The sequence below is a fragment of the Marichromatium sp. AB32 genome (assembly GCF_003718675.1).
GTDB lineage: Bacteria > Pseudomonadota > Gammaproteobacteria > Chromatiales > Chromatiaceae > Marichromatium > Marichromatium gracile.
In genome coordinates, this window is the sequence record NZ_RHFJ01000012.1 from 1 (window position 1) to 57,671 (window position 57,671).

At 67.6% G+C, this 57,671-nt stretch carries 40 protein-coding genes, 1 tRNA gene and 1 pseudogene (1 of these 42 running past the window's edge); 27 read left to right on the forward strand and 15 right to left on the reverse strand.

The features are described from left to right. The 10 genes from EBL85_RS05805 to EBL85_RS05855 all read left to right on the forward strand — a co-directional run. Positions 1 to 703 (forward strand): IS3 family transposase (locus EBL85_RS05805; RefSeq protein WP_123142387.1); only part of this gene is annotated, 703 nt, incomplete at its 5' end. Between the two features lie 701 nt (positions 704 to 1,404). Beyond that, a complete protein-coding gene (gene prpF / locus EBL85_RS05815; protein ID WP_123142388.1) occupies positions 1,405 to 2,580 on the forward strand; it encodes a 2-methylaconitate cis-trans isomerase PrpF in 1,176 nt (391 codons plus the stop codon). Between the two features lie 258 nt (positions 2,581 to 2,838). After that, positions 2,839 to 3,777: an ABC transporter ATP-binding protein gene (locus tag EBL85_RS05820; protein WP_123142389.1), complete on the forward strand. Its 939-nt coding sequence runs from the start codon at positions 2,839 to 2,841 to the stop codon at positions 3,775 to 3,777. Continuing rightward, positions 3,770 to 6,664: a Gldg family protein gene (locus EBL85_RS05825; protein ID WP_123142390.1), complete on the forward strand. Its 2,895-nt coding sequence runs from the start codon at positions 3,770 to 3,772 to the stop codon at positions 6,662 to 6,664. The genes EBL85_RS05820 and EBL85_RS05825 overlap by 8 nt, the downstream gene beginning before the upstream one ends. Then, positions 6,661 to 7,737 carry a DUF4340 domain-containing protein gene (locus EBL85_RS05830; RefSeq protein WP_123142391.1) on the forward strand — a complete coding sequence of 359 codons (1,077 nt, stop codon included), beginning with the start codon at positions 6,661 to 6,663 and terminating at the stop codon, positions 7,735 to 7,737. Before EBL85_RS05825 ends, EBL85_RS05830 begins: the two co-directional genes overlap by 4 nt. Before the next feature lie 706 nt (positions 7,738 to 8,443). Continuing rightward, the gene (locus EBL85_RS05835) at positions 8,444 to 10,036 is read left to right on the forward strand and encodes an arylsulfatase (protein ID WP_190288045.1); all 1,593 of its coding nucleotides are present in this window, start codon (positions 8,444 to 8,446) and stop codon (positions 10,034 to 10,036) included. A 69-nt stretch (positions 10,037 to 10,105) separates the two neighbouring features. Beyond that, on the forward strand, positions 10,106 to 10,840 hold the full coding sequence (locus EBL85_RS05840; protein WP_123142392.1) for a hypothetical protein: 735 nt from the start codon (positions 10,106 to 10,108) through the stop codon (positions 10,838 to 10,840). A gap of 29 nt (positions 10,841 to 10,869) precedes the next feature. Continuing rightward, positions 10,870 to 11,853 carry an HAD family phosphatase gene (locus EBL85_RS05845; RefSeq protein ID WP_123142393.1) on the forward strand — a complete coding sequence of 328 codons (984 nt, stop codon included), beginning with the start codon at positions 10,870 to 10,872 and terminating at the stop codon, positions 11,851 to 11,853. Continuing rightward, the gene (locus tag EBL85_RS05850) at positions 11,853 to 14,084 is read left to right on the forward strand and encodes a tetratricopeptide repeat protein (RefSeq protein ID WP_123142394.1); all 2,232 of its coding nucleotides are present in this window, start codon (positions 11,853 to 11,855) and stop codon (positions 14,082 to 14,084) included. Before EBL85_RS05845 ends, EBL85_RS05850 begins: the two co-directional genes overlap by 1 nt. Positions 14,085 to 14,217: 133 nt before the next feature. Further along, entirely contained in the window at positions 14,218 to 14,664 is a 447-nt protein-coding gene (locus EBL85_RS05855) for a protein tyrosine phosphatase family protein (RefSeq protein ID WP_123142395.1), read from the forward strand. Between the two features lie 162 nt (positions 14,665 to 14,826). On the opposite strand, the gene EBL85_RS17050 is transcribed toward EBL85_RS05855, so the two are convergent. After that, positions 14,827 to 15,033, reverse strand: coding sequence for an IS1 family transposase (locus EBL85_RS17050; protein WP_148040517.1), 207 nt, complete (start codon positions 15,031 to 15,033; stop codon positions 14,827 to 14,829). 111 nt (positions 15,034 to 15,144) lie between these two features. Here EBL85_RS17050 and EBL85_RS17055 point away from each other — a divergent pair, with 111 nt between their 5' ends. The 7 genes from EBL85_RS17055 to EBL85_RS05885 all read left to right on the forward strand — a co-directional run bounded on the left by EBL85_RS17055 (position 15,145) and on the right by EBL85_RS05885 (position 26,009). Beyond that, positions 15,145 to 16,368 (forward strand): hypothetical protein, encoded by a 1,224-nt coding sequence (locus EBL85_RS17055; protein WP_148040518.1) that lies wholly within the window; start codon positions 15,145 to 15,147, stop codon positions 16,366 to 16,368. Between the two features lie 426 nt (positions 16,369 to 16,794). Then, positions 16,795 to 18,123, forward strand: a complete 1,329-nt coding sequence (locus EBL85_RS05860; protein ID WP_223806071.1) for a hypothetical protein — start codon at positions 16,795 to 16,797, stop codon at positions 18,121 to 18,123. Continuing rightward, positions 18,120 to 19,688 carry a DUF5691 domain-containing protein gene (locus tag EBL85_RS05865; protein ID WP_123142397.1) on the forward strand — a complete coding sequence of 523 codons (1,569 nt, stop codon included), beginning with the start codon at positions 18,120 to 18,122 and terminating at the stop codon, positions 19,686 to 19,688. Before EBL85_RS05860 ends, EBL85_RS05865 begins: the two co-directional genes overlap by 4 nt. Continuing rightward, positions 19,685 to 20,782: an AAA family ATPase gene (locus EBL85_RS05870; protein WP_123142398.1), complete on the forward strand. Its 1,098-nt coding sequence runs from the start codon at positions 19,685 to 19,687 to the stop codon at positions 20,780 to 20,782. The genes EBL85_RS05865 and EBL85_RS05870 overlap by 4 nt, the downstream gene beginning before the upstream one ends. Continuing rightward, positions 20,779 to 23,058 (forward strand): DUF5682 family protein, encoded by a 2,280-nt coding sequence (locus EBL85_RS05875; protein WP_123142399.1) that lies wholly within the window; start codon positions 20,779 to 20,781, stop codon positions 23,056 to 23,058. The genes EBL85_RS05870 and EBL85_RS05875 overlap by 4 nt, the downstream gene beginning before the upstream one ends. Continuing rightward, on the forward strand, positions 23,055 to 24,221 hold the full coding sequence (locus EBL85_RS05880; protein ID WP_123142400.1) for a VWA domain-containing protein: 1,167 nt from the start codon (positions 23,055 to 23,057) through the stop codon (positions 24,219 to 24,221). Before EBL85_RS05875 ends, EBL85_RS05880 begins: the two co-directional genes overlap by 4 nt. 336 nt (positions 24,222 to 24,557) lie before the next feature. Further along, complete coding sequence (locus EBL85_RS05885; RefSeq protein WP_123142425.1) at positions 24,558 to 26,009, forward strand: AAA family ATPase; 1,452 nt, start codon at positions 24,558 to 24,560, stop codon at positions 26,007 to 26,009. Between the two features lie 63 nt (positions 26,010 to 26,072). Here EBL85_RS05885 and EBL85_RS05890 read toward each other — a convergent pair. Then, positions 26,073 to 26,372, reverse strand: a pseudogene (locus EBL85_RS05890) (transposase); the annotation flags it as partial. 100 nt (positions 26,373 to 26,472) lie between these two features. Here EBL85_RS05890 and EBL85_RS05895 point away from each other — a divergent pair. Next, positions 26,473 to 27,729 (forward strand): transposase, encoded by a 1,257-nt coding sequence (locus tag EBL85_RS05895; RefSeq protein WP_123142402.1) that lies wholly within the window; start codon positions 26,473 to 26,475, stop codon positions 27,727 to 27,729. Between the two features lie 122 nt (positions 27,730 to 27,851). On the opposite strand, the gene EBL85_RS05900 is transcribed toward EBL85_RS05895, so the two are convergent. The 3 genes from EBL85_RS05900 to nifE all read right to left on the reverse strand — a co-directional run bounded on the left by EBL85_RS05900 (position 27,852) and on the right by nifE (position 31,701). Further along, entirely contained in the window at positions 27,852 to 28,676 is an 825-nt protein-coding gene (locus EBL85_RS05900) for a formylglycine-generating enzyme family protein (RefSeq protein WP_223806072.1), read from the reverse strand. A gap of 350 nt (positions 28,677 to 29,026) precedes the next feature. Next, positions 29,027 to 30,358: a nitrogenase iron-molybdenum cofactor biosynthesis protein NifN gene (nifN, locus tag EBL85_RS05905; protein ID WP_123142404.1), complete on the reverse strand. Its 1,332-nt coding sequence runs from the start codon at positions 30,356 to 30,358 to the stop codon at positions 29,027 to 29,029. Further along, on the reverse strand, positions 30,346 to 31,701 hold the full coding sequence (gene nifE, locus EBL85_RS05910; protein WP_165913509.1) for a nitrogenase iron-molybdenum cofactor biosynthesis protein NifE: 1,356 nt from the start codon (positions 31,699 to 31,701) through the stop codon (positions 30,346 to 30,348). The genes nifN and nifE overlap by 13 nt, the downstream gene beginning before the upstream one ends. A 467-nt stretch (positions 31,702 to 32,168) precedes the next feature. Between nifE and EBL85_RS05915 the strand changes: the two genes are divergently transcribed. The 8 genes from EBL85_RS05915 to katG all read left to right on the forward strand — a co-directional run bounded on the left by EBL85_RS05915 (position 32,169) and on the right by katG (position 42,455). Next, positions 32,169 to 32,777 carry a hypothetical protein gene (locus EBL85_RS05915; RefSeq protein ID WP_123140948.1) on the forward strand — a complete coding sequence of 203 codons (609 nt, stop codon included), beginning with the start codon at positions 32,169 to 32,171 and terminating at the stop codon, positions 32,775 to 32,777. Between the two features lie 373 nt (positions 32,778 to 33,150). Next, on the forward strand, positions 33,151 to 34,143 hold the full coding sequence (locus EBL85_RS05920; protein ID WP_200189395.1) for an AraC family transcriptional regulator: 993 nt from the start codon (positions 33,151 to 33,153) through the stop codon (positions 34,141 to 34,143). Between the two features lie 239 nt (positions 34,144 to 34,382). Beyond that, entirely contained in the window at positions 34,383 to 36,089 is a 1,707-nt protein-coding gene (locus EBL85_RS05925) for an AMP-binding protein (protein ID WP_123142406.1), read from the forward strand. Between the two features lie 19 nt (positions 36,090 to 36,108). Beyond that, the gene (locus tag EBL85_RS05930) at positions 36,109 to 36,870 is read left to right on the forward strand and encodes an SDR family NAD(P)-dependent oxidoreductase (RefSeq protein ID WP_123142407.1); all 762 of its coding nucleotides are present in this window, start codon (positions 36,109 to 36,111) and stop codon (positions 36,868 to 36,870) included. Positions 36,871 to 36,880: 10 nt separating this feature from the next. Next, the gene (locus EBL85_RS05935) at positions 36,881 to 38,068 is read left to right on the forward strand and encodes an acetyl-CoA C-acyltransferase (RefSeq protein ID WP_190288046.1); all 1,188 of its coding nucleotides are present in this window, start codon (positions 36,881 to 36,883) and stop codon (positions 38,066 to 38,068) included. 13 nt (positions 38,069 to 38,081) lie between these two features. Next, positions 38,082 to 39,209: an acyl-CoA dehydrogenase gene (locus tag EBL85_RS05940; RefSeq protein WP_123142408.1), complete on the forward strand. Its 1,128-nt coding sequence runs from the start codon at positions 38,082 to 38,084 to the stop codon at positions 39,207 to 39,209. Between the two features lie 14 nt (positions 39,210 to 39,223). Beyond that, a complete protein-coding gene (locus tag EBL85_RS05945) occupies positions 39,224 to 39,997 on the forward strand; it encodes an enoyl-CoA hydratase-related protein (protein WP_123142409.1) in 774 nt (257 codons plus the stop codon). Positions 39,998 to 40,280: 283 nt separating this feature from the next. Next, positions 40,281 to 42,455 (forward strand): catalase/peroxidase HPI, encoded by a 2,175-nt coding sequence (gene katG / locus EBL85_RS05950; RefSeq protein ID WP_123142410.1) that lies wholly within the window; start codon positions 40,281 to 40,283, stop codon positions 42,453 to 42,455. A 43-nt stretch (positions 42,456 to 42,498) separates the two neighbouring features. Here katG and EBL85_RS05955 read toward each other — a convergent pair whose 3' ends face one another. From EBL85_RS05955 to uvrC, 7 genes are all read right to left on the reverse strand, one after another. Continuing rightward, positions 42,499 to 44,517 carry a TonB-dependent hemoglobin/transferrin/lactoferrin family receptor gene (locus tag EBL85_RS05955; protein ID WP_123142427.1) on the reverse strand — a complete coding sequence of 673 codons (2,019 nt, stop codon included), beginning with the start codon at positions 44,515 to 44,517 and terminating at the stop codon, positions 42,499 to 42,501. A 59-nt stretch (positions 44,518 to 44,576) separates the two neighbouring features. After that, positions 44,577 to 46,019: an FMN-binding protein gene (locus EBL85_RS05960; protein WP_123142411.1), complete on the reverse strand. Its 1,443-nt coding sequence runs from the start codon at positions 46,017 to 46,019 to the stop codon at positions 44,577 to 44,579. Continuing rightward, positions 46,006 to 46,920, reverse strand: a complete 915-nt coding sequence (locus EBL85_RS05965) for a sirohydrochlorin chelatase (protein WP_123142412.1) — start codon at positions 46,918 to 46,920, stop codon at positions 46,006 to 46,008. Before EBL85_RS05965 ends, EBL85_RS05960 begins: the two co-directional genes overlap by 14 nt. A 111-nt stretch (positions 46,921 to 47,031) precedes the next feature. Next, a complete protein-coding gene (locus tag EBL85_RS05970; RefSeq protein WP_123142413.1) occupies positions 47,032 to 49,134 on the reverse strand; it encodes a DUF4407 domain-containing protein in 2,103 nt (700 codons plus the stop codon). Positions 49,135 to 49,248: 114 nt separating this feature from the next. Continuing rightward, positions 49,249 to 49,324 (reverse strand) — tRNA-Gly (locus EBL85_RS05975). Between the two features lie 62 nt (positions 49,325 to 49,386). After that, positions 49,387 to 49,953: a CDP-diacylglycerol--glycerol-3-phosphate 3-phosphatidyltransferase gene (gene pgsA, locus EBL85_RS05980; protein ID WP_123140937.1), complete on the reverse strand. Its 567-nt coding sequence runs from the start codon at positions 49,951 to 49,953 to the stop codon at positions 49,387 to 49,389. Positions 49,954 to 49,957: 4 nt separating this feature from the next. After that, on the reverse strand, positions 49,958 to 51,805 hold the full coding sequence (gene uvrC / locus EBL85_RS05985; RefSeq protein ID WP_123142414.1) for an excinuclease ABC subunit UvrC: 1,848 nt from the start codon (positions 51,803 to 51,805) through the stop codon (positions 49,958 to 49,960). 171 nt (positions 51,806 to 51,976) lie between these two features. On the opposite strand from uvrC, the gene EBL85_RS05990 reads away from it, so the two are divergent. Then, the gene (locus EBL85_RS05990; protein WP_123142415.1) at positions 51,977 to 53,332 is read left to right on the forward strand and encodes an SPOR domain-containing protein; all 1,356 of its coding nucleotides are present in this window, start codon (positions 51,977 to 51,979) and stop codon (positions 53,330 to 53,332) included. A gap of 13 nt (positions 53,333 to 53,345) precedes the next feature. On the opposite strand, the gene EBL85_RS05995 is transcribed toward EBL85_RS05990, so the two are convergent. The 3 genes in view from EBL85_RS05995 to EBL85_RS06005 are tightly spaced (at most 25 nt apart) and all read right to left on the reverse strand, a layout consistent with a single transcriptional unit that may run on beyond the window. After that, the gene (locus EBL85_RS05995; protein ID WP_123142416.1) at positions 53,346 to 55,697 is read right to left on the reverse strand and encodes an RND family transporter; all 2,352 of its coding nucleotides are present in this window, start codon (positions 55,695 to 55,697) and stop codon (positions 53,346 to 53,348) included. A gap of 25 nt (positions 55,698 to 55,722) precedes the next feature. Beyond that, positions 55,723 to 56,940 (reverse strand): DUF1302 family protein, encoded by a 1,218-nt coding sequence (locus tag EBL85_RS06000; RefSeq protein ID WP_123142417.1) that lies wholly within the window; start codon positions 56,938 to 56,940, stop codon positions 55,723 to 55,725. A 22-nt stretch (positions 56,941 to 56,962) separates the two neighbouring features. Further along, positions 56,963 to 57,671 carry the 3' portion of an outer membrane lipoprotein-sorting protein gene (locus EBL85_RS06005; protein ID WP_062273607.1) on the reverse strand. 77 nt of this gene lie beyond the right edge of the window, so the window shows 709 of its 786 coding nt (coding positions 78–786); its start codon lies off the right edge, out of view; its stop codon occupies positions 56,963 to 56,965.

Consider the following 57,671-nt stretch of genomic DNA (forward strand, 5'->3'; position numbering starts at 1 on the left):
GGCCGAGCGCTATCCATCCGCCGGGTTCCGCAAACTCTATGTGCGGCTGCGCCGCGCCGGACATCCCTGGAACCACAAGCGGGTCTGGCGGGTGTATTGCGCGCTCAAGCTCAATCTGCGGCGTCGGCGCAAGCGGCTCCGGGCGCTCCGCCCGCCGCAACCGCTGGTGCAACCGATCCGTCCCAACCTGCAATGGTCGGCCGACTTCATGAGCGATGCGCTGAGCAGCGGCATGAGCTATCGCACCTTCAACCTCATCGATGACTTCAACCGTGAGGCGCTGCGTATCGAGGTCGACGTCTCGCTGACCTCGGCGCGCGTCATCCGCGTACTCGAACAGGTCATCAGCGTCCGGGGGCGCCCCGAGCGTCTGCGTCTCGACAACGGGCCGGAGTTCACCAGCACCGCCTTCCAACGTTGGGCCACCGAACGTGGCATCGCCCTCGACTTCATCAGCCCCGGGAAACCGACCCAGAACGGCTTCATCGAGCGCTTCAACGGCAGCTTCCGCCGCGAGGTCCTCGATGCCTGGCTCTTCAACACCCTCGAGGAGGTTCGCCAACAGGTAGACGACTGGCTCGACGAATACAACCTGCGCCGACCGCACGAGTCGCTCGGCGATCTTTCACCAATCGAGTTTCTTAACCGCCGCGGACATGCCGCAGTGTCTATTTATGGGATGGACCTAAAAAGGGGGAGTTGACAGTTCAAAGCCACTATATCTGCATCAGCTCCAAGAGACGGATGCTCAATCCAAAATGGGCTTCCATCATCTCTGTAAAGCGGAAGCCTAATTTTTTTCCAAGCGCCAATACCCGAGCCAGATTTATGAAAATGAATAACTATATGATCGGGCACACCTAGCGTTGCACTAAGGCATTCTCCGGTTTGTTGGTGTCGACCAGTTACATTATGTCTATTTGTCACGAGAGCACAGTGTGAGCTCCTGTCCTTTGCTACCAAAACAGCCGTACCAGTACTCAACTTCTGGTCGCCAAAGTACATTTCTATGAATAATGACTTCAGCGAAGGAGTCTCAACGCTTAACGGGTACAATTCTTCACCTAATTTCTTTTTTGCTTTTTTGCATGGATTTCCACGCGCCGCCTAACATTTAAATGGACTGAGGCCAGACAGCCTACTGACAGCATGCATGCCTAGCACAATACTAGCCGAACATAATTCAATGAGATTGTATACGATCTCGGGAATCCTGACATCTTAGGAGATGTAACAGGTAATCCAATACTCGCGCAGGTCTTTCAAGCATCGACGTCAGCCCTGAGACACAGGTGTTGAGTTGCCGCTATGCGGCTACGGAGCTGGGGTCTGGGAGCTGAAGGCTGGCGGCTCGCGGACGCCGCGTGGACAATCGGGCGATCGTCCAGCCAAGGAGTTCCGCCCATGTCCGATCCCACCCGCCCCCGTCGCGCCCAGCGGGGCGTTCCCGCCGTGTGGATGCGCGGCGGTACCAGCAAGGGGGTGTTCTTCCACGCCGCCGACCTGCCCGCCGATCCTGCCGAGCGCGACGCTTTGCTGCTGCGCGCACTCGGCAGCCCCGATCCCTACGGCCAGCAGATCGACGGGCTCGGCGGCGCCACCTCGAGCACCAGCAAGGTCGTGCTGATCGCCCCTTCCGAGCGCCCGGACTGCGATGTCGACTACCGTTTCGGCCATGTCTCGATCACCGACCCGGTGATCGACTACAGCGGCAACTGCGGCAACCTCACCGCCGCCGTCGGCCCTTTTGCGATCGAGGAGGGGCTGGTCCGCGCCCAGGAAGGGATGACCGAGGTGCGTATCTGGCAGGCCAATATCGGCAAGCGGATCATCGCCCGGGTGCCGGTGCGCGACGGCGAGCCCGTGGTCGACGGCGATTTCCGGCTCGACGGCGTGCCCTGGCCGGGCGCGGCGGTGGAGCTGAGCTTCCTCGACCCCGGTGGCTCGGCCGAGGCGCCGCTGCTGCCTACCGGTCAGGCGTGCGAGCAGATCGAGGTCCCCGGGGTCGGCGTCCTCGCGGTCAGCCTGATCAACGCCGGAAACCCCACGGTGTTCGTGCGCGCGGCCGATCTCGGGCTCGACGGGCGCGAGCAGCGCGCGACGATCGACGGCGACCCCGCGCTGCTCGACCGGCTCGAACGCATCCGCGCCCACTGCGCGGTACGCATGGGGTTGGGCGAGACACCCGAGGCGGTGAGCCGCGCACGCCCCGCCACCCCCAAGCTCGCCTGGGTCGCGCCCGCCGCCGATTATCGCGACTCGACCGGCGCCAGCGTTCCGGCCACGCGCTGCGACCTGCTCGCCCGCATCCTCTCGATGGGGCGGCTGCACCACGCCTTCACCGGCACCGGCGCGGTGGCGCTGGCGGTCGCCGCCGCCCTCCCCGGCACCCTGGTCAACGCCCTCACCCCCTGGGCCGGCGAGCACGGCGTGCGCCATGTGCGCATCGGTCACCCCGCCGGGGTGCTGGAGGTCGGCGCCGAGGTGGTGCCCGCGGACGCGGGCTGGACGGCGCGCCGCGCGATCATGCGGCGCAGCGCGCGGCGGTTGATGGAGGGCCGGGTGCTGGTGCCCTGGTGAGGGGCCAGGGCCAGTCGGCGGCTGCAGCGGCTCGGTTCGCCGTCGACGGCGGGGCCGGATTCGATCGATCTGCCAGGCGTCGCCCACCGGCGCCAGCGACGGACCGAACTGCTTTCGATGGTTTCGCGCCCGATTGGTTCCGTTGCGTCCACGATCATGCGAGAACCCTTGCGGATACCGGGTCGATTGCGGTGAAATCCATGCCCTGCCGCCAGCGCGCGGCACCCATCTTCGCAACTCCATCACCGAGGTTTGACCATGATCGAGGTTCGCGAGCTCAGTCGCAATTACGGCGAGCTGCAAGCGGTCAGGGAGGTGTCGTTCTCCATCGACCGTGGCGAGATCGTCGGGCTGCTCGGCCACAACGGCGCGGGCAAGACCACCATCATGAAGATGCTGACCGGCTTCCTCGAACCGAGCGCGGGACAGATCCGCGTCGACGGGCTCGACATCGCCGAGCAGCGGCGCGCGATCCAGCGGCGCATCGGCTATCTCCCCGAGAACTGCCCGCTGCCGCCCGAGCTGACGGTGATCGAGGCGCTCGACTACCAGGCCGCGCTGCGCGGCATCGCCACCGCCGAGCGCCCGCGGATGATTCGCCGCGCGATCGAGCGCACCGCGCTCGGCGCCAAGGCGGAGGCGAGCATCGCCACCCTCTCGCGCGGCTATCGCCAGCGTCTCGGCGTCGCCCAGGCGATCCTCCACGAGCCGGGCATCCTCATCCTCGACGAGCCCACCAACGGGCTCGATCCGGCGCAGATCCAGCACATGCGCGATCTGGTGCGCGAACTCGCCCGCGAGGCGACGGTGATCCTCTCGACCCACATCCTCCAGGAGGTCGAGGCGGTCTGTCATCGGGTGCTGATCATGCACGGTGGCCGGCTCGCGCTCGACCGGCCGCTGGCCGGCATCGGCGGCGCGCCCCGTCTGATGGTCACCCTCGACCGGGGCCCCGACGAGGCGCGTCCGGCGCTCGTCGAGCTGGCCGGGGTCGAGGCGGTCGAGCACCTCGGCGGCGCCGACGGACGCCATCGCTACGCCCTTACCACTGCCGATCCCGACGCCACCGCGCCGAGCGTCGCCGCCGCCATCACCGCACGCGACTGGCCGCTCCACGCGCTCGCCCCCGAGCGTCACGATCTCGAGGCGCTGTTCGGCGCCGTCACCCAGCGGCCCGTGGAGGTGCATCATGGCTGAGACCCTGCGCGTGGCCCGCCGCGAGCTGGCGGCCTTCTTCGGCTCGCCGGTGGCCTATCTCTTCATCGGCGGCTTCCTCGCCGTCTGTCTGTTCGTCTTCTTCTGGGTCGATGCCTTCTTCGCCCGCAACATCGCCGACGTGCGACCGCTGTTCGAGTGGATGCCGATCCTGCTGATCTTCCTCAGCGCCGCGCTGACCATGCGGCTGTGGAGCGAGGAGCGCCGCGCCGGCACCCTCGAAACCCTGCTCACCCTGCCGGTGCCGCTCTACCGGCTGGTGCTCGGCAAATTCCTCGCCGCGCTCGCGCTGGTCGCCGTGGCCCTGGCGCTGACCCTGCCGCTGCCGCTCACCGTCGCGCAGCTCGGCCCGCTCGACTGGGGCCCGGTGTTCGGCGCCTATCTCGCCACCCTGCTGCTGGCGGCGGCTTATCTGGCGATCGGGCTGTTCGTCTCGGCGCGCACCGACAACCCGATCGTCGCGCTGATCGGCGCGACCCTGATCTGCGCCCTCTTCTATCTGATCGGCGCCGAGACCCTGACCGGGTTGTTCGGCCACGGCGGCGGCGAGCTGCTGCGCCTGCTCGGCACCGGGGCGCGCTTCGACTCCATCACCCGCGGGGTGATCGACCTGCGCGACCTCGCCTATTACCTGAGCATCGTCGGCGTCTTCCTCGCCCTCACCGTCCACAGCCTGGAGCGGCTGCGCTGGGCCGAGGACGAGGCCAACCCGCGTCATCACCGGCGCTGGCGGCTGGTCACTATGCTGGTGGTGGCCAACCTGGTGGCCGCCAACCTGTGGCTCAACGCCATCGGCAACGCCCGCGTCGACCTCACCGAGGGGCGGATCTACTCGATCTCCGAGCCCACCCGCAACTATCTCGCCCAGCTCCAGGAGCCGTTGCTGATCCGCGGCTACTTCAGCGCCGAGACCCATCCGCTGCTCGCCCCGCTGGTGCCGCAGCTGCGCGACCTGCTGCGCGAGATCGAGATCGCCGGCGGCGATCGGGTGCGGGTCGAGTTCGTCGATCCCAAGGACCACCCCGATCTCGAACGCGAGGCCGGCGAGCGTTACGGCATCCACCCGGTCGCCTTCCAGAGCGCCGATCGCTACCAGACCTCGGTGGTCAACTCCTACTTCGACCTGCTGGTGCAGTACGGCGATCAGTACCAGACGCTCGGCTTCCAGGACCTGATCGAGGTGAAGGTACGCGGCGAGTCCGACCTGGAGGTGCGGCTGCGCAACCCCGAGTACGACATCGCCCGCACCATCAAGAAGGTGCTCTACGGCTATCGCGGCGGCGCCGACGTGTTCGCCGGGCTGACCACGCCGGTGACGCTCGAGGCCTTCGTCTCCGCCCCAGAGCGCCTGCCCGAACCGCTGCCGGCGCTGCGCGATGATCTGGAATCGGTGCTCGCCGAGTTCGCCGCGCGCGCCGACGGGCGCTTCGACTACCGCATCAGCGACCCGGACGCCGGCGACGGCGCCCTGGCCGAGCGTATCGCCAGCGAGTACGGCTTCGAGCCGCTGGTGGTCAGCCTGCTCGACCCGACGCCCTTCTACTTCTACATGATCGTGCGCGCCGGCGAGCAGGTGATCCCGGTGCCGCTGCCCGAGTCGCTCGACCGCGCCGGGCTCGACCGCACCATCACCGCCGCGGTCAAGCGCTTCGCCCCGGGGATGCTGCGCACCCTGGCGCTCTACACCCCGCAGCAAGGCCCCAACCGCTTCGGCATGCCCGGTGCCGGCGGCCCCGGCTACAGCCTGCTGCGCGAGCGGTTGCGCGAGGGCTTCAACCTGGTCGACACCGACCTCGGTAGCGGCCAGGTCCCCGAGACCACCGACCTGCTGCTGGTGATCGCCCCCGAGTCGCTCGATGAGCGCCAGCGTTTCGCCATTGACCAGTTCCTGATGCAGGGCGGCACGGTGATCCTCGCCGCCTCGCGCTTCGACGTCGATCTCGGCGGCGGCTCGATCGGCGCCCGGCGCATCGACACCGGGCTGGAGGACTGGCTCGCCCACCACGGCATCACCCTGGAGCCGAGCCTGGTGCTCGACCCGCGCAACACCCCCTTCCCGATCCCGGTGCAACGCGACATCGGCGGCTTCCTGGTCGAGGAGATCCAGACCCTCGACTATCCCTACTTCCCCGACGTGCGCGACGACGGGCTCGATGCCGACTCCGGCATCACCGCCAACCTCGGCTGGATCACCATGAACTGGACCTCGCCGATCACCCTCGATGCCGAGGCCGCTACCGGGCGGCGGGTGACGCGACTGCTGGAGAGTTCGGATCGGGCCTGGAGCAGCGACTCGGAGGAGATGCAGCCGGACTTCGACGCCCACGGCGCGCTCGGCTTCGCCCGCGGCGATGACCGGGGCCGCAAGCTCCTCGCCGTCGCCCTCGAGGGTCGCTTCGACTCGCCCTTCGCCGGTCGGCCCTCGCCGCTGCTCGAAGGCAGCGACGACGACGCGGCGGCCGACGAGGCCGAGACCGAGGACGCCGCGCCGGTGATCTCGGGCGTGGTCGACAGCTCGCCGGCCTCGGCGCGGCTGATCCTGATCGGCTCGTCGAGCTTCCTCACCGACACCGCCATCGGGCTCGCCACCGACGCCACCCAGACCCACTACCTCAAGCCGGTCGAGCTGATCCAGAACGCGGTCGAGTGGTCGCTGGAGGACCGGGGGCTGCTCGCGCTGCGCGGTCGCGGTCAGTTCAGCCGCACCCTGGCGCCGCTCGACCAGCAGGCACGGGTGTTCTGGGAGGCCATCAACTATCTCGCCGCCCTCGCCGGGTTGGCACTGGTCTATTGGCTGCATCGGATGGCCCGGCGGCGGCGCGCCCGCGCCGCGGCGGCCATCCTCGCCAGCGGAGGTGAAGCACGATGACAACGGCCATCGACATGCGTTGGCGCGCCGATCTGCGCGCGCCCGTGGTGCTCGCGCTGGGCGCGTTCCTAGCGCTGCAACTGCTCCTCGCCCTGATCCTCGGGCTCGGCGGCGCCGGGGTCGGCACCCCCGCCCCGAGCGGCGCCGCGCTCTTCGACCTCGACCCCGAGACGGTCGCGCGGGTGACCATCGCAGGCCCCGACGACAGCGAGCCGCTGGTGCTCGAACGCGGCGAGGACGGCTGGACCCTCGCCAGCCTCGGCGGCGTGCCGGTGCGCGAGGGTCAGGTCGCGCGCCTGCTCGACACCCTGGGCGCACTACGCCGCACCCCGCCGATCGCCACCAGCGACGCGGCCCTGGCGCGTTTCCGCGTCGCCGACGACGCCTTCGAGCGGCGGCTGGTGCTCGCCGATCAGGCTGGCGAGCCGCTCGCCACACTCTATGCCGGCGACTCGCCCGGCTACCGTCGGCTGTTCGCCCGCCCCGCCGGGGAGACGGCGGTGCTCGACCTGCCGCTCGCCCTCGCCGATCTCTCCAACCGCGCCGAGGATTGGATCGACACCGGGCTGCTGCGCGTCGAGCCGGAGCAGATCACCGCCATCGCCGGTGACGGCTGGCGGGTCGCGCGCGACGGCGAGGGCTGGCAACTGGAGGGCGCGACCGAGGGCCGCAGCGCTGACCAGCACGCCATCGACACCCTGGTGCGCAGCGTCGCCAACCTCGGCTACCGCACCCTGCTCGATGCCGGGGCCGAGTCCGCGCACGGGCTCGACCAGCCGGTGCTCGAACTCGACCTCAGCCTGGAGACGGGCACGCGTCACTACCGCATCGGCGCACTCGACGACGGCGACTATGCGCTACAGAGCGACCACCTGCCCCATGTCTTCCGGCTCTCCCGCTACGACCTCGGCGAGCTGCTCGACCTGGAGGCCGATGACCTGACGGTCGCGCCGGAAGCGCCAGCACCGGCGACGGAGCCCGAGAGCCCGGCAGCGCCGGACAGCGCGCCGCCAGAGACGCCCGCCGAGACGATCTCGACCGAGCCCGCTTCCTCTCCCGCGCAGCCGGACTGATTCGGTCGGCGGTCTCGGGCTCCCCGTCCATCCAGCGTTCGATCGCCGACTCGGCAGCGTTGGTGGACGGGGGGCCAGCCGCCAGCCGGAGAGATTAAACCGCCAAGATACCGTCTTCCCGTCAATCGCCGATCATGCACACCAGCCTCCCCGACTGGAGGCTGGAAGCTGATCGCTGGAAGCTGGACGAGACGTAGGATGGGATGAATGACCGGGCGCAGACGCCGATCATCGGCATCGGGCCGGTCGGTCACTCACCCCATCGACTCACGCGAGAGCGCCATCCATCCTGCGGCGCGCCGCGCCTCGGCCAACCAGCGAGCTGGCCGATCGCTCTTTTTCCCTGCCCGAGTCAGGCCCACAAGCACCGGGGCACCATCCACCGCCCCCGCTCGTCACACCGGCAAACCCTTCGGGTCGCTCGCCCCGAACGAGCGACTTGCGAACGAGTCTTTTACACCCAAAGTGTAAAATCCAACAGCAACCGACCTCGACCGCCATTCCGCCGACCGACCCCGAAGGGCGACGCCCCAAGCCCCGGCGATGGCAACACCTCCCCGAGCGGGTTCGACGTCCGACTCGCTCACTCGACTGATGACGCGACATCGGGCACTGCCCCGGGGTCGCGTGACGGATCCCGGGCGGGCGTTCGTCCCTCGTCCGGCGCACGCGCGCGCAACGCAAGACCAACCAGAGGAGATTGCAGATGGCTCGATCGCAACATCCGAGGTCGTATCGCACGCATCCGAGGGGACGCCATCGGCGCGGCGCCCTGGGGCTGGGGCTGACGGCGCTGCTCGCGGTCTCGACCGCGGGCGCCGCCGAGCCGCCCAACATCCTGGTGATCTGGGGCGACGACATCGGTCAGTCGAACATCAGCGCCTACACCCACGGACTGGTCGGCTACCAGACGCCCAACATCGACCGCATCGCCGACGAGGGCCTGACCTTCACCGACTACTACGGCGAGCAGTCCTGCACCGCCGGGCGCTCGTCGTTCATCACCGGCCAGAGCGTGTTCCGCACCGGGCTCTCGAAGGTCGGGCTGCCGGGGGCCGAGGAAGGCATGCACGAGGCCGACCCGACCATCGCCGGGCTGCTCAAGGCGCAGGGTTACGCCACCGGCCAGTTCGGCAAGAACCACCTCGGCGACCGCGACGAGCACCTGCCGACCAACCACGGCTTCGACGAGTTCCTCGGCAATCTCTACCACCTCAACGCCGAGGAGGAGCCGGAGAACCTCGACTATCCCAAGGACCCGGCCTTTCGCGAGCGCTTCGGGCCACGCGGCGTGATCCACGCCTGGGCCCTGCCCGACGGCACCCAGAAGATCGAGGACACCGGCCCGCTGACCAAGGCGCGGATGGAGACCATCGACGACGAGACCGTCGCCCGCGCGCTCGGCTTCATCGAGGAGCAGACCAAGGCGGGCAAGCCCTGGTTCGTGTGGTGGAACGGCACCCGCATGCACTTTCGCACCCACGTCAAGGACGAGCTGCGCGGGATCTCCGGGCAGGACGAGTACGCCGACGGCATGGTCGAGCACGACATGCACGTCGGCCAGCTGCTCGACAAGCTCGACGAACTGGGCATCGCCGACAACACCCTGGTGTTCTACTCCACCGACAACGGCCCGCACTACAACACCTGGCCGGACGCGGCGGCGACCCCCTTCCGCGGCGAGAAGAACACCAACTGGGAGGGCGGCTGGCGGGTGCCGGCGATGGTGCGCTGGCCGGGCCGGATCGAGCCCGGAACCTGGAGCAACGCCATCGTCCATCACATGGACTGGCTGCCGACGCTGCTCGCGATCGCCGGCGAGCCCGGCATCAAGGAGCAGCTGCTCGAGGGCTATCAGGCGATCGGGCGCGACTACCGGGTCCATCTCGACGGCTACGACATCCTGCCGCTGCTCACCGGCGAGACCGCGGACACGCCGCGCCACGAGATCTTCTACTTCTCCGACGACGGCGACCTGACCGCGCTGCGCTACGACGACTGGAAGATCCTCTTCATGGAGCAGAAGAGCCCGGGCACGCTGCGGGTGTGGATGGAGCCCTTCGTGCCGCTGCGGGTGCCGCTGATCGAGAACCTGCGGCGTGATCCGTACGAGCGCGCGACCATCACCTCCAACACCTATCACGACTGGCAGCTCGACCGCGCCTTCCTGCTGGTGCCGGCACAGGCCTATGTGGCGAACTTCCTGGAGACCTTCCAGGAGTTCCCGCCACGCCAGGAGGCGGCGAGCTTCAGTCTCGACAAGGTGATGGAGACCATGCTGACCCCGGGCGCACACTAGGCGTCGCACCGGCGCGCGGGGACCGAGGCGTCCCCGCGCGCCGATCCCTCTCGACCCGAGGAGCCACGGATGTCCCCAAGTCGTCCCCGGATCACCACCGCCCTGCTGGCCGGCTGCGTCCTCGCCAGCGCCTCCAGCACCGCCGAGGAGACCCACTACCGCGCCAGCCTCTATCTCTGGGGCGCCGGCATCGAGGGCGAGACCGCCCGCGGCGCCGATCTCGACGTCGGTTTCGACACCCTGATCCGCAACCTCGATCTCGCCTTCATGGGCGCTCTGGAGGCCAGACGCGGCTCCTGGACACTGATCGGCGACGTCGTCTATCTCAACGTCAGCGCCGAGGGTGGCGCGACCCTGCCGATCGGCGACGGCCCTCGGGTCGATGCCAAACTCGGCACCAAGGGCTGGATCCTCGACCTGAGCGGCGCATACCGGCTGGTCGAGCGCGAGCGCCTTCAGCTCGACCTGCTCGCCGGGGTGCGGCGGCTCGATCTGGAGATCGACTTCTCGAACACGATTCCCGGAACCCGCGAGCGCCGCGCCTCGCAGGGCGCCTGGGACCTGATCGGCGGGTTGCGCGGACGGATCGTGCTCGATCAGCGCTGGTCACTGCCCTGGCGGGTCGATCTCGGCGCCGGCCAGTCGGACCTCGCCTGGCAGGCGCTCGGCGGGATCAGCTATCGCCGCGAGGCGCTCGCCGTCTCGCTGCTCTATCGCCATCTCGCCTGGTCGTTCGACGACGACGAGCGGCTCGACCACATCCGCTTCAGCGGTCCGATGCTCGCCGCGAGCTGGCACTTCTGACCCGACACCACACAGGAAGGATCCCCACCATGCGTCCGCGCCTACTGCTCGTCTGCCTGCTCCTGCCCACGCTCGCGCTCGCCGACCCGCTGCCCTCGTGGCGAACGGGCGCGCTCAAGACCTCGATAATCGGGTTCGTCGATGCCGTCACCACCCCGGGAGCGGATTTCGTCCCCGCCGAGGCGCGCATCGCGGTCTTCGACAACGACGGCACCCTGTGGGTCGAGCAACCGGTCTACACCCAGCTGGTGTTCGCCGCCGACCGGGTGCGGGCACTCGCCCCGTCACACCCGCAGTGGTCGACCCAGCCGCCCTTCGACGCGGTCCTCGCGGACGATCTCGACGCACTCGCCGAGGCAGGGCACCACGCCATCCTCGAGCTGATCGCCGCCACCCACACCGGGCTGTCCAGCGCCGATTTCGCCGCACTGGTGAGCGCCTGGATCGCCGAGGCGCACCACCCGCGCTTCGACCGGCGCTACACCGACCTCGTCTACCAACCGATGCTGGAGCTGCTCGCCTATCTGCGCGCCGAAGGCTTCAAGACCTTCATCGTCTCCGGCGGCGGCATCGACTTCATGCGCCCCTGGACCGAAGCGGTCTACGGCATCCCGCCCGAGCAGGTGATCGGCTCGCAGATCGAGCTGGTCTACGAGATCGGCGACGACGGCCAGCCCCGGTTGATGCGCCGACCCGAGATCGGCTTCGTCGACGACAAGGCCGGCAAGCCGGTCGGCATCGCCCGTCACATCGGTCGCCGCCCGATCCTCGCCGTCGGCAACTCCGACGGCGACTACCAGATGCTCGACTGGACCACCAGCGGCGACGGTCCCCGGCTCGGCCTGCTGATCCACCACGACGACCCCGAACGCGAATACGCCTATGACCGCGACAGCGCCATCGGTCGGCTCGACCAGGCGCTCGACGACGCCGAGGGCAAGGGCTGGCGACTGGTGTCGATGCGTGAGGACTGGCTGCGGGTGTTCCCGGCGGCGCCGAGCACGCCGCGCTGATGTCGCCGACGCGCGCGCTCGCGCTGTTCGTCGTGCTGCTCGCGCCGACGGCGAGCCCGGCGCACTCGCCCGGGCATGTCGGCGTCGCCGTCTGCGCCGAGTGCCACCCCGCCGAGACCGCGCGCTGGCGCGGCTCGCACCACGATCTGGCGATGACCGAGGCGAGCGAGCAGACGGTGCTCGGCGACTTCGCCGACGCCCGCATCGAGGCGCACGGCGTCACCAGCCGCTTCTTCCGTCGCGATGGCGGCTTCTACGTCGACACCGAGGGGCCGGACGGCGCGATCCACACCTATCGCATCGACTACACCTTCGGCTGGTGGCCGCTGCAGCAATACCTCATCGCCTTCCCCGGCGGTCGTCTCCAGCCCCTCGGCATCGCCTGGGACGCGCGCGCGCCAGAGGACGGCGGCCAGCGCTGGTTCCATCTCTACCCCGACACCCCGCTCACCCCCGAGCACCCGCTGCACTGGACCAGCCGCGACCAGACCTGGAACCACCAGTGCGCCGAGTGTCACTCGACCGGCCTGCGCAAGGGCTACGACCTCGCCGAGGACCACTACCACACCACCTGGTCGGAGATCGACGTCGCCTGCGAGGCCTGTCACGGCGCGGGCGCGACACACGTCGCCGAGGCCCGCGCGGTCGCCGCCGGGCCCGGCCAGTGGAGCGCGACCAAGGGGCTACACGTCGACCTCCGCGACCGCGACGGCGGGCACTGGGTGATCGACCCCGAGCACGGCCTGCCCAGACGCACGGTGGCGCGCACCGCGCAGCACGAACTCGACACCTGCGCCCGCTGTCACGCCCGGCGCGGGCTGATCCACGAGGACCCGACGCCCGGCCAGCCGCTCGGCCAGACCCACCGTCTCGCCCTGCTCGAACCCGGGCGCTACCACCCCGACGGGCAGATCCTCGACGAGGTCTTCGTCCACGGCTCCTTCATCCAGAGCCGCATGTACCGGCACGGCGTGACCTGCAGCGACTGTCACGACCCGCACGACCTCCAGCCACGCGCGCCGGGCAATGCGGTCTGCGCCCGCTGCCACACGGCGACGCGCTACGACGCCCCGGCGCACCATCATCACCCCGCAGGCTCCAGCGGCGCGGCCTGCGTCGCCTGTCACATGCCGCAGCGCCGCTACATGGTGATCGACGAACGCGCCGACCACAGCCTGCGCATCCCCCGCCCCGACCTCAGCCGCACCCTCGGCACCCCCAACGCCTGCAACCAGTGTCATCAGGACCGCGATCCGGCCTGGGCCGAGGCGGCGCTAACGCGCTGGTACGGCACGCGGCCCGAGCGAGCGTCCCACTTCGGCGAGGTCCTCCACGCCGGTCGCCACGACCCGCGCGCAGCCGAGCCGCGCCTGCTCCGGATCGCCGCCGACCGCGACCAACCGGCGATCGCCCGGGCCAGCGCGCTCGACCTGCTGCGCGGCGCACCCGATCCACGGCGCGAGCTGACCCTGCGCCGCCTGCTCGACGACCCCGCCCCCCTGGTGCGCGCAGCAGCGCTGGACGCACTCGCCGGCGCCGATACCGCGACCCTGCGCGCCCTGGCGCTGCCCCGGCTCGACGACCCGGTGCGCGCGGTGCGCATGATCGCCGCGCGCCGCGTCGCGCCGCTCGCCGCCACGCCCCGCGACGCCGCCGAGGCACAACGGCTGGAACAGGCGCTCGACGACTATCGCGCCACCCAACTGGCCACCGCCGAGCGACCCGAGTCACACCTCAACATCGGCCTGCTCGAACTCGACGCCCGCCGCCCCGAGGCCGCCGAACGCGCCTATCGCACCGCGCTCCGGCTCGATCCCGGGTTCGTCCCAGGTTATGTCAACTTGGCCGACCTCCAGCGCGCACTCGGTCGGGACGCAGAGGCCGAGCGCACCCTCCGCCAGGGGCTCGCCCAACGCCCCGAGGCCGCCACCCTGCACCACGCGCTCGGCCTCGCGCTGATCCGCCAACAGCGCTGGCCCGCCGCGGTCGAGGCACTCGGCCACGCCGCCCGCCTCGCCCCCGACAACGCACGCCATGCCTATGTCCTCGGGCTCGCCCAGGCCCGCGCCGGCGAGCCAGAGACCGCGCTCGCCACCCTGCGCGCCGCCCAGCGTCGTCACCCGAAGGATCGCGACCTGCTGGTCGCCATCGTCGACCTCGCCCGCCGTCACGGCGAGCAGCAACTGGCGCTCGACTATGCGACCAAGCTGCAGCGGCTCGGGCCGCCCTGAGCCGAGCCGTACACACAGGGCTTCCACTGCACCAAAAGGGTGGTATAGACTCGGGTGGAAGCCACCTCCAGGGCCCGCGAAGATCGCCGGACCGCGTCGGTCAGCAACCTGGGCGTGCAAGGACCGAAGCGCCGTGGACGCCGAGAACACCCACCAGGTCTTCGACTGGCTCTGGACCTCAAGCCAGCTCTCCGAGGCCGACATCGCCGCCCTGCCCCGGCTGGGCGTCGACACCGTCATCAACCTCGCCCCACCCACCGCCCACAACGCCCTCCCCGGCGAGGCCGAACGCATCACCGCGCTCGGGCTGAGCTACATCCAGATCCCCGTCGACTGGGAACAGCCGCAGGTCTCCAACTACCAGACCTTCTCCGTCTTGCTGCGCGCGTTGCAGCGAGAGGGCCGACGCGTCTGGGTGCACTGCGCGCGGAACATGCGGGTGAGTGCGTTTGTTTATCTGTATCGGCGGATTGAGTTGGGAGAGGCTGAGGAGGTGGCGCGGTTTCCGATGCGGGAGGTTTGGGTGGAGGATGGGGTTTGGGGGGAGTTTATGGCGCTCTGCATGGAAGGCGTTGACTGACGCACTTCAAGTGCTTGAAACGAATACCCAAAAGGACCACAGCTCGTCTCACTCCAGCTCCAGGATCACTCCGTAGGGGGTGATGTCTTTTTAGCGCGACCTGAAGAGGAACCTTCTTGAAATTCTCGTTCACGTAGTTCTGCAGCCAAGCCTTGGAGACCTTCACCGCACGGGCAATTCCGGGCAGGGAGATTTTTCCAGCACCAATCGATCGATCAGTTCGCGGTTTTCCTGAGAAACCGGTCCCTTGGCAGGATGGAGCATGAACTGGCGACCGCAATCTTGACACTTGTACAACTGCTTATGAAGCCGGTTGAATCCATTTTTAGTCACATGATTGGAGTGACATTGCGGGCATGTCAGATACATCTTCTTCATCCTTAAAAAAAGAGATTCTGATTTTATCGAACCCTATCGTTTAGGGCACTACCGGTTTTCGTACAAAATGTAGTGCCATATTATAACTCTTAGGAAGAGAAGATGAGACACGACCACACGTCATGGTTAATTCACTTTGTTCGGGATAGAAATCCAGAACAGGACTTCCCGGAAGAAATAGAAGAGGAGTTTGATTATTTTTCTGGCGGCGAGTTAGAGCCCGATGCAGATGCATTTTCTGTCTTAAAAACAATAATTCGTCTTGGTGGCTTATACCCCGGATATTCTTTCAGATCTGGCCGAACAACCATATATGGCGGAAAACCTGCGATCTGTGTTACTGAAATGCCTCTTTACTCTTTTGCCACATATGCGAAAGAAAGAGGGAAAACTGATTGTGTGTCGGCGTACGGTATAGCGTTCTTAAAAAGTGAATTTTTTTCAGCTGGAGGTCGCCCTGTAATATATGGATTATCCAACTCTAATGTTAAATATATTAAAAATGAGCCATATTGCAGAATATTTGAAGAAACAATTTTGCCTTTAGAAGAGCAATATAGATATGTTGCTTATAGCCTCTCCAGTAAAAGATGGATCGACTGGAGCCATGAACGTGAATGGCGATGGAAAGTAAATAATAAAGATGGAGACTATGTATGGGGAAAGAGAGGAGATGGTTGTTATGACGCCATACCTGGATTGCCATTATTTGTTGGCAAAGAAAATGAGGGCTATTTTTCCAGATTATGCGTTATCGTCTGGACAAATGAAGAAGCAAAATTAATACAGGATCTAATCACGGGATTTTACTTCGCTGAATCAAACGATTACGGAACGCCGTTTTCAAAGAAGCTAATTGAAAATTCATTTATCGTCGTTTTGGAAAATGTAGTTTCTCAGGTAGAGGTTAATGGTAGCTTATCCTCACAAACTATTGAGGGGCTTCAAGATATAGATTTAATAACAACAATCATACTCGCAGACACACCCAAAAATGTGCAAGAGATTATCGATCAAGCTATTAAAAAGGCTAGGGTCGCCGGTAAAGCTGCTGCTGAAGAGTACAAGGCAAGTCACGATATTTCAGGTGGATATTGTGGATTCGCCAATGCGGTGACTTATGACATCACAAATCCACTAGTTCAATATATGCTGAACGAGGGTATTGCTTCAGGCCCATACGATGGCTGCGTTCATATTAATATAAAAAGTGATTGGGAGTTTTCGCAATCACTGGATTATAAAGAATATATATATGATGCTGTTGCCAACGCGCTTGAACAAGAGTTGGGTTTTAGTGTTTATATGCAGAGTCGTTCTGATTAAAGGCGAGTTACGATGATCGAGGTCGGCAAATTGGAGAAAGGGACACCCAGAGCGCCGGGAAAAGCCGGCAAGAGATTTGGAGGTGAAAGCCTTCTCCCCGGAAAGGTGTCGTAGGTAAAGAGGACACCCACTTATCAGCTTGAAGTCGCTCTTCCCCCTCCCGACTCTGGCTGCTAGAGTCGGGACGCGACCGGTCGCGAAGCCGACGGATCGCGGGCCTTGCGGCCCACGGCTGTCGCCCCGTCGCTGCTTGCGCGCCCGATGCGCCCTCACGATCAAGGATCCCCCGCTCGATGAACGCACCTCGAAGCCAGACCCTCGCCGCACGCGTCTTCATGGACTCCGGAATGGGACTCCAGGCTCTGACTGACGTACTGGGCTAGCGCGGCGATGGCGGCCCCCTGGACGGTTGAGCAGGTCAGCGGCATGGCGCCCGACACCGCGTCCATCGGCGCGGGTCGCAAGTTGGCGAGCGCCGCGAAGTGGCAGCGCCTCGGCCAGACGGATCGGCTGATCTGGGGCGAGATCAGGGGCAGCGGCAGCACGCCTTATCAGACCTGCATCGACACCGCCGGACCGGCCTTCAAGTGCTCCTGCCCGAGCCGCAAGTTCCCCTGCAAGCACAGTCTGGGGCTCGCCCTGGCCCATGCCGCGTCCGCCTCGGCCTTCGCCACGGATGCCCCGCCCCAATGGGTCGCCGAATGGCTGGACAAGCGCGAGGCGCGCTCGGAGCGTGAGGCGCGAGGCAAGACCAAGACGGCCGAGCCGGTCGACCCGGCCACCGCGCAGCGCCGTGCCGCCGCACAGGCGAAGCGCCGCGATCAGCGCGAGGAGAAGATGCAGGCGGGTCTCGACGAGCTGCAGCGCTGGCTCGCCGATACCCTGCGCCAGGGCCTGGCTCGCGCCATGGAGCAGCAGTCCTGGAACCACATGGCGGCGCGTCTGGTCGACGCGCAGATCCCGGGCCTGGCGCGTTGGCTCCACCGCTGCCAGGAGGCGCGCTATGGCTCCGAGCAGTGGCAGGGCACCGCCCTGCAGGCCTTGTCGCGTCTCCAGTTGATTCTGGACGCCTATCAGCGCCGCGAGACGCTGCCGGAGCCGGTCCGGGCGGATCTCGATGAGCTGCTTGGCATCCCCCTGGCCAAGGAGACGGTCCTGGCCCAGCCCGGCGTCGCCGATATCTGGCGGGTCATGGGCAAGTGGACCAGCGACGCGGATCGTCTCCAGATCCAGCGCACCTGGCTGCGCGGCGAGCGCACCCAACGCTGGGCGCTACTGCTGGATTTCGCGGTTGCCGGCGCCGTGCTGCCGATCATGCCGCCGGAGGGCGTCGGTATCGAGGGTGAGCTGGCCTTTTATCCGGCGACCTGGCCGGTTCGCGCGCTCCTGAAGACACAGCAGGGGATCGAACCGGCGCAGCCGAACGCCTTGATCGCCGCAGGCGACGGGCTCGACGGACTCTACCGCACCTATGCCGAGCGTCTGGCCGCGACCCCCTGGCTGGAGCGGATTCCGGCCGCGCTGCGCGACCTGACCCCGGTCAAGGTGGACGAGCACTGGCTGCTAATCGATGCGGAGCACCGACAGATCCCGCTCGCGCCCCACTTCCCCTTGCGCTGGGAGCTGCTGGCCATGGGCGGCGGCGCGCCCGTGCAACTGTTCGGCGAATGGGATGGAGAGGCCTTCTTCCCGCTGACCATCGCGGACGGATCGCGTCTCCAGGGCTTTCACGCACTGCACATGGAGCTTTCGTGATCGAGCTCTGGAACGACCTCACGCGCACCGCGCTGCTCGGCACCGAGCGCGGCACCCGGACCTGGGATGCGCCCGATGCACTCGGAACGCTCTTGTCCGGCCTGCAAGCCCAAGAGACGGACGCCCCGGTCCAGCTGCTGCGCTGCTCGGCGGTCGTGGGCAATTTCGTCCAAGCCGGGCGCTTGCCGGCTCGGCTCGCATCGGCTGCGCCATCGCCGGCCGAGCCGGACCCACGCCCCGCCCTCGGCAGCGCCCGGCATCTGCGTCTCCTGCTCCAGGACGATCGGCTCAAGACCCTGTTCCCCGAATGGCTGGCGCTGCTCGCCGAGCACGGGCTGCGTGCCCCGGAGTCCAGCATTCCGACGCTCCTGGGACTGGCCTCGCGCAGTCCCGACCTGCGGCGGGCGATCATCGTCGTCATCGGCGCAAAGGGCCTGTGGCTGGCGGGACAGAGCCCGGAGTGGGCGCCGCTGCTGAGCGTCGCGGATCTCGGGCGGCTCGACGCGGCGCTATGGGAGACCGGCACACCGGAGCAGCGACTGGCCTATCTGGTCCAGACGCGCCGCGAGGCTCCCGCACAGGCCGTCGAGTTGCTGGCCGCCGTCTGGTCACAGGAAGGTGCCCGTGAGCGACGCAAGTTGCTGGGGGTCTTGAGCGACGCATCGGGACCAGCGGATGTGGCCTTCCTGGAGTCCGCCCTCGCGGATCGCAGCAAGGACGTGCGCGGCGATGCGGCTGGACTCCTGGCCCGAATCCCCGGCTCGACGGTGCGGACACGGGCGGTGGAGCTGCTGGATGGCTGGCTCGGGTTCGACTCCAGGACCGGGCTGATGGGGCAGCTCAAGGGCCGCAAGGGCGAGCTGAGCGTCACCCTGCCCGAGGACTGGGACAGCGCCTGGACGACAATCGGCATCCACGAGAAACCACCCAAGGGGATGGGACGCAAGGCCTGGTGGCTCGAGCAGCTGCTGGGGCTGGTCGATCCCGACCATTGGGTCGAACGCTGGCAGCTTTCCGCCCCCGAGATCCTCCGCATGGTCGAGGGGCACGCGTGGCAGGGCACGCTGCTGGCGGGCTGGCGGCGCGCCACCCGGCATTTCGGCAATGGCGCATGGGCGCGTGCGCTGATCGCGGGGACGGTCGACGCCGATGCCGCGTTGTGGGCGATCCTGCCCCCCTCGGAGCAGGAGGACGCGCTGACCCAGCCCCTCGCCATGCCGAGCACGGACGAGCCGTTCAAGCGGGCCTTCGATCGGCTCGGTCATCTCGGGCACCGTTGGAGTCCGTCCTTTTCGTCGGTCGTGCGCCAGGCCTGTCTCAAGCTGTTCCGCGAGCAGACGCCGGATGCCAACTATGCCCGCTACGCCACCCTCCGTCAGGTTGCGGCGCACCTCGACCCGGGCGGCTATCAGGCCATGGAACATGACCTTGGGCCGCATCTTCAGGCGTCCTCCCCGTGGCAGAGGATCGCCACCGAGATGCTCGACACCCTGAGGTTTCGCAACGATATGATCCAGGCCATCGAGTCCGCACGCATCGAATCAGACCAACGAGGTACGCCTTGAGCACCCAAAGCCCCAACGAAGCCATCCTGCGCCAGCACGCCGAGCAGGAGTTCGCCCACGAGATCGAGGCGCTCAAGGCGGTCGACGAGCATCCCAGGCCGCCCAACTGGGCGCTCTCGCCCTGGGCCGTGCGCACCTACCTGATGGGCGGCACGCTGAGCAATGGGGTCGAGATCAGCCCCAAGTACATCGGTCAGGCCCGGCTGATGGAGATCGCCATCTCCACGCTGGCGACCGATCGCGCCCTCTTGCTCTATGGGCTCCCGGGGACCGCCAAGTCCTGGGTCTCCGAGCACCTGGCCGCGGCGATCTCGGGCGATTCCACCCTGGTGGTTCAGGGCACGGCGGGGATCGGCGAGGAGGCGCTGCGCTACGGCTGGAACTATGCGCGGCTGATCGCGGACGGTCCCTCGCGGGCCGCGCTGGTGCCGAGCCCGGTCATGCACGCCCTCGAGCACGGCGCCCTGGTCCGGGTCGAGGAGCTGACCCGCGTCCCGGCGGACGTACAGGACAGCCTCATCACCATCCTGTCCGAGAAGACGCTCCCCGTGCCGGAACTCAATACCGAGGTCCAGGCACGCAAGGGCTTCAACGTCATCGCCACCGCCAACAACCGCGACAAGGGCGTCAACGAGCTGTCGAGCGCCCTGAAGCGCCGCTTCAATACCGTGGTGCTGCCGGTGCCGGCGACCCTGGAGGAAGAGACCGAGATCGTCGAGCAGCGCGTCGAGCGGCTCGGGCGCGCGCTCGAGCTGCCGGTCGAGAAGCCCGCGCTGCAGGAGATCCAGCGCATCGTCAGCGTCTTCCGCGAGCTGCGTCAGGGCATGACCGCCGATGGCAAGACCAAGCTCAAGACACCCTCCGGCACCCTGAGCACGGCCGAGGCGATCTCGGTCGTCAACAGCGGCATGGCCCTGGCCGCGCACTTCGGCGACGGCCAGATGCGCGCGGGCGACGTGGCCTCCGGGCTGCTCGGCGCGATCGTCAAGGATCCGGTGCAGGACAAGGTCGTCTGGCAGGAGTATCTGGAGACCGTCGTCAAGGAACGCTCGGACTGGAAGGATCTCTATCGGGCCTGTCGCGAGGTGCTATGAGCACCCATGTCTTCGGGGTCAGACACCATGGTCCGGGCTCCGCGCGCAGTCTGCTCGACGTCCTTGAGCGTCTGGCGCCCGACATCGTCCTGATCGAGGGGCCGCCGGAAGGCGATGCGCTGGTCGCGCTGGCCAGTGACGCCCAGATGCGCCCGCCGGTCGCCATGCTCGTCTATGCGCCGGACGACCCGAGCGACGCCTCCTATTATCCCTTCGCCCGCTTCTCGCCCGAGTGGCAGGCGATCCAGTACGCCCTGGGGCGCGACCTCCCGATCCGCTTCATGGATCTGCCGCTCGCCAACCGCATTGCGCTTCGGCGCCGAGAACGTGAGGAGGCTGCGGAGCGTGCCGCATCGGACGCGGACCCCTCGGAGGATGACGAGATCGAGCCGAGCGCCGAGCCAGCAGAGCCCTGGCGCGGCGATCCACTCGCGCTGATCGCGCAGGCCGCCGGTTACGAGGACAGCGAGCGCTGGTGGGAGCACATGGTCGAGGAGCGTCGCGACACCGAGTCGCTCTTCGACGGCATCCGCACCGTCATGACCGCGCTGCGCGAGCAGGTCGAGGGGGAGCTTGCGCAGGATCTGCCGATCCTGGAGCGCTATCGCGAGGCCGCCATGCGCAAGATCCTGCGCGCGACCGAGAAGGAGGGCTTTGCGCGCATCGCCGTCGTCTGCGGCGCCTGGCACGTCCCGGCGCTGGAGCAGCGCCCCAAGCAGAGCGAGGACAACCGGCTCCTCAAGGGGTTGCCCAAGGTCAAGACGACCGCGACCTGGGTTCCCTGGACCTACGGGCGCCTGAGCTACCACAGCGGTTACGGTGCCGGGATCGGGTCGCCCGGCTGGTACGATCACCTCTGGTCCCGGTCCGGCGACGTCGCCACCCCCTGGCTGATCAAGGTCGCCCAGGCGTTCCGGGCCGAGGGGCTCGACATCTCCAGCGCCCATGTCATCGAGTCCGTGCGTCTCGCCGAGACGCTGGCGGCCATGCGTGCTCGTCCCCTGCCCTCGCTCGCCGAACTCAACGACGCGACCCAGACCGTCATGCTCTTCGGTGAATCGGCGCCGATGCAACTCATCCAGGCGCGTCTCATCGTCGGCGAGCGGCTGGGGCAGGTGCCCGAGTCGACGCCCGCGACGCCGCTGCAGGAGGACCTGCGCGCCCAGCAGCGGCGTCTGCGGCTCAAGCCGAGCGCGAGCGATCAGTCACTGGTGCTCGATCTGCGCAAGCCGAACGATCTGGCCCGCAGCCATCTCCTGCATCGGCTGCGGTTCCTCGATGTCCCCTGGGGCCGCAACGGCGGACGCGAAGCGGGCAAGGGCACCTTCAAGGAGTCCTGGCGACTCAAGTGGGAGCCGGACTTCGAGGTGGCGCTGATCGAGGCCGGACGCTGGGGCAACAGCATCGCGCAGGCGGCGACGACGGCGGTCGTTCAGGAGGCGCATCGGCGCGAGGACATCGGCCAGTTGGCGGCCTTGGCGCGGCAGGCGCTGCTCGCCGAGCTGGGCGAGGCCATCGAGCCCGTCATCGAACAGCTCCAGGCCCGAGCGGCGCTCGCCGCCGACGTGCTGGTGCTGATGCAGGCCGTCCCGGAGCTGGCCCGGCTGGCCCGCTACGGGGATGTCCGCAAGACGGCGCTCGAGCGCGTCGACACGCTCCTGGACGGCCTCCTGGCGCGCATCTTCATCGGCCTCCCCAATGCCTGCAGCGGCCTCAACGAGGAGGCGGCGGAGACCCTCTTCGAGCACATCCAGGGCGTCCACGAGGGGCTCCGACTCCTCGACGACACGCGCCTCCAAGCCCAGTGGCAGCACACCCTGAGCCAGCTTGCCGACACCCAGAGCCTGCAGGGCATCATTCGCGGGCGCTGCTGCCGGCTGCTGCTCGACACCGGCGCGATGGACGAGGAAGACGCCGCCCGCCAGCTCGGTCTGGCCTTGTCGAGGGGGAACGCGCCCGGCCAGTCCGCCGCCTGGCTGGACGGCTTTCTGCGTGACAGCGGTCAGCTCCTGATCCACGACCACGCCCTCTGGCAGCTCGTCGACCAATGGGTCTGCCAGCTTCCCGAGGAGACCTTCATGCAGGTCATCCCGCTGCTGCGGCGGACCTTTTCGAGCTTCGAGGCCGCCGAGCGGCGGCAGATGGGCGAGCGCGTCAAACGCGGACCCGTGGGGTTCGGTTCGACACACGACCATCCCGGCGAGTTCGACCGCGCGCGGGCGGAGGCGACGCTGCCGCTCTTGTCTCGGCTGCTCGGTCTGGAGGACGGCGAATGAGTCAAGACGCACGCGAGCGGCGCTGGCGCCTGATCCTGGGCGGCGAGCCATCCGACGGCATCGGGCTGGCCCTGCAAGGCGAGGATGTCCGCATCGATCAGTGCCTCGACGCCGTCTACGGTCAGGCGGGGCGACGCGGTAGCCTGGCGGGCTCCTCACCCAACGTGGCCCGTTGGCTCGGCGACATCCGTCAGTATTTCCCATCCTCGATCGTACAGGTCATGCAGAAGGACGCCATCGAGCGACTCGGGCTGGAGCAGCTCCTGCTGGAGCCCGAGGTGCTGGAGGCGGTCGAGGCCGATGTCCATCTGATCGCGACCCTCATCACCCTCAAGCACGTCGTCCCCGCCCGTACCAAGGACACCGCGCGTCAGGTCGTCCGCCGCGTGGTCGAGGATCTGATGCGCCGACTCGAGCAGCCCATGCGTCAGGCCGTGACCGGCGCGCTCAACCGCGCCGTCCGCAACCGTCGGCCCAGGCTCAGGGAGATCGACTGGCACCGCACCATCAAGGCCAATCTCAAGCACTACCAGCCGGCGCAACGCACCATCGTCCCGGAGGTCCGCATCGGCTTCGGGCGCAAGCGCTCTTCACTGCGGGATGTCGTGCTCTGTGTTGACCAGAGCGGTTCAATGGCCACCTCGGTCGTCTATTCCAGCATCTTCGCGGCCGTCATGGCCTCATTGCCGGCCTTGAGCACCCGACTGGTGGTGTTCGACACCGCCGTCGTCGACATGAGCGACGCCCTTCAGGACGATCCCGTCGACCTGCTCTTCGGCGTGCAGCTCGGCGGCGGGACCGACATCAACCGGGCGCTCGCCTACAGTCAGGGCCTCATTCGACGCCCAAGCGACACCGTCTTCGTCCTCATCAGCGACCTCTACGAAGGCGGCGATCAGACCGAGATGCTCAAACGTGCCGCCAGCATCAAGGCGTCCGGCGTCGAATTCATCACCCTGCTGGCCCTGAGCGACGAGGGGGCGCCCTTCTACGATCACCAGATAGCCGGCCAATACGCCGCCATGGGCATCCCGACCTTCGCCTGCACTCCGGATCAGTTTCCGGCGTTGATGGCTGCTGCGATTGGGGGTGAGGATGTTAATATTTGGGGTGCGCGGGAGGGGATTGTGGCTACGCGGGGGGGGAGTTTGAGAGGTTGGTGAGGGTTGAGGGTGCGAGACGTTGGGCACGATGAGCGAGTGCTTGCGGGAATTCAGTTGGAGGCGTTTAGCCTGGGGTTCAGGCATGCTGACCATCCATCGTTCGGGCAACGCGATGTGTGTTTCCATTAGATGCCTGTTTTCATTTGAAAATACATCGATTATCAATTCGCTTTCGCTCTAACAATAAGCGGGTTAGGGCATCCGATGTTGTCGGCGGTTGGCGTCTGCGCATTGTGGTCGGGACAGTATTGTACTAGGCGGCTGTCAGTCTAGCACTGCATGTGCGGACGTCAGCCCATTTAACTGTTAGATTTCCATTAAAATTTAGAGTTGATAATGATTCGAGATATTTTAGTAATTGGCGAAGTAGAAGCTAAAGGTCTGCAGAATATAAACATCCTGCTCGGTAGAAATGGCGCTGGAAAAAGTAGATTTCTTCGAGCAATTGACCGAGGAGTTGTAGGGAGCGACAAATATATTGCGAGGTATATAAGTCCCGAGCGTGCTGGTGTGTTCAAACGCGATGGGAACGTTATTACCAGCATGGAAAATAGTCCTGATTGGCTTGGTAGTGTCAGAAGAAAGAATCAAGCGGCCAACTTTAAGGCCGCTTCTGCATATCTACTTCGGGAGGTTGAAACTGCATATTTAAGAAAGTTGCAGGACAACCCTGAAATAAGACTTGATCAAACCAAGAACTTTCGCACAGAAAGATTAGATTCAATTAACAGACTCCTTTCAAATCTGACAATTTGTCAAGAGGGTTCAAATTTTGTATTTAGAAATATCGAAGGCGAAGAGGTTCAGCCAGACCAAATCAGTAGCGGAGAGTCTGAATCAATCTCTTTAGCGGTTGAGATGATGTATTTTTTCGACAATCTTAAAGAAGACAAACTCAATCTACTCTTACTAGATGAACCTGATGTTCATTTGCACCCAGACCTCCAAGCAAGGTTGGCAAAATTTTTAATAAATTTAGTTAAAGGGTTAGATGTCACCGCAAGAGAAAAAGTGGCTGTTATTCTTGCAACACATAGCACACCTCTCGTATGCTCACTCTCTCAGTCAGAACACACATCAATTGGCACCAAGAACTTCAACGTTAATGAAGTTTCATTCGTTGAGATAAGTAATCAATTAAAAAAAATCGCCCCTTTCTTTGGTCACCCCCTTTCATTAAGCTTGAGTCAAGATGTCATGCTCATTTTGGAGGGAGAAGATGATGAAAGGGTATGGCAACAAGCATCTCGAAGTTCACAGGGTAGGATAAAATTATTTCCAGTCATTGCTAGCTCAGTGAATCAACAAGAAGAACTAGAAAAATTCACTGCAGACCTAATTGAAAGCCTTTACGACGAACCAAAAGCATTCTCCCTTCGTGATGGTGATGGGGTATCGGGACAATTGAATGATATTCGGTCTGTGATTAGATATAGACTGCAATGCTACGCAATTGAGAATTTATTGCTTTCAAACCAATGCCTTTCTGTATTAGGCAAGACTTGGGAAGAGTTCAAGGTTACAGCCAACTCTTGGCTGGAGGAAAATGAAAAGCACAGAGATAACAAAAAGATTCGAGAGCTAATAGACTCTCCTGATCGCCTAGTAAACACTAAGATTAAATCAATTAGGCAGTTAATCTGTGCTATTTGCGGAAACGGTAAACCGTGGGAGGTTGTTGTTGGTCAAGCTATCGGCTCTCTTGATATATCAAATCTTCCTGACGGAGAATTTGATCTGCCGAGCCTTATTGGCCAAGACGCAACTTCAATATTACTAGGGCAATAAAGTGAGTCGAAACCTAATCGGATAGCCGGGGGGGGGGGGGAGGGGGGGGGCAGGGCTATTGCATCACCCTTTACTAATATTCTTTTCTCTGGAAGGCGTTGATTTCTCTGGCTTGTCCGGTGCTTCGAAGATGAGCTTGAACAGGTAACGCGCATCCCAGCCGGCCTTCTGGCGCTTGCCTTTGATGCTGAGCCTGGCGCTGTCCTGCTTCAGACGCGTCAGTGCCAAGCGGCGTAACCGGGCTAGGTTCTCGCGTCCTCCGGGGTCACGTACCCGCGAGGCGTCCTCGCCGAAGGTGACATCGAGCGACCAGTGCAGGGTGTTCTCAATGCCCCAGTGATCGCGCACGGCGCGGGCAAAGGTCTCGGCGTTGGTATCATATCGTTAAGGGACACCCACTTACCGTTGACGCTCCCAAGGCGCTCTCCTACGCTTCTCCCAACACCCCCAGCGGAGATGCCCCATGACCCGTCCCCGCGCCGCGCTCGTCTCCTTGTCCGATACGCCCTGGTATCACGTCGTCACGCGGTGTGTTCGCCGGGCGTATCTCTGCGGCTTCGATCGGTTGACCGGACGGAGCTTCGAGCATCGTCGCGGCTGGGTGGAGTTGCGGTTGCGCCAGCTCGCGGGGGTGTTCGCGATCGATGTGGCGGCCTATGCGGTGATGAGCAATCACGTGCATCTGGTGGTGCGGGTGGATGCGGATCGAGCGGCGGGGTGGTCGGATACCGAGGTGTTGCGGCGCTGGCGGTGTCTGTTCCGAGGGCCTATGGTGGTGGAACGGTTTCTGTCGCCGACGACGCGGGCGGGGATGACTGAGGCGGAGCTGGATGGGGTCGCGGGGCTGGTTGCGACCTACCGGGCGCGGTTGGCGGATCTGTCGTGGTTCATGCGGGTGTTGAACGAGTCGATCGCGCGGGCGGCGAATCGGGAGGATGGGGTTCGGGGACGGTTCTGGGAGGGACGCTTCCGTTCGCAGGCGATCCTCGACGAGACGGCGCTGTTGGCGGTGATGGCCTATGTCGATCTCAACCCGATTCGGGCCGGGATCGCGGAGACGCCGGAGGAGAGTGCGCATACCGGGATCGCGGCGCGGATCGCCGCCTTGCGTGCGGGCGACGAGGGCACGATGACCGGACAGCAGCTCGACATAGCGCACGGCTCAGCTGCTGAGCAGCAGCAACCACCACCAGACGTCCATCCCGACTTGCAACGACCGATTCCCCAGCTAAAGACGATCACGCCCCCCGAGGCTGACGGCGCCTCTCCAGCCAGTCACATATCCACATCGCCTGAGACCGCAGACAACGCCTCACCGAATCCAGACGCCCGCAGCGCTCACCTTTGGGAGACTGTCCTCAATCGCCTGCCCCCTGCCCCACTACTGCCCTTCGGCAACCCCGCCGAGGTCCCCGCGTCGATCCCCTTCACCTTCGACGACTATCTGACCCTCGTCGACTCGCTCGGTCGCGCCCTGCATCCACGCAAGCGCGGGTCGATCCCGGCAGATCTGCCCGAGATCCTCACCCGGCTCGGCATCGCCCCCGAGCGCTTCGTCGAGCACGCCGGTTTCCTGCTCAAGGGCTTCGGCGCTGCGATCGGCGCGCCGGAGCGGCTGACGGCGCTCGCGGCACGGCGCGAATGTCGCTATCTGCGTGGGGTCCGACGTGCTCGGGCGCTCTTCGCCGGCAACAGCGCACCATCCCTGACGGCTGCTTGAGGGCGCTCGTCCTCGCCCGCGGGAGCATCGGCCTGAACGACCGGCAACCGCGCGCGTCCGGGGGCGCCCCTTCGACACCAATCCAACGACGACGGCCAGGTTTCGATCCCGATGGCGTTCGGCTATCGCTCCACCGTCTCGGTCTCGACCGAGCGCGCCAGACGCAGTCCGAAGCCATAGTGGCGGATGTCCGGGCCGTAGCGGAAGCGGAAGGCGGAGCGGGCGCCGTTGGGATAGAGATACCAGGCCCCGCCGCGCGCGATGCGCATCGACGTGCCGTCGCGCATGCGCTGACAGTCCTGGGTCCAGGCGCTGCCGTCGCTCGGGGCGCCGACATAGTCTGGGTGGGCGCAGTCGGCGACCCACTCCCAGACGTTTCCGTGCACCTCGTAGAGTCCCCAGGGGTTGGCCGGCTTGCTGGCCACCGGATGGGGCTGCTCGCGCGAGGAGAAGAGATACCAGACGTGGCGGTTCAGCGCTCGTTCGTCCTCGCCGTCGCCGAACCAGTAGTCGGTCTGGGTACCGGCACGGGTGGCGTATTCCCACTCGGCCTCGCTCGGCAGACGATAGCCCCCGCCCAGATCCGGGCGCTGGTTGAGCGCGCGCACGAAGGCCTGGGCGTCCTCCCAGGAGATCTGCTCGACCGGGTTGTCCGGGTCCTTGAAGTGGGACGGGTTCTCGCCCATCACCGCCTGCCATTGCCGCTGGGTGACCTCGGTCTCGGCCAGATAGAAGGGTTGGGCAATGGTGACGCGGTGCACGGGCTGCTCGCCCTTGTCGCAGCGCTGGCGGGTCGTGTCGCAGCCCATCTGGAAGCTGCCGGCCGGGATCAGGCGGAAGGTCATACCCAGCGCGTTGGTGTCGGTGGCCGGCGGCGCGGCGAGGCTCGCGCCGGTGAGCAACAGGCCGACGAGCAGCGTGCCGAGCGGGAGGACAGACGGGGGCATCCTGGGGGTCATGGGTGAGACTGCGCGGGTACGAGGTTGGTGAGGGGGCCGATGCGGATCGGGCAAGCGAACCCAAGCGGGTACGACTTCAAGCGCGATCTGCCTGCTGGCGCGCTCGACCATGGGGCGAGCAGCGACCGCTTCGCGGAGCAACGATTCTTATCGGGATTATCGGCGCTTCTCGGGCGGGCTTACGCTGAGGTTTCGCAATCGGGCGCTGCCCTGCCCCGCTCGATCTGGCGCCGCGATCAGCGGATCACGGCGCCAGCAGCGAATCTCACCGCGCGGCTCACCCGATCGAGGCCCGCGCCCCATCGGATGAACCGCGCGCTTGGTGACGGGATCGCGCGTCAGGCGGCGGCCCCCTGCTGCTTAATCCGTTCACGCGCGTGGTGAACCTCCGACTCGCGCATCCGCTCGGCGGCATTGGCGATGTCGAAGAGGAAGTAGGCGCCGCCCTCGTAGAGCACGTCATTCTTCAGCGCGCTGCCGATCTCCTCATAGTTGGGGAAGCCGCGCATCACCGCGCGCTTCCCCACGCGATGCGCCAGGGCCTCGGTGTGGAAGTTGCCGATGATGATGTCGTAATCGTCGCGCAGCTGCTCGGCATCCTCGAGGTCTCCGACGATCACCCGATCGGCCTCGATGGCGCCGAGGACCGGTGAGTCGACCGTGGCGATCGCCAGGGCGACCTTACCGCCCACCTCGCGCAAGGAGGCGGCCATGGCCGCCAGGTGATCGGGCTCGGCGACCAGCAGGAAGCGGGTCTGTCCGATGGCGAAATGGCTGTCGAGCATGGCGTCCTGAAGGCGCTTGCGCCAGCGCTCCACCACCGCCGGAGGGGTGTCCCGAGCGCTCGTCTCGAGCAGCCAGGCGACCAGCTCGTCGGTCCCGACCAGACCGCTCACATGGTCGAAGTGTCGATGCCGGATGGCCGGATTCTTCTTCTGCAGGGTCGCGCCGACGGGCTTGACCGAGGCCCCGACGGTGACGACCGCACCCGCGTCCGCCAGCCCCTCGAGTTCGGCGACCGTCACCCCGCCACCGCTCAGCGACGCCTGCTTCTCCCCCAGGTGATTGTCGAGGGAAGAGGACAGATCGGGCACGGCGACGACCTCGAAGCCGAATGCCTCGATGAACTCCCGCAGCTTCTCCACCTCGATCGGCTGCATGCTGACGTGGGGGACCAGGACGACCTTGCGCGCGTCGGTGCGCTCGCACGGCTCGGTGAGCTGCTCGATCAGCGCCTGGACGGTCAGCGTCCAGCCGCTCTCCAGCCCGCCCTGGTAGTCGGGGGTATTCACATAGACCAGGGGGGCCTCGATCTTGCTGGCGACGCCCCGAAGATCGTCCCCCTTGGTCTCGGTCAGCCCGGTGGTATGCACGCCGATCAACGCCGGGGAGACCTTGTCGCCGATGTTCTTGATCGACTCGGTGATGCTGTAGTCGCCGCCATCCAGCACCGCCGTCACATCGGTCACGGCGGTCGTCTGCAGGGCGATGGGCTCGCAGAAATGACGGGTGAACATCACCTTGGTGAAGCTCGCGCAGCCCTGCGCGCCGTGCATCAGCGGCATGCAGCGGTCGACGCCGAGGAACGCCAGGGTCGCGCCCATCGGCTGCGAGAGTTTATGCGGGTTGACCTGCAACGGCTTGCCCATCTTGCGTCTTACTTCTGCCATGGTGCCTTCCTGTCGACCAGTTCGAAGACCGGATTCTGCAGTGAGTTCTTGAGGTCCTCGGCGAGGACCAGGAGCCCGTCGTAACCGCCGTAGCTCTTCTTCTTCTCCTGATTGACGTCGGTGAAGGCGATCCGCTTCTTGATCGCGGTATAGAGCGAGCGACCGCCGGCCAGGAGCAGATGGGCCCCGGTGTCGTCGATCACCTGCGCCTGCTGACTCGCCGGGCTGGTCATCAGGATGGCGTCCTCGCCGAGGTATTGACGCGCCTTGGCCTTGTCCGCCTCGGTCGACTTGCGCACCGAGGTCGCCACCACCTCGATGCCCAGATCCTGCAACGCCGAGGCGATCGACCAGGACTTGTTGCCGCCGGTGTTGAGCACCGCCTTCTTGCCGGCGAAGACCGCCCGGTAGGGGATCAGCTTCTCCTCCAGTCGCGCCTCCTCGCGGGCGATCAGCGCGCGGGTGCGGGCGATCAGGTCGGCATCGCCCAGCGCCTCGGCGATGGCCAGGATGCTGTTCGAGGTATCGGTCATGCCGTAGAAGGAGCAGGAGATCCAGGGAATCCCATATTGTTCCTCCATCTTGCGGGTCATGGAGATCAGCGACTTGGCGCAGACGATCACATTGAGCTTGGCGCGATGGGCGGTGCGGATGCTGGCGATGCGACCGTCGCCGCTGAAGGTCGAGCGCACGCGGATGCCGAGCTCTTCGAGCAGATGACGGTAACGCCACAGCTCGCCGGTGTTGTTGTGCTCGCCGATCAGGTTGATGTCGAAGGGGGTGGTGTCCTCCGGCTCCTTGGTCCCGATCAGGTGGCGCAGCACCGCCTCCCCGGCGATGCGGCTGCCCAGATTCTTGGCACCGACGAAGCCGGGGGCATGCACCGGCACGCAGGGCGTGCCGTGTCTCTCGCTGCCCTGCCTGCAGACGGCGTCGATGTCGTCCCCGGTCAGCGCGGTGACACAGGTCGAGTAGACGAAGACGGCCTCGGGCGCATAGTGCGTGATGACATGGTCGATCGCCTCGGCCAGCTTCTTCTCGCCGCTGAAGACGACATCGTTGGTGTTGATGTCGGTGGCGAAGCCGGTCTGGGTCAGGTCGCGACCGGGCCAGCTCGTCGGCGTCAGACGCGTCTCCCAGGCCCCGCCGACGCAGGACATGGGACCATGGATCAGGTGGGCGGCATCGGCGAAGGGAAACAGGGCGATCTGCGCGCCGTCGAGGGCGCAACCGCCGGTGGTGGCCCCGGGCGTGGGCGTGTTGCAAGGTCCTTTCTTGTGGCCCTTGTTGTGTTCGCAGGCGCTCTCGACGAGCAACTCTTTGATCTTCGGTTTTGACGACACGAGCAGGCCTTCCATTCAGAGGGTTCCGGATCGGCAGAATGGCCCTGACGGCGCTTCCCCCGCTTCTTCATCCATCGGTTCGAGAAAGTTGTGAGAAAAGGGACATTCTTCGATGAGAGAAAAGCGACAATCGATCATCAATTTCCCCAGTGACGGCATTGAACGGCCCCGCACGTGAGTCTGCTTGCACGATCAATGCCATTTTCAGCTCCTGCACGATATCGATGGCCCTTGGGGACCGGCGCAGGGATCCCGCCCCGGTCCGATCGAGACAGCCCCCCGCACACCTAGCCGATCTCTGCCCGTTCACCGGGCGACGAATGGTGTCGCCGCACGGTTTCATTTCTCCTCGTCACACGCACATCGACCGGCAGGCCGTCCGGCTCGTAACCCCCCGGGTTCGAGCAGACGACCTGGAGCGGCCGTTCTCCCCACCACAGATGACATTCAATGGATGGAAGACACCGATGAAACCGACCCGCATGTTGCGACGACTCTCCACACCCGGCGCCCTGGCGCTGATGCTCTCGGCGCCGCTGCAGGCGACCACCGAGCACGACAACGAGGTCTTCTTCGCCATCACCGGGGTGAAGAGCTTCGAGTTCACCGAGACCGGTCACTCGGTGAGCAAAGGTCAGCCCTACAGCGGCGTCACCTCCGGGGTGAGCAAGGACGGGGAAGAGGCGCGGATCGTGGTCAAGGCGGGACGCCACAAGACGAAGGCGGTGGCGCAATGGTTCAAGGACGCGGTGAACGCGGGACCGGGGCAGACCCTGGCGTGTGACAGCAAGGGCAACTTCCCCGACGAGCTGAACTTCGCCGTCGAGGGCACACTGGAGATGCAGATCGGCGACAAGCAGATCACCTGCAAGGACATCCTCATCGCCCAGGGCAGTTTCACCACAACCAACAACTGGTGGATGGGTGGACCGCAAATGCAGGGCGCTCACGTCTCGCTGAGCGGCGCCACGCTCCAGACCTGCTCGGCCAAGGGATCGCTGCTGCCGGTGGCGGTGCTCTTCAGCCCACAGACGCCCTGCGCCAATCATTTCAACATCAGCATCGGATCACTCTGAGGGGACGGACACGTCCCGCCTCGGCATCGAGGCGGGACGCGCTCATGCGTCCGGCTTGGCCATGCCGACGAGGGATCAGAGAAAGAAAAGAGGAGAAAGAAAAGGACACCCAGTTACCGATCGAGAAAAGCGGGGGAAAAGCGGAAGGGGGGAAAGGGACACCCAGTTACCGAGTTATCGCGAAGCCCCCACCCTACGGCACCACCTCGGCCATGTTGCCAGGGAGCAAAGGGACACCCAGTTATCGAGTTACCGCGAAGCCCCCACCCTACGGCACCACCTCGGCCATGTTGTACCATCGGGGTCGGCCCGAGTCAGGACACCCGGTCAGCGCATGCCGTTACGCAAGCCCCCCGAGAAGGACACGATCTCCATGCAGCTGGTTCGCGAGGCGCTGCAACAGTGCTGCGAACCGGGCGCGCCCACCGATGCGCTGCTGGCCGCGGCCGGTATCGATCCCGCGCGCTGGACGTGCAACGACGCCCGCGTCTCGGCCGCCGCCTATGGCCGGCTGTGGCGGCTGCTCGCGCGTCGTCTCGACGACGAGTTCTTCGCCATGAACCCGCGTCGGTTGAAGTGCGGCAGCCTGGCCTTCCTCTGTCGCTCGTCGATGGCGCAGGAGACGCTCGAGGCGGCGCTGGCCTCGGCGCTGGCCTTCCTGTCGCTGATGCTCGATGCGATGTCGGCGCGGCTGGTGCGCCAGCAGGGGTTGGCGGAGATCGTGCTGCACGAGGGGGACGCCCCTCCCCGCCGGGCCTTCACCTATTTCACCTATTGGATGATCGTGCACGGCGCGGCCTGCTGGCTGTCGGGGCGACGGATCCCGATCCTGGCGATCGATCTGCGCTGCCCGGCGCCGGCGTTCTGCGACGACTACCGGGTGATGTTCTCGGAGAACCTGCGTTTCGACCAGCCGCGCACGCGGATGATCGTCTCGGCCGACTGTCTGGACCTGCCGGTCAGGCGCAGCGAGGCCGAACTCGCGCACTTCCTCGCCCAGGCCCCGGCCAACATCCTGGTCAAGTACCGCGACCCGCAGAGCCTGGCGAGCCGGATCCGCAACGATCTGCGCCAGCTGCCCGCCGAGCAGTGGCCGCGGGCCGAGGTCCTGGCGCAGCGGCTGCACATGTCGACCTCGACCCTGCGGCGGCGTCTCGCCGAGGAGGGACAGACCTATCAGGGGCTCAAGGACGGCGTGCGCAAGGAGCTGGCCATCGGCTGGCTGGCCGAGCCGCAGCTCGGCTTCGCCGAGATCGCCGAGCGGCTGGGCTTTGCCGATGTCAGCTCCTTCTACAAGGCCTTCCGCAAGTGGTGTGGCTCGAACCCGGGGCACTATCGCAGCCTGATCCTCGACGCCACGGACTGATCCCGGCCACCAGCCCGCACCCAGCGCGCCCGACGCCCGCCCATCGACCCGAGCGCGCCCCAGCCCATCAGCATATTCGAATAATCGACAACTCCACCCCCTTTGTTCAAATCGCTCAGACAACTTGAGTCCTTCGACCATTGTCCGCCAACCCGCGCCACGCCAGTATCACGACGGCATGACCGCATGCTCCATGCGGATCGATCCCAATCACCAAAAGGACGCGGGGGACACCGGCGATGCGCGACTACCAAGCAGCGATCACGCAGTTCGATCATCGAGGGGCCGCCGAGGCGGCGCTCTCGGGCAGCCTCAGGGCGCTCAATGCCTGTATCGAGTGCTGCGACCGACATGCCGACTCCGACGACATCGCCCTGTTCTGGGAGGGCGAGGACGGCCGCAGCGCGACCCATACCTTCGCCGAGCTCAGGGACCGCGCCGCACGGCTGGCCAACTTCCTGCGCGCGCAGGGCGTCGGCCAGGGCGACACCGTCGCCGGGCTGCTGCCGCGCCGGGTCGAGCTGCTGATCACCGTGCTCGCCACCTGGCGTCTCGGCGCCGTCTACCAGCCGCTCTTTACCGCCTTCGGGCCCAAGGCGATCGACTACCGGTTGACCACCTCGGGGGCCAGGGTGGTGATCACCGACGGCCACAACCGCGCCAAGCTCGACGGTATCGAGGCCTCGCCCCAGGTCGTCACCATCGACACCCCAACGAATGGACGGGATCACGACTTCTGGACCGTGCTCGAACAGCACTCGAGCGACTGCGCACCGGTGATGCTCGACGGCGAGGCCCCCTTCCTGCTGATGTTCACCTCCGGCACCACCGGACCGGCCAAGGCGCTGCACGTGCCGCTGAAGGCGATCGTCGCCTTCCAGGGCTATATGCGCGACGCGGTGGACCTGCGCCCCGACGACGCCTTCTGGAACATCGCCGATCCGGGCTGGGCCTATGGCGTCTACTTCGGCGTCACCGGCCCGCTGTCGCTGGGGCACGCGACGACCTTCTACGAGGGCCCCTTCACGGTCGAGAGCACCAGCCGGGTGATCGAGAAGTACGGCATCACCAACCTCGCCGGCTCCCCCACCGCCTATCGGCTGCTGATCGCCGGGGGCGAGACCTTCGCCGCGGCGGCGCGCGGTCGGCTGCGCGTGGTCAGCAGCGCCGGCGAGCCGCTGAACCCGGAGGTGATCCGCTGGTTCGCGCGCCAGCTCGATGTGGTCATCCACGACCACTACGGCCAGACCGAACTCGGCATGGTGCTGTGCAACCACCACGCGCTGCGCCATCCGGTGCATCTCGGCTCGGCCGGGTTCGCCTCGCCGGGACATCGCATCGTCGTGCTCGACGAACAACAACGCGAGCTGCCGCCGGGCCAGCCGGGCATCCTCGCGCTCGATCGCAGCCAGTCGCCGCTGTTCTGGTTCGGCGGCTATCTCAACGCGCCGACCAACGCCTTCATCGGCGACTACTACCTCAGCGGCGACACCGTGGAACTCAACCCGGACGGCAGCATCAGCTTCGTCGGGCGCAGCGACGACGTCATCACCACCTCGGGCTATCGCGTCGGGCCCTTCGACATCGAGAGCGCGCTGATCGAGCATCCGGCGGTGGTCGAGGCGGCGGTGGTCGGCAAACCCGACCCGGAGCGCACCGAGGTGGTCAAGGCCTTCGTGGTGCTCGGCCCGGACCATGAACCGGCGCCCGAGCTGAGCCCGGCAGAGGTCGAGGCCCAAGCCACTGCGTTGGCCGATGAGCTGCGCCAACACGTGCGCGAGCGCCTGGCCGCGCACGCCTATCCGCGCGAGATCGAATTCGTCGCCGAGCTGCCCAAGACCTCCAGCGGCAAGCTGCAGCGCTTCATCCTGCGCAACCAAGAGATCGCCAAGATGCGCGAGGCGACCACCGAGCAATCCGCCGAGGCGCACGCCGCCTCGGCCTGAAGGAAAGAAGGAGAGCAGGATGCAGATCGAAGACAAGGTCTTTCTCGTCAGCGGCGGGGCCTCCGGGCTGGGCGCGGCCACCGCCGAGATGCTGATCGGCGCCGGCGCGCGGGTGATGCTGCTCGACATCGACGCCGCGGCGCTGGCCGAGCGGGCCGAGCAACTCGGCTGTCGCGCCAGCCGCGCCGACATCCGTGACGAGGCCGCGGTCGAGGCCGCGCTCCAGGACACCCTCGCCGCCCACGGCGCCCTGCACGGGCTGATCAACTGCGCCGGGGTCGCGCACGGCGAGAAGATCCTCGGTCGCCGGGGCCCGCACGCCCTGGACGGGTTCCGTCGGGTGATCGACATCAACCTCATCGGCAGCTTCAACCTGATGCGCCTGGCCGCGCCGCTGATCGCCGAGAACGCGCCCGACGCCGACGGCGAGCGCGGGGTGATCGTCAACACCGGCTCGATCGCCGCCGCCGACGGCCAGATCGGCCAGGCCGCCTATGCCGCCTCCAAGGGCGCCGTCGCCAGCCTCACCCTGCCGGCGGCGCGCGAGCTGGCGCGCTTCGGCATCCGCGTGATGACCATCGCCCCGGGCATCTTCGAGACCCCGATGATGGCCGGGATGAGCGAGGAGGTGCGCGCCTCGCTCGCCGCCGGCGTGCCCTTCCCGCCCCGGCTCGGGCGCCCGGCCGAGTACGCCGCGCTGGTCCGCACGATCGTCACCAACCCCATGCTCAACGGCGAGGTGATCCGTCTCGACGGTGCCTTGCGCATGGCCGCCAGATAAAGGAGTCGTCATGATGGACCAGGACCCGATCGTCATCGTCAGCGCCGCCCGCACCCCGATGGGCGGCTTCCAGGGCGTGCTCGGCGGGCTCACCGCCCCGCAGCTCGGCAGCGCCGCGATCGGCGCCGCCGTCGAGCGCGCCGGCATCAGCGCCGACAGTATCGACGAGGTGCTGTTCGGCTGCGTGCTGCCCGCCGGGCTGGGCCAGGCACCGGCGCGTCAGGCCGCGCTCGGCGCCGGGCTGGATCACTCGACACGCTGCACCACCATCAACAAGATGTGCGGCTCGGGCATGGCGGCGGCCATCCACGGCCACGACATGCTGCTCGCCGGCAGCGCCGAGGTGGTGGTCGCCGGGGGCATGGAGAGCATGTCCAACGCCCCCTATCTGCTCGATCGCGCCCGCGGCGGCTATCGCATGGGGCATGGCCGGGTGCTCGACCACATGTTCCTCGACGGCTTGGAAGACGCCTACGACAAGGGCCGGCTGATGGGCACCTTCGCCGAGGACTGCGCCGCGGCCAACGGGCTCGACCGCGAGACCCAGGATGCCTTTGCCATCGAGTCGCTGACCCGCGCCCAGCGGGCGATCGACGACGGGCGCTTCGGCGACGAGATCACCCCGCTGCAGGTGCGCATCGGCAAGGAACAGCGGCTGATCGTCGACGACGAGCAACCGCCGCGCGCCCGGCTCGACAAGATCCCCGGGCTGCGACCGGCGTTTCGCGAAGGCGGCACCGTCACCGCCGCCAATTCGAGCTCGATCTCCGACGGCGCCGCCGCGCTGATCCTGATGCGCCGCGCCGAGGCCGAGCGCCGCGGGCTGGCGCCGCTGGCGGTGATCCACGGCCACGCCGCCTTCGCCGACGCCCCGGCGCGCTTCCCGGAGGCGCCGATCGGCGCGATCGAGCGGCTGATGCACAAGACCGGCTGGTCGCTCGACACGGTCGACCTGTTCGAGATCAACGAGGCCTTCGCGGTGGTCACCCTGGTGGCGATGCAGAAACTCGCCATCCCCCACGACAAGGTCAACGTCCACGGCGGCGCCTGCGCCCTCGGTCACCCGATCGGCGCCTCGGGCGCGCGCATCCTGGTCACCCTGCTCGCGGCACTGCGCCAGCGCGGTCTGAGGCGCGGCGTGGCGAGTCTGTGCATCGGCGGCGGCGAGGCCACCGCGATGGCCATCGAGTGTCTGTAGGAGGATCCGGCCCATGCTGCCCAACGAAGAACAACGCCTGCTCGGCGAGGCCGCGCGTCAGTTCGCGCAGAGGCGTCTCGCCCCCTTCGCCGCCGAGTGGGACCGCGAGCACCGCTTCCCCGAGGCGGCCATCGCCGAGATGGGGGAACTCGGCTTCCTCGGCATGCTGGTGCCCGAGCAGTGGGGCGGCAGCGACACCGGCTATCTCGCCTATGCCATGGCGCTCGAGGAGATCGCCGCCGGCGACGGCGCCTGCTCGACCATCATGAGCGTGCACAACTCGGTGAGCTGCATGCCGATCCTGCGCTTCGGCGACGCTGCCCAGAAAGACCGCTTCCTCACCCCCATGGCCAGCGGCGAGCTGCTCGGCGCCTTCGCCCTGAGCGAGCCCCAGGCCGGCTCCGACGCGCGCCAGCTCAAGACCCGGGCGCGTCGCGAGGGCGATCACTACGTGCTCGACGGCTGCAAGCAGTTCATCACCTCGGGGCGCACCGCCGGGGTGGTGATCGTCTTCGCCGTCACCGACGCGGCGGCCGGCAAGCGCGGCATCAGCGCCTTCATCGTGCCCACCGACACCCCCGGCTACAGCGTCAGCCGGGTCGAGGACAAGCTCGGCCAGCGCGCCTCGGACACCTGTCAGCTCCTGCTCGAGGGGGTGCGGGTCCCGGTCGAGAATCGGCTCGGCGCCGAGGGCGAGGGCTACCGCATCGCCCTGGCCAACCTCGAGGGCGGGCGCATCGGCATCGCCGCGCAGTCCGTCGGCATGGCGCGCGCCGCCTTCGAGGCCGCGCGCGACTACGCCCGCGAGCGCGAGAGCTTCGGCAAGCCGATCATCGAGCACCAGGCGGTGGCCTTCCGGCTCGCCGACATGGCCACCCAGATCGCCGTCGCCCGCCAGATGGTGCACCACGCCGCGGCCCTGCGCGATGCCGATCAACCGGCGCTGGTGGAGGCCTCGATGGCCAAGCTGTTCGCCTCGGAGATGGCCGAGCGGGTCTGCTCCTCGGCGCTGCAGACGCTCGGCGGCTACGGCTATCTGAGCGACTTCCCGATCGAGCGCATCTATCGCGACGTCCGTGTCTGTCAGATCTACGAGGGCACCAGCGACATCCAGCGTCTGGTGATCTCGCGCAATCTCTGAGCAGGAGCCGCCCCATGAGCGACCGTCCCATCCAGCTGCAGATCCACGACCGCGTCGGTCTGATCACCCTCGAGCGCCCGGAGGCGCTCAACGCACTCGACGCCCGGCTGATCCGCGAACTCAACCACGCGCTCGACGACCTGGAGGCCAACCCGCGGATCGGCTGTATCGTCATCACCGGCTCGGAGCGGGCCTTCGCCGCCGGCGCCGACGTCAAGGAGATCGCCGATCTCGGCTATCCCCAGACCTATGTCGACGACCTCTGCGGCGACAGCGACCGCATCGCCGCCCGGCGCAAGCCGATCATCGCCGCGGTCAACGGCTTCGCCCTCGGCGGCGGCTTCGAGCTGGCGCTGATGTGCGACATCATCCTCGCCGGCGAGGGCGCGCGGTTCGGCCTGCCGGAGACCAACCTGGGGGTGCTGCCGGGGATGGGCGGCACCCAGCGCCTGACCCGCGCCGTGGGCAAGTCCAGGGCGATGGAGATGTGTCTCACCGGACGGCTGATCGACGCCGCCGAGGCCGAGCGCTACGGTCTGGTCGCGCGCGTCGTACCCGCCGCCCGGCTGCTCGACGAGGCGCTCGACACCGCGCGGCTGATCGCCGCCAAGTCGATCCCGATCAGCATGATGCTCAAGGAGAGCGTCAATCGCGCCTTCGAGGTCGGGCTCACCGAGGGCGTGCGCTTCGAGCGGCGGGTGTTTCACGCCGCCTTCGCCACCCACGACCGGCGCGAGGGCATGGCCGCCTTCATCGCCAAGCGCGAGGCGCGCTTCGAGGACCGCTGAGCCCTCCGTCCCCACCCACGACCCGCCGCGCGGCGGGCCGTGGCCCCGCCCCCTCCCGCCACTGCCGCGCGTTCGCCTCGCCCCTGGCCGGTCCGCGCCCGAGCGGTCCGCACGATTCGCGCATCAACACAAATCATAAAGACCAACCTGATCGCTATTGCCGATGAATCGCATGCGGCCAAACGATTAGCGCCCGATCGCCCCGCCTCCTACGCTGATGCCATACCGCACAGCCGCGACGGCGGTGCATTCCAATCGACGCATCCACGAACGGAGAGCCGCGATGAACCAGCAAACGACCCAGGGGACCGGCACGTGTCCGGTGATGCACGGCGCGAACACCACCGTAGGCGCCACCAACATGGACTGGTGGCCGAAGGCGCTCAATCTCGACATCCTCCACCAGCACGACCGCAAGAGCGATCCGATGGGCGCGGACTTCGACTATCGCAAGGCGCTCGAACAGCTCGACGTCGAGGGCCTCAAGCGCGACCTGCACGCGCTGATGACCGACAGCCAGGCGTGGTGGCCCGCCGACTGGGGACACTATGGCGGGCTGATGATCCGCATGGCCTGGCACGCCGCCGGCAGCTATCGCATCGCCGACGGGCGCGGCGGCGCCGGCACCGGCAACCAGCGCTTCGCCCCGCTCAACAGCTGGCCGGACAACGTCAACCTCGACAAGGCGCGCCGCCTGCTGTGGCCGATCAAGAAGAAGTACGGCAACCGCGTGAGCTGGGCCGACCTGATCGTGCTCGCCGGCACCATCGCCTATGAGTCGATGGGGCTCAAGACCTTCGGCTTCGCCTTCGGGCGCGAGGACATCTGGCACCCCGAGCAGGACATCTACTGGGGCTCGGAGAAGGACTGGCTGGCCCCCACGGACAACCCCGAGAGCCGCTACTCCGGCGAACGCGACCTGGAGAACCCGCTGGCGGCGGTGATGATGGGGCTGATCTACGTCAACCCCGAGGGGGTCGACGGCAACCCCGACCCGCTGCGCACCGCGCGCGACGTGCGCGAGACCTTCGCCCGCATGGCGATGGACGACGAGGAGACCGTCGCCCTCACCGCCGGCGGTCACACCGTCGGCAAGTGTCACGGCAACGGTGATGCCGCCCTGCTCGGCCCCGAGCCCGAGGCCGCCGCGCCCGAGGACCAGGGGCTCGGCTGGATCAACAAGACCACCCGGGGGATCGGTCGCGACGCGGTCACCAGCGGCATCGAGGGCGCCTGGACGACCCACCCGACGCGCTGGGACGAGGGCTACTTCGCCATGCTGCTGGGTCACGAGTGGGCGCTGGCGAAGAGCCCGGCCGGGGCCTGGCAGTGGCAGCCGGTCGAGATCGCCGAGGCCGACCGTCCGGTCGACGTCGAGGACCCGTCGATCCGACGCACCCCGATCATGACCGACGCCGACATGGCGATGAAGATGGACCCGGCCTACCGCAAGATCGCCGAGCGCTTCCACCAGGACCCGGCGTACTTCTCCGAGGTCTTCGCCCGCGCCTGGTTCAAGCTCACCCATCGTGACATGGGTCCCAAGGCGCGCTATATCGGCCCCGACGTCCCCGCCGAGGACCTGATCTGGCAGGACCCGATCCCCGCCGGCCCGACCGACTACGACGTCGAGGAGGTCAAGGCGCGGATCGCCGAGAGCGGCCTCGGGATCGGCGAGCTGGTTGCCACCGCCTGGGACAGCGCCCGCACCTTCCGCGGCTCCGACCTGCGCGGCGGCGCCAATGGCGCGCGCATCCGGCTCGCGCCGCAGAAGGACTGGCCGGGTAACGAGCCCGAGCGCCTGGGCCGGGTGCTCGGGGTGCTCGAGGGCATCGCCAAGGCGTCCGGCGCGAGCCTCGCCGACACCATCGTGCTCGCCGGCAACGTCGGGGTCGAGCAGGCGGCGCGCGCCGCCGGGTTCGAGATCCACGTGCCCTTCGCCCGCGGTCGCGGCGACGCCAGCGCGGAGATGACCGACGCCGACTCCTTCGCGCCACTCGAACCCGTCCACGACGGCTACCGCAACTGGCTCAAGCAGGACGACACCGTCAGCCCCGAGGAGCTGCTGCTCGACCGCACCCAGCTGATGGGCCTCACCGCCCCCGAGATGACGGTGCTGATCGGCGGCATGCGGGTGCTCGGCACCAACCACGGCGGCACCCGCCACGGGGTGTTCACCGATCGCGTCGGGGTGTTGAGCAACGACTTCTTCGTCAATCTCACCGACATGGCCTATCGCTGGGAGTCGGCGGGCGAGAACCGCTACGAGATCCGTGAGCGCGCCAGCGGCGAGCTGCGCTGGACTGCGACCCGGGTCGACCTGGTGTTCGGCTCCAACGCCATCCTGCGCGCCTATGCCGAGGTCTACGCCCAGGACGACAACCGCGAGAAGTTCGTCCACGACTTCGTCGCCGCCTGGACCAAGGTGATGAACGCCGATCGTTTCGATCTGGTCTGACACGCCCCCGCGCCGTCGCCGCGGCGCGGGGTCGCGCGTGATCTCAGAAGCGATAGCTCAGGGTCGCCTTGAGGTTGCGGCCCGGTCCCTCGAGCGCGGAGAGATAGGGCAGATAATCCTCGTCGAACAGGTTGTCGATGCCGAGATCGAGGGTGAGATCGCGGTGCGGGCGCCAGGTCAGCCACAGGTCGTGGAGCTGATAGGCGTCGGCGGGCGTGCCGTCGACCGGCACCCGGTCCTGCTCGGCGACGAAGCGCGCGCGCCAGCCCAGCTCGACCCGCTGCTCGGGCAGTCGCAACCCGGCCTCGAGCTGCCAGGTGTCGGGCTGCACGCTCGAGAGCGGCTCGCCACTGGTCTTGTCCTCGCCCCGGGTGCGGGCGAAGAAGGCGTTGGCGAACCAGCGCCCGGCGTCGTACCCGGCCTCCAGCTCGAAGCCCTCGAGCTTGGCCGAATCGACGTTGCGGAAGCTCGTCACCCCACCGCGCTGCGGGTTGCCCGGTACCGGATAGAAGACGAACTGCACGATCTGGTCGATGAAGTCGTCGACGTCGTTGCGGAAGGCGCGCGCCTGGAAGCGGGCATGATCACCCGGTGCGAACAGGTCGTCGCGATGTAGCCGAATGCCGATCTCCTTGTTGTGCGCCTTCTCGGGTTCGAGATCGGGGTTGGGCACGAATAGGTTCTGGCAGCCGCGACCACAGCTGAAATGGGTTCCGGAGACATAGAGCTCGGAGACGCCGGGGGCACGGAAGGCCTCGTTGTAGCTCGCCTGCAGCGACAGCCAGTCGGTGACGGCGACATCCACCCCGAGCTTGGCCGAGAAGGCGCTGTCGTCGTGATCCTCCAGCGTCGCATCGTCGCTCTCGCGGGTGTAGCGGTCCCAGCGCACCCCGGGGATCAGGGTCCAGCGCTCGCCGATCATGATCTCGTCCTGGAGAAAGAGCCCGAGCACCTCGCCCTCGCCGTCCGGGTAGCTGCTGCGCGGTGCGCCGTCGCGGCGGGCCTCGACGCTGTCGCGATGCCACTCGAGGCCGTAGCTCACCAGCTGCGCCAAGGCGCCCTCGCCGGAGAGGCGCATCTGGTTGCGCAGGTCGACCCCCAGGGTCTCGATCTCGGTCTCGTCCTCGCGACCGTCGTGCAGCCGGGTCTCGTCGATGTCGGTGAGGTTGCGATAGAGGGTCAGCGACGGGTTGAACCAGGGCTGATCCGGCGAGGCGTGACGATAGCGCAGCGCCAGATTGGTCTGCTGGATGTCGCGATCGAGCAGATCCTCGGCGGTGGCGGCGATCTGGGCGTTCGACGGCACCTCGCCGGAGAGCTCGCCGCCCATCAGCGAGAGCCCGAAGTGGTTGACCCCGTCCGGGGTCCAGTTGAGCTTGCCGAGCCCGGAGAGCCGTTCGTAGCCGGAGTGATCGAGATCCTCGCCGTTGCCGAGGGCGACGTCACCGGCCTCGCGGTAGGAGAGATTGAGCAGGTAGTCGAGCCCGTCGGTCGGCGCGCCATAGACCGCCGCCGCCCCCAGCCACTCGTCGTTGACGTCCTGATAGCCGGTCTTGACCAGTCCGCCGATGCGCTGCCCCGGGCGCAGCAGATCGGCCGCCTCCCGGGTCTGCAACGCCACCACCCCGCCGATCGCGCCGCTGCCCCAGAGCGCCGAGGCCGGGCCACGCAGCACCTCGACGCGCTCGAGCAGCTCGGGCTCGACGAAGATCCGCGCGCTGTGCGAGCGCGAGAAGTTCTGCCGTACCCCGTCGATCAGATAGAGCAGCCGGCTGTCGCCGATGCCGCGGATGGTCAGCTGTTGCCCGGCCGGGCGCGGTCCGCCGCCGAGGGCGACGTTGGGCAGGGTCTCGAGCACCTCGCCGACGGTGCTCGGCTGGTCGCGCTCGAGCTGATCGCGCTCGACCACGCTGACCGACTCGGGCAGGGTGTCGACGGCGCGCTCGGTGCCGGTGGCCACCACCGAGATGGTCGGCAGGCGGGGCTCGGCGGCCAGCGGCTGGGCGAGCGCGACCAGCGCGCAGCAACCGACCAACCGCGGGAGCGATGCGGATTGGGACATCATGGATCACCTCGAAGACAGGGCCGACATCGCTGGCGTAAGGCTGGCGTCGGGATGAATCAGGAAGTCACGGACAGCGTCTGCGGCACGGGCGCGGCAACCCGCACCCCGGCGCCACGGCGCGACGGGCGCACCGCGCGCGCGACCAGATCGAGCACCGCGCCGGTCGGACAGAGCAGCCGACACCACAGCATCGGCACCCAGGCCGCGACCCGCAGCACCAGAAAGAGCGCGAGCAGGAACCACAGTGACGCGACATCGAGCGCGAACAGGTCGGGGAACAGCTCGAACCCGCTCCAGCGCTCGACACCGAGCACCACCCCGCCGATCAGCACCGCCGCCAGCACCAGCCGCAGCCAGTACATCGTGCGAGCGCCGAGCGGCCAGCGACGCCAGCGCGAGCGCCGGTCGAGACGCGCCACCAGCCGTTGTGCCTGACCGAAGGGACAGAGGTGGCGACAATAGGTGTTGTCGTCCCAGATCGCGCCGAGCAGCACCAGCACGGCATAGCCACCGACCAGCGCCGAGACCGAGACACCGAGCAGCGGATGGAGCAGGTTGAGATAGGTGAAGCCGAGGTTGAACAGGAAGCCGAGCGTCACCAGGCTGATCAACCCGAGCAGGGTTCGCTCGGTCCGCTCCAGCCGCCAGCGCCGCTGCCAGACGAGCGCGAACAGCACCAGGAGCAGCGCCAGCTGCCAGACCCAGCGATCGGAGAGCGGCGCCTCCAGCGCGAAGCCCCGGGCCGGACGGTCGAGATGCTCGTCGAGTGCCGGCGCGGCGCTGTCGATCAGCTCGTCGAGGGCGCGCGCCAGCGCCTGCGAGGTCAGGGTCGCGCCGCTCACCGCGTCGATCCGTTGCAACCCCGGGGCGATCTCGACCGCGCGGGCGCGATCGTAGAACCCGGCGCGCTCGACCCGGTGCAGATAGCTCGGGGTCTCGCGCGACTCGAGCAGCACCAGCTCGCGCACCCCGCCCTCGGCATCGAGATAGACGCCGATGTGCAGCGGCCCGGCGAAGCCGCGCACCCGGCTGTCGAGCCCGAGGTTGTCGAGATAGACCCCGCGATAGCGTCCGGCGCGATCGCGCCGCTCGGCGAGCGGCAGCCCCTCGGTGGCCTGCGCCAGCGCGCGATAGCCGTCCGGGTCGCCGGCCTCGGCGCGCGCGGCCAACGCGGCGGCGGCCTCGCCCGGAGCAACGCGTGCCGGATCATCGCCGCCGAGCAGGCCGAAGCCGCTCGGCGCCGACTCGGCGGCACCGAGCAGCGCATAGCCGTGTCCCCGGGTGGGGACCGCGCCGCTCATCAGCCCGAACCCCGTGCTCGCCGCCTCGTCCGTCCGGCCGATCAGCCGCGGCTGCGCGTGTGCCGGATCGACGGGGTCGATGCGGAAGGCCGGACCGGTCTCGACCGGCTCGGCGCGCGCCCACAGCACGGCGACGAGCACGACGAGCAGCAGGGTCGCGGCGACCCGACGGCGGCCGAGCCGCTCAAGCGCCACCATCAAGGGTCTGCCTCACGATCTCGACCACCCAGTCGTTGAGACCGGCGTCGGGCAGGATGGCATCACCAGCATAGCGCACCCGGCTGCCCTCCGGACTCTGCGCCACCGCCTCGCCGATGATGTCGTCCTGGAAGGCGGGGTCGACGGCGACCAGCACCGGCAGCACCGCCGCCCGGTCCTCCAGCTCCAGCACCTGCTCGATGGCGCGCAGGGTCGGCTCGGGCGAGTAGTCGACCAGGTGTCCGCACCAGGCATAGGCGATGGTGTCGATGCCCGCCTTGAGCTTGAGATAACGCCCGATGTCGCCGACCAGTGCCTCCCACTGCTGGTTGTAGCGCGCGTCACCATAGGCGACCAGCACCACGCCGGTGTCCTCGGTCTCGCCGGCGAGCGCCTGGGTGCGGCGCAGCAGGTTCTTCTTCAGCAGCGAGGAGAAGTCGAGCATCGGGGTCAGGGTGACACGCGCCCGGGGACGATAGAGTTCGATCTCCTCCTCGGCGAGCTTGGCCATGACCTTGGGGTCGGCCTTCATGCCGAGGATGGTGGGGATGTCGTCGAGCGAGTGCGAGCTGACGGTGAGAAACAGCGGCACCACGATCACCTCGTCGAACCCGGCCTCGTCGAAGGCGCGCATCTGGGTGCCGATCGAGGGTTCGTTGTACTCCATGAAGGCGGTACGCACCTCGGCGATCCGGCCATCGGCCATGATGCGATCGCGCACCGATTCCTCGACATCGACCAGCATGTCGCGCCAGTTCTTCGAGTGCGAGCCGTGGTTGACCAGCAGCACCCCGACCTTGGCCCCCTGCCCCTCCTCGGGGACCGGTTCGCCGCAGCCGCCCAGCAGCAGCGGCAACAGCACCAGGACGGCGAGGGCCCGTTTCAGCAATCGTCTGTTCATGGCGGTGGATCGACTCCTCAATCGCGCGAGTCCCCTGTACACGATTCTCGGGGACGATGATTCCGGCCAGGGATGATATTGGCTTCGAGAATCATTATCAATTGAGAACTATCAATCCGCTGTCGGCAACTCCTCGCCCGCCCGCTCATCGGTCCCCTCCCCCGCCCCCGTCTCGAACAGCCAGCGACCCAGCGCGTCCTCGATCAGAGCGATACGTGTGCGCACCGTCGCCAGTCGCTGTTCGGCACCCTCGGTCAGCGCCCGCGCCTCGGTCAGCTCGACCTCCAGCGCATGTGCCCGTTCGCGCGCACGTCGGGCACGGCGCGAGCCCGGGCTCGTCGCCACCGCCGCAAGCTGCTCGCCGATCTCGTCGAGCGCGCGCTCGAGCCCCACCACCCGCGCCCGCGCTGCTGACAGGCGCTCGCGCTCGACCGCCTCGCGCTCACCGAGCCGGTCCAGTACCCCCTGTACCCGCGCCAGCCGTGCCTCGGCCTCCTCGCGTCGGGCCCGCCCGGCACGACTGAGCGCGGCCTCGCGTCCCTCGCGCTCCAGGGTGTGCATGCGCTGCTGGTGCAGCACCTCGATCTCGCGCTCGCGCAGTCGTTGCTCCTCGCCGAGCTGGCGCAACTCGTCGTCGAAACGCGCCCGACGCTGTCGCAAGGCCTCGCGCTCGCCCTCCTGGTGCAGCGCCCACTCGGCCTCGGCGCGTGCGCGCCGTTGCGCGCGTTCCTCGCGCAGCGCCTCCTCCAGCGAGGCGTTGCGCAGTTCGAGTTCACGCGCATGGGCCTCCAACTCGCGCGCGCGCCGCTCCCGCGCCAGCGCCTGCTCCTCGGCGAGCTCGGCGTGCCGGGCACGCTCCCGCGCCGCCTCCAGACGCTGCTCGCGCTCGGCGGACTCCACCGGCGCCGCGGCCTCGAGCAGTGCCAGTCGGGCCGACTGGAAGGTGCCGGGATCGCGCTCGTGCGCGCGCCAGGCGGTGGCGAACTCGTGCGGCGAGAGCCGCCGCGCCGGGTCCTCCCAGTGCTCGAAGCCGGGGATCGTGGCGAGACCGCCACGCAGATACTTGCGGTACTGCCCTTGCAGACGATCGTCGAAATAGGCGCGTACCGCCCCCGGCTCGAACAGCTTGAGCGCGAGCAGCGCGCAGAAGAGGATGGCGAGCAACGCCTGGGCGAAACCCTCGACGGTCTCGAAGTGCGGTACGCCGCGCTCGTCGGGGCGCGCGCGCAGCGCCTCGAGCGCCTTGGAGCGGGCGGCAAAGGTCAGGCGCGGGGGCTCGGCCGGGGGCTGCTCGGCGGCGAGTTCGGCGCGGAGGCGTTCGCGCTCGGCCGCACCCGAGGCACGCAGCGCGTCGAGCCGCGCGGCGAGCGCGCGCAGCCGCTGCTCGGTCTCCGCGATCTCGGTGCCGGTCCCGCCGAGCCGAGCGCCGAGCGCGGCCTCGGCACGCTCGACCTCGGTCTCCAGTTCGGCGGCCTGACGTTCCCAGCGTCTGGCCTCGGGACCATAGCCGGGCGGGCGCCCGGCGCGACCGTGCAACTCGTCGCCGAGCCGCAGACGGGCGGCGGCCAACTCCTCGCGCAGCAGTTCGAGTCCGGGGGCGGCGGCCGACTCGATCCGCGCGCGGCGCTCACGCGCGCGCTCGAGCGTCTCGGTGAGGCGCGCGCGCTCGGCCTCCAGGGCCGCGATCCGTGCGCCGGTCTCGCGTGCCAGCGGCGCCAGACGCTCGGCGAGCCGGGCCTCCAGCCGCGCGGCACGCTCGGCCTGATAGCGCTCGACCTGGCGCTGGTGATGGAGGGCGATGTCGTCGGCGCGGATCAGCCGCGCCAGCAGGGGCGCGGTGACATAGAGCGAGAGCGCGACGATGAGCACGCGCACCAGCACCCCGACGAACCAGCGCGTGCGCGCGCCGAGACCGCCGCGCGGTCGCTCCGAGAGCATCAGCGAGGCATCGACCACCCAGATCACGGTGAACATCAGCAGGAAGAAGAAGATCCCCGCCGGCCAGCGCAGCCAGGGGCTCGCCTCGGGCACCAGCGAGGCGCCGACCAGCCCCCAGACGACGCCCTCGAGCAGCGCCATCAGCAGGATCAACAGGGTCGCGAAGCCGAGCCAGATGCGCACGGCCGGGGTGAGCAGCGCGGCGCCGTAGGGACGCAGCCGCAAGCGGTCGAGCAGGAGACGCCCGGGGCCCGGGCGCGACCATCCATTCGCCATCTCGAGACCTCGACAGGAACGGCGGCACACAGACGCCGACCAGGGAGAGATGGGGATGGGAGATGACGGGCACAAAAAAACCGGCATCTTTCGATACCGGTTTTCTTGAGTGTTTGGAGCGGGAAACGAGACTCGAACTCGCGACCCCAACCTTGGCAAGGTTGTGCTCTACCAACTGAGCTATTCCCGCCGAAAGAGATGCCCATTATAGACGACATCTCCGGGGCGTCAACCCCTATCGTCATATTTTTTTCAGTCGCCCTGCTTGGCGCCGCTCAGGCTCGGCCAGGCCGCGCGCAGATAGAGCACCATCGACCACAGGGTCAGGATGGCGGCGACATAGAGCAGCGCCACGCCGAGACCGTAGAGCCAGGGGCCGAAGACCGACTCGCGCAGGATGAGGATGGCGATCGAGATCATCTGCACCGTGGTCTTGATCTTGCCGAGCATGGAGACGGCCACCGCCGCGCGGTCGCCGATCTCGGCCATCCACTCACGCACCGCGGAGACGGCGATCTCGCGCCCGATGATCACCATCACCGGTAGCGCCATCAGCACCCGCGGGTCGGCCTGCACGGCGACCACCAGGGCCACGGCCACCATCAGCTTGTCGGCCACCGGGTCGAGGAAGGCGCCGAGCGGCGAGGTCTGGCTCCAGCGGCGCGCCAGATAACCATCGAGCCAGTCGGTCAGCGCCGCGGCACCGAACACGGCGGCGGCGGCATAGGCGGCCCAGGGGGCATCGACATAGAAGACGGCGACGAACACCGGGATCAGCAGGATCCGCAGCAACGTCAGCAGATTGGGGAGGTTCCACATAAGGTCAGGGTCCAGCGGCCTCGCGGTGGAGGGCATCGTAGATCTGTTGGGCCAGGTGCCGGCTGATCCCCTCGACCCCGGCGATGTCCTCGACACCGGCCCGGATCAGGCCGCGCATGCCGCCAAATTGCCTGAGGAGTCGCTGTCGGCGCTTGGGACCGATTCCGTCGATGCCTTCCAGCACCGAGGTGGTGCGGGCCTTGGCTCGCCGCTGGCGGTGGGCCGTGATCGCAAAACGATGGGCTTCGTCACGGATCTGCTCGATGAGATGCATGGCCGGCGAATCGCTCGGCAGTATAACGGGCGCCTCCCGCCCCAACAACCAGAGCTGTTCGGTGCCGGGGCGTCGGTCCGGGCCCTTGGAAACCCCGACCAGGCACTCGATCGACATCCCCAGCTCGGCCAGCGCCGCGGCCGCGGCGTTGAGCTGACCGCGCCCGCCGTCGATGAAGAGCACGTCGGGTTCGGGCGCCTCGCCGCGCTGCACCCGGGTGTAGCGACGGGTCAGCGCCTGGGCCATGGCGGCATAGTCGTCGCCCGGGGTGATACCCTCGATGTTGAAGCGACGGTAGTCGGACTTGCGCGGCCCCTCGCCGTCGAACACCACGCAGGAGGCCACCGTGCGCTCACCCCGGGTATGGCTGATGTCGAAGCACTCCATCCGGCGCGGCACGGCATCGAGCGCCAGCGCCTCGCGCAGCGACTCCAACCTGAGTCCGTAGCCGGCGCGACTGCCGAGCCGCGCGCGCAGCGCCACCTCGGCGTTGGCGCGCACCATCTCCAGCCAGCGCGCGCGCTCGGCGCGCACCCGCGACTTGATCCGCACCCGGTGACCGGCGTGCTCGCCGAGCGCCTGCTCGAGCAGCCCCTGCTCCTCGACCGACTCGCCGACGACCAGCTCCCCCGGGACCTCGTGCCCGGCATAGAACTGAGCGAGGAAGGCCGCGAGCACCCCGTCCGTCGCCGTCTCCTCGGGCACGCGCGGGAAGAACGCGCGGGTGCCGAGGCTGCGCCCGCCGCGCACGAACATCACCGCCACGCAGCTCTGCCCCCCGTCCTGCACGCAGGCGAGCAGATCGAGATCGCCGCCCTCGCCGCTGACGTACTGACGCTGCAGCACCTGACGCAGCTGCTCGATGCGGTCGCGCAGCTCGGCGGCGCGTTCGAACTCGAGCGCGGCGGCGGCGGCCTCCATCTCGGCGACCAGCTCGTCGATCAGCTCGGGCGCCCGCCCCTCCAGGAACTTGACGGTACGCGCCACGTCGGCGGCATAGCTCGCCTCGTCGACCAGCCCGACACAGGGACCGCTGCAGCGCTTGATCTGGTACTGCAGACAGGGGCGCGAGCGGTTGCGGAAGACGGCCTCCTCGCACTGGCGCAGGGGGAAGACCTTCTGCAGCAGCTGCAGCGTCTCGCGCACCGCCCAGACGTTCGGATAGGGGCCGAACAGCCGCCCCGCGCGCGGGCGCGCACCGCGGTGGAAGGTCAACCGGGGGAAACGGTCCTGGGTGGTGAGGAGGATGTGCGGATAGCCCTTGTCATCGCGCAACAGCACGTTGAAACGCGGCTGCAGCGACTTGATGAGATTGCTCTCGAGCAGCAGCGCCTCGCCCTCGGTCCGGGTGACGGTGATGGCGATGTCGGCGATCAGGCTCACCATCAACTGAATACGACGGTTGAGCTGACGGCTGCGACTGAAGTAGCTTGCCACCCGGCGTCGGAGATTCTTCGCCTTGCCGACGTAGAGCACCGTGCCCTCGGCGTCGAGCATGCGATAGACCCCGGGTGACTGGGGGATGCCCTGGAGCAGGCTCCGGGGATCGGATCGATTGGCGTCTGCTGCGACACTCATGCAAGGATTCGTCTCGTCGGCCCCGCCGAACGGGGCGGCATCGATTGATTGTGCGCGTCCTTGTCCCTGGGCCAGGCTCGACTCCAACATGGGGGCGATCCAGGCGATTGCGCGCCAGCGCGCGCCCCACCCCGCCCCCAGGCCCTGGACTCACTGCGCGAGGAGCGTTGGATGACAGAAGAGAATTCCACACCGCGCACCGCCGAGGCGGGCGCGAAGCAGGATCGGGACGCCGCCCTGATCGCCACCATCAGCCATCGTCTCGCCCGGGTCGCCGAACAGGACCCGGACGGCACCGAGACCCTGGTCAACAGTCTGGGGCGGGCGCTCGCCCAACTCGACCAGGGGCAGATCGGGATGCGCGAGCGCATCTATCTCGCCGAGATCCTCCAAGCCTTCGAGGACCTGGAGACCGACCCGCGCCAGCTGCGCACCCTCGAACGGCTCGCCGAGGACATGGTCGCCCCGATGCCGGAGCCGGGCGCCCAGGACAACACCCTGGAGTCGCTGTTCGAGGACCCGCTGCCGGGGCGCGTCCATCAGGCCCAGAAGAGATCCCCCGAGCCCGAGCCTCAACCCGAACCCGAGCCGCCACCGAGACCGCGGCCGACCCCGCCGCCCGAACCCGCACCGCCGCCCAGACCGGAGCCGGAGCCGGAACCCATAGCCGCCGTCCACGAACTCGACGACGACATTTGGGAGCGCACGCCCGCGCCCGCGCCGCCACCGCCGCGGCCCGAGCGACGCGCACCGCCACCACCGCCCGAGCCGGACCCCGAGCCCGTGGCACGCGCCAGCCGGGCACGTCCGCGGCCCGACGCCGACGGTCGCGCGTCTGGCACGGCCAGCGCGACGACACAGCGGCTCGATCCACGCGACCGTAAATGGTGGGAGAGACAGCTCGAGCGCGTCAAGCTCCAGGGCGCGGCCGCGCTCGGCGCGCTCGGCGGGGTATTGGTGCTGGTGATCGCGCTCGCCTGGTGGAACCTGGGGGGCGCGGTCGCCGGACTCGGTGCCGGGCTCAGCGACGAGCCGCTGCGCGCCATCCAGGGGCTCGAGACCCAGGTCTCGGGGCTCCAGGCCGAGGTCCGGGCACTCACCGACGCGCTCGAGACCACCCGCGCCGAGCTGGCCGAGGCACGACGCGACGCGCCCGTCGACGACGGCGACGCCGACTTCCCCGACGATCCCCTCGCAGCAACCCCGGCGCCGACCACCCCGACGCCGACCGCCGCGCCCGGACGGCGCGTCGCGCTCAAGGAGATCCGCTACACCCTGCAGCTCGGCGCCTTCCTCAGCGAGGAGCGCGCCGGGCGCTTCCAGCGCCAGCTCGCCGCCCAGGGGATTGACACCTGGCGCATCGACAGCGGCCCGGGCAGCGGCTGGATCGCCATCACCGAGGGCATCTACCCCGGCTGGACGCCCGCGGCCACCGCCCTGGCCAAGCTCCCCCGACCACTGCGCGACGCCGGCGCCTGGGTGCGCGAGCTGCCGGTCGGCACCGAGCTCTACACCGGGCGGCGCTGAGGCCGCCCGGCCCTCACCCCCGGCGTGACCGGGGGTCGAAGGGACGCAGCCGCTCGAGCAGCACCGGGGTGACGAAGAAGTCGGTGAGCAGCGCCGCACCGATCCCCAGCGCCACCAGCGCGCCCATGTGGACGAACATGTTCACCGTCGAGGCGAGATAGACGGAGAAGTTCAGCACCAGCACCACCGAGGTCAGCACCAGGGCGACGCCGACGCTGGTGAAGGTACGCCGGATCGACTCGACGTAATCGCCACCGGTGCGCTGGTGCTCGAGCCGGGCATGGGCGATGAAGTGGATGCTGTCGTCGACCGCCAGCCCCAGCAGCATCGGCATGATGGTCACCGTCATGATGTCCATCGGGATCCCGCTCCAGCCCATGGCGCCACCGACGGCGAGCGCCGGGGCGACGTTCGGGATCATCGCGATCAGGCCGATGCGCACCCCGCCGAAGACCACCATCATCAACCCCCCGATGATCACCAGCGCCACCATGAAGGAGCCGAGCTGGCCCCAGGTGACCTGGTGCATCATGTAGGTGTACTGCGCGATCGAGCCGATCAGATACACCTTGGCGTCGGGGAACAACTCGGCGGCGCGGGCGCGGATACGCTCGAGCTCGCGCTCGGCCTCCTCCGAGTCGTAGTCGCTGACCTCGATCATCATCCGCAGTCGCTGGTAGTCGTAATCGACCCAGCGCGCCGCCTCGGTGCCGCCGGCGTTCTCGTAGAGCAACAGCAGCTGGGCGAGCAGCTGGCGATCCTCCGGCAGCCGGTAGTCGGCGTCGCCGCCGCCGAACACCGCCTGGTGCAGGTCCTTCACCACCAGGTTGAGCGAGGTCACCCGCTTGGTCAGCGGGAAGCCGAGGATCTCCTCGCGCAGCTGGTCGAGCTTGGCGAGGTTGGCCGGCTCGCGCGCCTTGTCCGGGGCGTCGAAGGCGATCGCCAGGTCATAGGCGTAGAGCGAGCCGACCTCGCTCTCGGCCACCGCGTTCATCCGCGCGATATAGGGCACCTGCAGCCCCATGGTCTCGCGATAGTCGAACGAGACGCGGAACTGACTGAGCCCGGCCACGCAGCCCAGGGTGAGCAGCAGGAAGACGGCGATCACCGCACGCGGACGGCGCAACACCCAGCCGCCGAAGGCGCCGAGCAGCCGCTCCAGCGCACGCCCACGGGGGCGATCGCCCGGACCCGCGTCCGGCGCCGGGGCGCGATCCCGACCGAAGCTCAGCAGCACCGGCAACACCAGCACCACCAGCGCCCAGGTCACCAGCACCAGGCTCGCCGCGGTGTAGCCGATCCAGTGGATCGGCTGCAGCGGGATGAGCAGGAAGGAGAGCATCGCCGCGGCCGTGGTCAGCGCGGTGAACAGCAACGGCCAGCCGGTCTCCTCCAGGGCGTGGAGGATGGCCGCGCGGCGCGCGCCGGTGACGAGGAAGCGACGGCGGAAGTGGTTGATGACATGGATCGAGTAGCCGATCGACACCGCCATGCCGAGAAACAGCGGCAGGAACACCAGCGAGGGGTCGATACCGACGCCGAGATGGCCCTGCACCCCGAGCACCATCGCCATCGCCGCCGCCGCGGTGAGCAGCGGGAAGAGCACGCCCCACACCGAGCGCAGCGTCACCGCCAGGATCAGCGCGCTGACCAGCAGCGAGATCCCCAGCAGGCGCGGCGCCTCGGCGTTGAAGAACCGCTTCTTCTCGTAGTTGACCGCCGGCAGCCCCGAGACCTGCGGGCGCATGAAGGCGTACTCGGGCTGGGCGGCGATCTCGCTGCAGCTGCGCCCGACCTGCAGGTCCGGGCCCTCGCTGCGCGCGACCTCGCCATAGCCGTGGAGACGCAGCATCACCCAGGTCTGGGTGCCGTCGGCCGAGACCAGCCGATCGCGGATCGACGGGCGCGACATCGCCAGGGCGCGGATCTCGGCGAGCGCCGCGGCCGACTCCGGCACCGGCTCGGGGACCAGCTCGGTGATCTCCAGCCCCTCCTCGCTCCCGAGCATGAACTCCAGGTCGGTCAGCGACAGCACCTCGTCGGCATGGGGGACGCGACGCTCCAGCTCGGTGCCGAGCGCGCGGATGCCGCGCAGCACCTCGGGGCTGAACACGTCCTCGTGCTCGATCAGCACCGCGCAATAGTCGCTGTTGCCGAAGATGCGCTCGAAATGGTCGTGGTCCTGACGCATGGCGTCGTCTTCGAGCAGCCAGTTGTCCGGGTCAACATCGCTGTGCAGGCCGCCGATCCCGGACACCGCCGCACCGAGACAGAGCCCGACGCCGAGCAGCACCCACAGCCGGCGGCGCAGCAACGCCTCGGTGAGCCGGCGAAAGCCGAGGTTGACGCGCTCGATCCTCAGCATGACGCGCTCCCCGTGGCGGCGCGGGTCAGAAGCTGTACTTGAGCTTGAGCCATAACTGATCGTTCTCCTTGTAGAAGGCGAAAGCCCCCTCCTCGCCGCCGAACAGGTCGAGCCCGAGACCGGCGTGGAAGCGATCGGTGACCGCGTAATCGAGGCTGAGGCGGTTGTAGTAGCCCTGCTCGTTGGGACGGACGAAGAGCAGGTTGCTGAATTCGAGGGTCTCGCGCAGCAGATCGGCGCTCAGCCCCAGGGTGAGCACCGGGGTATGGGCCTCGCTGGCCAGGCCCTGGCCATAGCCGGGGATCCAGGCGTCCGAGACCTGGGCGATCAGCGTCCAGTTGTTGCCCGGCGTCCAGTCCAGCCCGAGCATCCAGTGCAGCAGGTCCTCGCGGCGCAGCGGGTCGCGCCAGTCGGCGGGCTCGAGGCGCTGCCCCTGGATGTAGACCGCCTCGCCACGGAACACGAAGCTCTGCCACGGACGGGCGAACTCCAGCCCCCAGAGGGTCAGACGATGGTGGCGCGGCACCAGGGTGAGGGCGCCGTCGGCGCCAGACTCGCGATCGAGGCTCGGCAGGTCCTCCCAGGTGTGGAGGACGGAGACGGCGAGATCGAGCCCGGCGCCGTAGTAGGACCAGCGCGCGGCGAACACCCCCTCGTCGAGGGCGCTGCCGGGACGCTCGACGCCCGCGCGCGCCACCCCCTCGGGGACCGGGTCGGGCAGCGCCCAGACCTCGCTCGGCGCGCGCCCGGGGCGAAAGCGCGGCGACCAGATCAGCGTGATCTGGCTGGAGTCGTCGAGCCGGCGCAGCCGTAGCGCGTCGACCCCGAGCCGCACCTCGTCGAGCTCGCGGGTGAGCGACTCGGAGCTGTCCAGGGTCGAGACCCGGTCGACGATACGCAGCCCGTCGGCACGCCCCCAGATCACCACCTGGCGCCCGAGTCGCGCGTCCCAGCCGCGCCCGACCAGATCGAGATAGCCCTCGTCGAGCTCGATCCGGTTGCCCTCGAAGGCGAGATCACGCTCGGCGGTGATGCGCGCGAACAGCTGACGATCGCCCTCGCCGGCGTAGAGCCGCAGCCGCGCCCGGGCGCGCGAGCCCTGGGTGTCCTGGGGGGCGGCAAGCTGCAGCGCCTGATAGGTCTCGACGAAACCGTCCCAGCTCAGGGTGTCGAGCAGCTCGCCCGAGGCCGCCGGCGAGAGACAGCCACAGCACAGCAGGACGGCGACGAGACGGCGACACATCGACGGGAACGACACGGCGGGGTCAGCGCAGATGGCCGCGCTGGATCGCCGAGACCTCGAAGAGCGCGTCGCGCAGCCCGGTGTCGTGGGCGATCTCCTCGATGGTCATCAGCGTGCGGTGGTCCTGCTGGACGTTGTGCATCTCGGTGCGGAACTGCACCCAGAAGCCGTCCTGCCGGCGCGCCTCGAGCACCCGCAGCACCTTGAGCAGACCGCGGTGGTCGTAGAACTCGACCTTGATCGGCAGGTCGGCGTCCTTGCGCACCCACACCTGCTTGCGGGTATAGAACTCGTCGGCGGCCTTGGGCACCGACTCCACCACCCAGCAATCGTGCCCGTCGAGGCGTTCCTCGCCGATCAGTTGATGGGTGTCCTCCTCGACGCTGCGGTCGCCCAGGTCGTCATAGGTGAAGTCCGAGCCCATGAAGGCGTCGTTGCGCGACTCGCCCATGATCCGCCGCACCCGCTTGAGCGCGGGCAGATAGAGCCAGCGATCGTCGTCGCGGGCGATGTCGTCGTACTCCCAGGTGAGGAAGGCGGTGCCCTTGACGTCGGGCGGCGACTGCAGCGCCATCACCTTGCGGGTGTCCGGCCCGTCGTCCTTGGACAGCACCAGCATCCGCCGCACCCGGGTGCTGCCGTTGCTGTTGATCAGCTCCATCACCATGGTCGAGCGGCGATCCTCACCGTCGGGACGCTGATCGACACGGGTCATGATCTCCTCGCCGGTG

What these genes read in the sequence shown, in the direction of transcription:
- prpF (WP_123142388.1), top strand. Translation starts at nt 1,405, where the DNA reads ATGTCCGATCCCACCCGCCCCCGTCGCGCCCAGCGGGGCGTTCCCGCC.
- EBL85_RS05820 (WP_123142389.1), top strand. Translation starts at nt 2,839, where the DNA reads ATGATCGAGGTTCGCGAGCTCAGTCGCAATTACGGCGAGCTGCAAGCG.
- EBL85_RS05825 (WP_123142390.1), top strand. Translation starts at nt 3,770, where the DNA reads ATGGCTGAGACCCTGCGCGTGGCCCGCCGCGAGCTGGCGGCCTTCTTC.
- EBL85_RS05830 (WP_123142391.1), top strand. Translation starts at nt 6,661, where the DNA reads ATGACAACGGCCATCGACATGCGTTGGCGCGCCGATCTGCGCGCGCCC.
- EBL85_RS05835 (WP_190288045.1), top strand. Translation starts at nt 8,444, where the DNA reads ATGGCTCGATCGCAACATCCGAGGTCGTATCGCACGCATCCGAGGGGA.
- EBL85_RS05840 (WP_123142392.1), top strand. Translation starts at nt 10,106, where the DNA reads ATGTCCCCAAGTCGTCCCCGGATCACCACCGCCCTGCTGGCCGGCTGC.
- EBL85_RS05845 (WP_123142393.1), top strand. Translation starts at nt 10,870, where the DNA reads ATGCGTCCGCGCCTACTGCTCGTCTGCCTGCTCCTGCCCACGCTCGCG.
- EBL85_RS05850 (WP_123142394.1), top strand. Translation starts at nt 11,853, where the DNA reads ATGTCGCCGACGCGCGCGCTCGCGCTGTTCGTCGTGCTGCTCGCGCCG.
- EBL85_RS17050 (WP_148040517.1), bottom strand. Translation starts at nt 15,033, where the DNA reads ATGTATCTGACATGCCCGCAATGTCACTCCAATCATGTGACTAAAAAT.
- EBL85_RS17055 (WP_148040518.1), top strand. Translation starts at nt 15,145, where the DNA reads ATGAGACACGACCACACGTCATGGTTAATTCACTTTGTTCGGGATAGA.
- EBL85_RS05860 (WP_223806071.1), top strand. Translation starts at nt 16,795, where the DNA reads ATGGCGCCCGACACCGCGTCCATCGGCGCGGGTCGCAAGTTGGCGAGC.
- EBL85_RS05875 (WP_123142399.1), top strand. Translation starts at nt 20,779, where the DNA reads ATGAGCACCCATGTCTTCGGGGTCAGACACCATGGTCCGGGCTCCGCG.
- EBL85_RS05880 (WP_123142400.1), top strand. Translation starts at nt 23,055, where the DNA reads ATGAGTCAAGACGCACGCGAGCGGCGCTGGCGCCTGATCCTGGGCGGC.
- EBL85_RS05885 (WP_123142425.1), top strand. Translation starts at nt 24,558, where the DNA reads ATGATTCGAGATATTTTAGTAATTGGCGAAGTAGAAGCTAAAGGTCTG.
- EBL85_RS05895 (WP_123142402.1), top strand. Translation starts at nt 26,473, where the DNA reads ATGACCCGTCCCCGCGCCGCGCTCGTCTCCTTGTCCGATACGCCCTGG.
- EBL85_RS05900 (WP_223806072.1), bottom strand. Translation starts at nt 28,676, where the DNA reads ATGCCCCCGTCTGTCCTCCCGCTCGGCACGCTGCTCGTCGGCCTGTTG.
- nifN (WP_123142404.1), bottom strand. Translation starts at nt 30,358, where the DNA reads ATGGCAGAAGTAAGACGCAAGATGGGCAAGCCGTTGCAGGTCAACCCG.
- EBL85_RS05915 (WP_123140948.1), top strand. Translation starts at nt 32,169, where the DNA reads ATGAAACCGACCCGCATGTTGCGACGACTCTCCACACCCGGCGCCCTG.
- EBL85_RS05920 (WP_200189395.1), top strand. Translation starts at nt 33,151, where the DNA reads ATGCAGCTGGTTCGCGAGGCGCTGCAACAGTGCTGCGAACCGGGCGCG.
- EBL85_RS05925 (WP_123142406.1), top strand. Translation starts at nt 34,383, where the DNA reads ATGCGCGACTACCAAGCAGCGATCACGCAGTTCGATCATCGAGGGGCC.
- EBL85_RS05930 (WP_123142407.1), top strand. Translation starts at nt 36,109, where the DNA reads ATGCAGATCGAAGACAAGGTCTTTCTCGTCAGCGGCGGGGCCTCCGGG.
- EBL85_RS05935 (WP_190288046.1), top strand. Translation starts at nt 36,881, where the DNA reads ATGATGGACCAGGACCCGATCGTCATCGTCAGCGCCGCCCGCACCCCG.
- EBL85_RS05940 (WP_123142408.1), top strand. Translation starts at nt 38,082, where the DNA reads ATGCTGCCCAACGAAGAACAACGCCTGCTCGGCGAGGCCGCGCGTCAG.
- EBL85_RS05945 (WP_123142409.1), top strand. Translation starts at nt 39,224, where the DNA reads ATGAGCGACCGTCCCATCCAGCTGCAGATCCACGACCGCGTCGGTCTG.
- katG (WP_123142410.1), top strand. Translation starts at nt 40,281, where the DNA reads ATGAACCAGCAAACGACCCAGGGGACCGGCACGTGTCCGGTGATGCAC.
- EBL85_RS05955 (WP_123142427.1), bottom strand. Translation starts at nt 44,517, where the DNA reads ATGTCCCAATCCGCATCGCTCCCGCGGTTGGTCGGTTGCTGCGCGCTG.
- EBL85_RS05960 (WP_123142411.1), bottom strand. Translation starts at nt 46,019, where the DNA reads ATGGTGGCGCTTGAGCGGCTCGGCCGCCGTCGGGTCGCCGCGACCCTG.
- EBL85_RS05965 (WP_123142412.1), bottom strand. Translation starts at nt 46,920, where the DNA reads ATGAACAGACGATTGCTGAAACGGGCCCTCGCCGTCCTGGTGCTGTTG.
- EBL85_RS05970 (WP_123142413.1), bottom strand. Translation starts at nt 49,134, where the DNA reads ATGGCGAATGGATGGTCGCGCCCGGGCCCCGGGCGTCTCCTGCTCGAC.
- pgsA (WP_123140937.1), bottom strand. Translation starts at nt 49,953, where the DNA reads ATGTGGAACCTCCCCAATCTGCTGACGTTGCTGCGGATCCTGCTGATC.
- uvrC (WP_123142414.1), bottom strand. Translation starts at nt 51,805, where the DNA reads ATGAGTGTCGCAGCAGACGCCAATCGATCCGATCCCCGGAGCCTGCTC.
- EBL85_RS05990 (WP_123142415.1), top strand. Translation starts at nt 51,977, where the DNA reads ATGACAGAAGAGAATTCCACACCGCGCACCGCCGAGGCGGGCGCGAAG.
- EBL85_RS05995 (WP_123142416.1), bottom strand. Translation starts at nt 55,697, where the DNA reads ATGCTGAGGATCGAGCGCGTCAACCTCGGCTTTCGCCGGCTCACCGAG.
- EBL85_RS06000 (WP_123142417.1), bottom strand. Translation starts at nt 56,940, where the DNA reads ATGTGTCGCCGTCTCGTCGCCGTCCTGCTGTGCTGTGGCTGTCTCTCG.